53 protein-coding genes and 1 other annotated feature (2 of these 54 cut by a window edge) are annotated in these 57,671 nt (G+C 50.2%); of the genes, 42 read left to right on the top strand and 11 right to left on the bottom strand.

All coding sequences use genetic code 11. The features are described from left to right. From ABEA66_RS20620 to ileS, 25 genes are all read left to right on the top strand, one after another. Nucleotides 1–1,803, top strand: the 3' portion of a protein-coding gene (locus ABEA66_RS20620) for a penicillin-binding transpeptidase domain-containing protein (protein ID WP_345590361.1). 501 nt of this gene lie to the left of the window's left edge; only the last 1,803 of its 2,304 coding nucleotides appear in the window; its start codon lies beyond the left edge, outside the window; it ends in the stop codon at nucleotides 1,801–1,803. Between the two features lie 81 nt (nucleotides 1,804–1,884). Beyond that, entirely contained in the window at nucleotides 1,885–3,825 is a 1,941-nt protein-coding gene (locus tag ABEA66_RS20615; RefSeq protein ID WP_079910491.1) for a stage V sporulation protein D, read from the top strand. An 89-nt stretch (nucleotides 3,826–3,914) separates the two neighbouring features. After that, the gene (locus ABEA66_RS20610; protein WP_345590359.1) at nucleotides 3,915–5,405 is read left to right on the top strand and encodes a UDP-N-acetylmuramoyl-L-alanyl-D-glutamate--2,6-diaminopimelate ligase; all 1,491 of its coding nucleotides are present in this window, start codon (nucleotides 3,915–3,917) and stop codon (nucleotides 5,403–5,405) included. Further along, a complete protein-coding gene (locus tag ABEA66_RS20605) occupies nucleotides 5,398–6,801 on the top strand; it encodes a UDP-N-acetylmuramoyl-tripeptide--D-alanyl-D-alanine ligase (RefSeq protein ID WP_345590358.1) in 1,404 nt (467 codons plus the stop codon). The genes ABEA66_RS20610 and ABEA66_RS20605 overlap by 8 nt, the downstream gene beginning before the upstream one ends. 94 nt (nucleotides 6,802–6,895) lie before the next feature. Then, nucleotides 6,896–7,858, top strand: a complete 963-nt coding sequence (mraY, locus tag ABEA66_RS20600; protein ID WP_079910488.1) for a phospho-N-acetylmuramoyl-pentapeptide-transferase — start codon at nucleotides 6,896–6,898, stop codon at nucleotides 7,856–7,858. A 3-nt stretch (nucleotides 7,859–7,861) separates the two neighbouring features. Beyond that, complete coding sequence (gene murD / locus ABEA66_RS20595) at nucleotides 7,862–9,280, top strand: UDP-N-acetylmuramoyl-L-alanine--D-glutamate ligase (RefSeq protein ID WP_345590355.1); 1,419 nt, start codon at nucleotides 7,862–7,864, stop codon at nucleotides 9,278–9,280. Between the two features lie 54 nt (nucleotides 9,281–9,334). Further along, nucleotides 9,335–10,432, top strand: a complete 1,098-nt coding sequence (gene spoVE / locus ABEA66_RS20590) for a stage V sporulation protein E (RefSeq protein WP_079910486.1) — start codon at nucleotides 9,335–9,337, stop codon at nucleotides 10,430–10,432. 5 nt (nucleotides 10,433–10,437) lie between these two features. After that, nucleotides 10,438–11,505 (top strand): undecaprenyldiphospho-muramoylpentapeptide beta-N-acetylglucosaminyltransferase, encoded by a 1,068-nt coding sequence (locus ABEA66_RS20585; protein ID WP_345590352.1) that lies wholly within the window; start codon nucleotides 10,438–10,440, stop codon nucleotides 11,503–11,505. Between the two features lie 219 nt (nucleotides 11,506–11,724). Next, complete coding sequence (gene murB / locus ABEA66_RS20580) at nucleotides 11,725–12,630, top strand: UDP-N-acetylmuramate dehydrogenase (RefSeq protein WP_079910484.1); 906 nt, start codon at nucleotides 11,725–11,727, stop codon at nucleotides 12,628–12,630. A 15-nt stretch (nucleotides 12,631–12,645) separates the two neighbouring features. After that, nucleotides 12,646–13,914, top strand: coding sequence for a UDP-N-acetylglucosamine 1-carboxyvinyltransferase (gene murA / locus ABEA66_RS20575; protein ID WP_079910483.1), 1,269 nt, complete (start codon nucleotides 12,646–12,648; stop codon nucleotides 13,912–13,914). Between the two features lie 240 nt (nucleotides 13,915–14,154). After that, nucleotides 14,155–15,069 (top strand): cell division protein FtsQ/DivIB, encoded by a 915-nt coding sequence (locus ABEA66_RS20570; RefSeq protein WP_345590348.1) that lies wholly within the window; start codon nucleotides 14,155–14,157, stop codon nucleotides 15,067–15,069. Between the two features lie 181 nt (nucleotides 15,070–15,250). After that, nucleotides 15,251–16,501 carry a cell division protein FtsA gene (gene ftsA, locus ABEA66_RS20565; protein ID WP_079910481.1) on the top strand — a complete coding sequence of 417 codons (1,251 nt, stop codon included), beginning with the start codon at nucleotides 15,251–15,253 and terminating at the stop codon, nucleotides 16,499–16,501. 45 nt (nucleotides 16,502–16,546) lie between these two features. Further along, nucleotides 16,547–17,680, top strand: coding sequence for a cell division protein FtsZ (gene ftsZ, locus ABEA66_RS20560; protein ID WP_079910480.1), 1,134 nt, complete (start codon nucleotides 16,547–16,549; stop codon nucleotides 17,678–17,680). A 222-nt stretch (nucleotides 17,681–17,902) separates the two neighbouring features. Continuing rightward, entirely contained in the window at nucleotides 17,903–18,349 is a 447-nt protein-coding gene (locus tag ABEA66_RS20555; RefSeq protein WP_345590343.1) for a flavodoxin, read from the top strand. A gap of 136 nt (nucleotides 18,350–18,485) precedes the next feature. Next, complete coding sequence (gene spoIIGA / locus ABEA66_RS20550; protein WP_079910478.1) at nucleotides 18,486–19,406, top strand: sigma-E processing peptidase SpoIIGA; 921 nt, start codon at nucleotides 18,486–18,488, stop codon at nucleotides 19,404–19,406. Nucleotides 19,407–19,477: 71 nt separating this feature from the next. Then, nucleotides 19,478–20,200 (top strand): RNA polymerase sporulation sigma factor SigE, encoded by a 723-nt coding sequence (gene sigE, locus ABEA66_RS20545; RefSeq protein ID WP_028549292.1) that lies wholly within the window; start codon nucleotides 19,478–19,480, stop codon nucleotides 20,198–20,200. Between the two features lie 172 nt (nucleotides 20,201–20,372). Beyond that, complete coding sequence (sigG, locus tag ABEA66_RS20540) at nucleotides 20,373–21,155, top strand: RNA polymerase sporulation sigma factor SigG (protein WP_079910477.1); 783 nt, start codon at nucleotides 20,373–20,375, stop codon at nucleotides 21,153–21,155. 184 nt (nucleotides 21,156–21,339) lie between these two features. Then, a complete protein-coding gene (locus ABEA66_RS20535; protein ID WP_079910476.1) occupies nucleotides 21,340–21,642 on the top strand; it encodes a YlmC/YmxH family sporulation protein in 303 nt (100 codons plus the stop codon). Nucleotides 21,643–21,814: 172 nt separating this feature from the next. Next, nucleotides 21,815–22,672: a peptidoglycan editing factor PgeF gene (gene pgeF, locus ABEA66_RS20530; RefSeq protein ID WP_079910475.1), complete on the top strand. Its 858-nt coding sequence runs from the start codon at nucleotides 21,815–21,817 to the stop codon at nucleotides 22,670–22,672. A gap of 29 nt (nucleotides 22,673–22,701) precedes the next feature. Further along, nucleotides 22,702–23,385: a YggS family pyridoxal phosphate-dependent enzyme gene (locus ABEA66_RS20525; RefSeq protein WP_345590334.1), complete on the top strand. Its 684-nt coding sequence runs from the start codon at nucleotides 22,702–22,704 to the stop codon at nucleotides 23,383–23,385. Between the two features lie 180 nt (nucleotides 23,386–23,565). Further along, on the top strand, nucleotides 23,566–23,994 hold the full coding sequence (locus tag ABEA66_RS20520; protein ID WP_079910473.1) for a cell division protein SepF: 429 nt from the start codon (nucleotides 23,566–23,568) through the stop codon (nucleotides 23,992–23,994). A gap of 26 nt (nucleotides 23,995–24,020) precedes the next feature. Next, nucleotides 24,021–24,290, top strand: coding sequence for a YggT family protein (locus ABEA66_RS20515; RefSeq protein WP_079910472.1), 270 nt, complete (start codon nucleotides 24,021–24,023; stop codon nucleotides 24,288–24,290). Between the two features lie 9 nt (nucleotides 24,291–24,299). Then, complete coding sequence (locus tag ABEA66_RS20510; protein ID WP_345590331.1) at nucleotides 24,300–25,082, top strand: YlmH family RNA-binding protein; 783 nt, start codon at nucleotides 24,300–24,302, stop codon at nucleotides 25,080–25,082. Between the two features lie 115 nt (nucleotides 25,083–25,197). Then, on the top strand, nucleotides 25,198–25,677 hold the full coding sequence (locus ABEA66_RS20505) for a DivIVA domain-containing protein (protein ID WP_079910470.1): 480 nt from the start codon (nucleotides 25,198–25,200) through the stop codon (nucleotides 25,675–25,677). Nucleotides 25,678–25,758: 81 nt separating this feature from the next. Then, nucleotides 25,759–26,006 (top strand) — a binding site (T-box leader). 168 nt (nucleotides 26,007–26,174) lie between these two features. Further along, a complete protein-coding gene (gene ileS / locus ABEA66_RS20500) occupies nucleotides 26,175–28,943 on the top strand; it encodes an isoleucine--tRNA ligase (protein WP_345590328.1) in 2,769 nt (922 codons plus the stop codon). A gap of 60 nt (nucleotides 28,944–29,003) precedes the next feature. Here the strand turns inward: ileS and ABEA66_RS20495 are convergent, their stop codons facing one another. Continuing rightward, complete coding sequence (locus ABEA66_RS20495; protein ID WP_345590326.1) at nucleotides 29,004–29,759, bottom strand: TraR/DksA C4-type zinc finger protein; 756 nt, start codon at nucleotides 29,757–29,759, stop codon at nucleotides 29,004–29,006. 109 nt (nucleotides 29,760–29,868) lie between these two features. Between ABEA66_RS20495 and lspA the strand changes: the two genes are divergently transcribed. The 5 genes from lspA to ABEA66_RS20470 all read left to right on the top strand — a co-directional run bounded on the left by lspA (nucleotide 29,869) and on the right by ABEA66_RS20470 (nucleotide 33,472). Next, entirely contained in the window at nucleotides 29,869–30,360 is a 492-nt protein-coding gene (lspA, locus tag ABEA66_RS20490; RefSeq protein ID WP_192702683.1) for a signal peptidase II, read from the top strand. A 5-nt stretch (nucleotides 30,361–30,365) separates the two neighbouring features. Next, nucleotides 30,366–31,313, top strand: coding sequence for an RluA family pseudouridine synthase (locus ABEA66_RS20485; RefSeq protein ID WP_192702682.1), 948 nt, complete (start codon nucleotides 30,366–30,368; stop codon nucleotides 31,311–31,313). 15 nt (nucleotides 31,314–31,328) lie between these two features. Further along, nucleotides 31,329–32,483, top strand: coding sequence for an aminotransferase A (locus ABEA66_RS20480; protein ID WP_179135986.1), 1,155 nt, complete (start codon nucleotides 31,329–31,331; stop codon nucleotides 32,481–32,483). A 174-nt stretch (nucleotides 32,484–32,657) separates the two neighbouring features. Then, on the top strand, nucleotides 32,658–33,080 hold the full coding sequence (locus ABEA66_RS20475; RefSeq protein ID WP_345590322.1) for an SRPBCC family protein: 423 nt from the start codon (nucleotides 32,658–32,660) through the stop codon (nucleotides 33,078–33,080). Next, a complete protein-coding gene (locus ABEA66_RS20470; RefSeq protein WP_079910464.1) occupies nucleotides 33,077–33,472 on the top strand; it encodes an ArsR/SmtB family transcription factor in 396 nt (131 codons plus the stop codon). Before ABEA66_RS20475 ends, ABEA66_RS20470 begins: the two co-directional genes overlap by 4 nt. A gap of 62 nt (nucleotides 33,473–33,534) precedes the next feature. Here ABEA66_RS20470 and ABEA66_RS20465 read toward each other — a convergent pair whose 3' ends face one another. Next, nucleotides 33,535–34,695 carry an N-acetyldiaminopimelate deacetylase gene (locus ABEA66_RS20465; protein WP_345590321.1) on the bottom strand — a complete coding sequence of 387 codons (1,161 nt, stop codon included), beginning with the start codon at nucleotides 34,693–34,695 and terminating at the stop codon, nucleotides 33,535–33,537. 78 nt (nucleotides 34,696–34,773) lie between these two features. Next, nucleotides 34,774–35,484 (bottom strand): 2,3,4,5-tetrahydropyridine-2,6-dicarboxylate N-acetyltransferase, encoded by a 711-nt coding sequence (dapD, locus tag ABEA66_RS20460; RefSeq protein WP_079910462.1) that lies wholly within the window; start codon nucleotides 35,482–35,484, stop codon nucleotides 34,774–34,776. A gap of 398 nt (nucleotides 35,485–35,882) precedes the next feature. On the opposite strand from dapD, the gene pyrR reads away from it, so the two are divergent. The 7 genes from pyrR (at nucleotide 35,883) to pyrE (ending at nucleotide 44,756) form a co-directional block, all read left to right on the top strand. Continuing rightward, entirely contained in the window at nucleotides 35,883–36,419 is a 537-nt protein-coding gene (gene pyrR, locus ABEA66_RS20455; protein WP_377739583.1) for a bifunctional pyr operon transcriptional regulator/uracil phosphoribosyltransferase PyrR, read from the top strand. Further along, entirely contained in the window at nucleotides 36,416–37,324 is a 909-nt protein-coding gene (locus tag ABEA66_RS20450) for an aspartate carbamoyltransferase catalytic subunit (protein WP_079910461.1), read from the top strand. The genes pyrR and ABEA66_RS20450 overlap by 4 nt, the downstream gene beginning before the upstream one ends. A 98-nt stretch (nucleotides 37,325–37,422) precedes the next feature. Continuing rightward, complete coding sequence (locus ABEA66_RS20445) at nucleotides 37,423–38,709, top strand: dihydroorotase (RefSeq protein WP_345590315.1); 1,287 nt, start codon at nucleotides 37,423–37,425, stop codon at nucleotides 38,707–38,709. A gap of 117 nt (nucleotides 38,710–38,826) precedes the next feature. Beyond that, a complete protein-coding gene (locus ABEA66_RS20440) occupies nucleotides 38,827–40,014 on the top strand; it encodes a carbamoyl phosphate synthase small subunit (protein ID WP_345590313.1) in 1,188 nt (395 codons plus the stop codon). Then, a complete protein-coding gene (gene carB / locus ABEA66_RS20435; protein ID WP_079910458.1) occupies nucleotides 40,001–43,216 on the top strand; it encodes a carbamoyl-phosphate synthase large subunit in 3,216 nt (1,071 codons plus the stop codon). The genes ABEA66_RS20440 and carB overlap by 14 nt, the downstream gene beginning before the upstream one ends. A gap of 139 nt (nucleotides 43,217–43,355) precedes the next feature. Next, nucleotides 43,356–44,051 carry an orotidine-5'-phosphate decarboxylase gene (gene pyrF, locus ABEA66_RS20430; protein WP_345590558.1) on the top strand — a complete coding sequence of 232 codons (696 nt, stop codon included), beginning with the start codon at nucleotides 43,356–43,358 and terminating at the stop codon, nucleotides 44,049–44,051. A 42-nt stretch (nucleotides 44,052–44,093) separates the two neighbouring features. Beyond that, a complete protein-coding gene (gene pyrE, locus ABEA66_RS20425) occupies nucleotides 44,094–44,756 on the top strand; it encodes an orotate phosphoribosyltransferase (protein ID WP_345590309.1) in 663 nt (220 codons plus the stop codon). Nucleotides 44,757–44,908: 152 nt separating this feature from the next. Here the strand turns inward: pyrE and mtnB are convergent, their stop codons facing one another. The 7 genes from mtnB to ABEA66_RS20390 form a co-directional block, all read right to left on the bottom strand. Continuing rightward, entirely contained in the window at nucleotides 44,909–45,550 is a 642-nt protein-coding gene (gene mtnB, locus ABEA66_RS20420; RefSeq protein ID WP_345590307.1) for a methylthioribulose 1-phosphate dehydratase, read from the bottom strand. Then, entirely contained in the window at nucleotides 45,547–46,209 is a 663-nt protein-coding gene (locus ABEA66_RS20415) for a 2-hydroxy-3-keto-5-methylthiopentenyl-1-phosphate phosphatase (protein ID WP_345590305.1), read from the bottom strand. The genes mtnB and ABEA66_RS20415 overlap by 4 nt, the downstream gene beginning before the upstream one ends. Next, nucleotides 46,206–47,483, bottom strand: coding sequence for a 2,3-diketo-5-methylthiopentyl-1-phosphate enolase (locus ABEA66_RS20410; protein WP_345590303.1), 1,278 nt, complete (start codon nucleotides 47,481–47,483; stop codon nucleotides 46,206–46,208). Before ABEA66_RS20410 ends, ABEA66_RS20415 begins: the two co-directional genes overlap by 4 nt. A 15-nt stretch (nucleotides 47,484–47,498) precedes the next feature. Beyond that, nucleotides 47,499–48,365 carry a pyrroline-5-carboxylate reductase gene (gene proC / locus ABEA66_RS20405; RefSeq protein ID WP_345590301.1) on the bottom strand — a complete coding sequence of 289 codons (867 nt, stop codon included), beginning with the start codon at nucleotides 48,363–48,365 and terminating at the stop codon, nucleotides 47,499–47,501. A 37-nt stretch (nucleotides 48,366–48,402) separates the two neighbouring features. Continuing rightward, a complete protein-coding gene (locus tag ABEA66_RS20400; protein ID WP_345590299.1) occupies nucleotides 48,403–49,671 on the bottom strand; it encodes a glutamate-5-semialdehyde dehydrogenase in 1,269 nt (422 codons plus the stop codon). A 41-nt stretch (nucleotides 49,672–49,712) separates the two neighbouring features. Beyond that, the gene (proB, locus tag ABEA66_RS20395) at nucleotides 49,713–50,828 is read right to left on the bottom strand and encodes a glutamate 5-kinase (RefSeq protein ID WP_345590556.1); all 1,116 of its coding nucleotides are present in this window, start codon (nucleotides 50,826–50,828) and stop codon (nucleotides 49,713–49,715) included. 363 nt (nucleotides 50,829–51,191) lie between these two features. Beyond that, nucleotides 51,192–52,394 carry a pyridoxal phosphate-dependent aminotransferase gene (locus ABEA66_RS20390; RefSeq protein WP_345590297.1) on the bottom strand — a complete coding sequence of 401 codons (1,203 nt, stop codon included), beginning with the start codon at nucleotides 52,392–52,394 and terminating at the stop codon, nucleotides 51,192–51,194. 202 nt (nucleotides 52,395–52,596) lie between these two features. Between ABEA66_RS20390 and ABEA66_RS20385 the strand changes: the two genes are divergently transcribed. The 4 genes from ABEA66_RS20385 to ABEA66_RS20370 all read left to right on the top strand — a co-directional run bounded on the left by ABEA66_RS20385 (nucleotide 52,597) and on the right by ABEA66_RS20370 (nucleotide 55,401). Beyond that, complete coding sequence (locus ABEA66_RS20385; protein WP_345590295.1) at nucleotides 52,597–53,385, top strand: class I SAM-dependent methyltransferase; 789 nt, start codon at nucleotides 52,597–52,599, stop codon at nucleotides 53,383–53,385. 61 nt (nucleotides 53,386–53,446) lie between these two features. Next, nucleotides 53,447–54,244 carry a carbon-nitrogen family hydrolase gene (locus ABEA66_RS20380; RefSeq protein ID WP_345590293.1) on the top strand — a complete coding sequence of 266 codons (798 nt, stop codon included), beginning with the start codon at nucleotides 53,447–53,449 and terminating at the stop codon, nucleotides 54,242–54,244. 120 nt (nucleotides 54,245–54,364) lie between these two features. Continuing rightward, entirely contained in the window at nucleotides 54,365–54,874 is a 510-nt protein-coding gene (locus ABEA66_RS20375) for a GNAT family N-acetyltransferase (RefSeq protein ID WP_345590291.1), read from the top strand. Beyond that, nucleotides 54,871–55,401: a GrpB family protein gene (locus tag ABEA66_RS20370; protein WP_345590289.1), complete on the top strand. Its 531-nt coding sequence runs from the start codon at nucleotides 54,871–54,873 to the stop codon at nucleotides 55,399–55,401. Before ABEA66_RS20375 ends, ABEA66_RS20370 begins: the two co-directional genes overlap by 4 nt. Nucleotides 55,402–55,433: 32 nt before the next feature. On the opposite strand, the gene ABEA66_RS20365 is transcribed toward ABEA66_RS20370, so the two are convergent. Beyond that, nucleotides 55,434–56,336, bottom strand: coding sequence for a LysR family transcriptional regulator (locus ABEA66_RS20365; protein ID WP_345590287.1), 903 nt, complete (start codon nucleotides 56,334–56,336; stop codon nucleotides 55,434–55,436). 473 nt (nucleotides 56,337–56,809) lie between these two features. Here ABEA66_RS20365 and leuC point away from each other — a divergent pair, with 473 nt between their 5' ends. Further along, a protein-coding gene (leuC, locus tag ABEA66_RS20360) for a 3-isopropylmalate dehydratase large subunit (RefSeq protein WP_079910638.1) crosses the window boundary here: on the top strand, nucleotides 56,810–57,671 show its 5' portion. 557 nt of this gene lie beyond the right edge of the window; 862 of the gene's 1,419 nt are visible here — the first part of the coding sequence; its start codon is at nucleotides 56,810–56,812; its stop codon lies off the right edge, out of view.

Raw genomic sequence — 57,671 nt, 5'->3', positions numbered from 1 at the left:
GGTATTACGCTCATAGAAGAACAGAAACGCTTCTATCCTGGAGGGAAGCTGGCCGCTCACCTGCTGGGCTACGACAATAAAGAAGGAAAGCCTGTTATGGGTCTGGAGCTCTCGTTAGATAAGGAATTGAAGGGGATTCCGGGACACCGTTCCTATGAAAAGGACCTGCACGGGGTCGAGCTGCCGGACGCGAAAGTCAATTATGTGCCTGCGGTCGACGGCAATAACGTAAAGCTGACTATAGACAAAAATATTCAGTATTATGTAGAAAGTGCATTGGAGAAGGTGTATAACCAATACCATCCAAATAGCATAACGGCCATCGCGGCCGATCCGAAAACGATGGAAATACTTGGAATGGCAAGTTTTCCGAACTTTAACCCGAACAAATATTGGGAATCCAAGCAGCAGGATTTCTTCAACAATGCGGTAGCTTCACAATATGAGCCGGGTTCTACCTTTAAGATCGTTACATTAGCTGCATCGGTGGAGGAAGGGAAGTTCAACCCGAACGATACGTTTCAGTCCGGCTCCATTGCGGTTCCGGGGAATAGGCTTCATGACCATAATATCGTCGGTTGGGGTCCGATTACCTATTTAGAGGGCTTGAAACGATCCAGTAACGTTGCTTTTGTTAAACTGGGGTATGAGAAGCTTGGAACAGATCTTCTGAGACAGTACATATTAAAATTCGGTTTTGGGGCTAAAACGGGTATCGACATAGCCGGTGAGGTCAAAGGTGTCGTGAATATGAAAAACCCGGTAGAGTTCGCTACGGCTACTTACGGTCAGGGTCCCATCACCACCACGTCTATCCAGCAAACCGCTGCCTACGGGGCAATCGCCAATGGTGGCAAGCTGATGTGGCCTCATGTTGTTAAAGAGATCTATAATCCTCGTACCAAAGAGGTCGTTCAATCGTTTGAGCCGAAATTCGTGAGGCAGGTAGTTTCCGAATCGACGGCCAAGCAGGTAAGTGAGCTGCTGGAGCAGGTCGTAAGCGACCAAAAAATCGGAACGGGGAAAAAAGCGGCAATCGAAGGATATCGTGTCGCAGGCAAGACGGGAACGGCCAACGTGGTTGAGCCGGGCGGCAAAGGGTATTCTCCTAATAAATGGGTTATTTCTTTTATCGGCTTTGCTCCGGTGGAGGACCCGAAAATTTTGGTCAGCATTATTGCAGACCAGCCTGATTTGGGCGGTAACTACCATCTGGGTAGTGATGTAGCTCCTCCGGCTTTTAAGGAGATTGTAGCGCAAACGCTGCGTTACATGGGTGTTCCTTCTTCTTCGCAGCAGCAAAAAGCCGCAGAAAAAGAAGTGAAGACAACGACGCTGCCGGACTTGGTCGGCATGACGCTGGAGCAGGCCAGAACCGCACTCAATAAATATGACGTTGTTGTGGAGGCTATTGGCAAAGGAGCTAAAATTACGTCCCAATCTCCAGCGCCTGGTACAGAAATCGGCTCCACCCAACGAATTTATGTAACGATGCAGGAGAATGGCGATTCTGCCGTACCTGATTTAACGGGCAAATCGTTGAGGGATGCGCTCGAAGTGTGTACTTTTATCAAGGCCAAATGTCAATCCTCTGGCGAAGGGTATGTCGCTTCGCAAACCGTGTCGACGGAAGGGGATACCAAAGTCGTTACTTTGCAGCTCAAGCCATATAACGAATTGCTGCAAACGCCGATTAACGACTCCGGCGGGACCAAGTCCGATAAGAAGGATACAGGCAAAACAGCCGATCCTTCGAAAGGAAACGAAGCCTCAGGCAAAAAAGTTGCCCAGTCGGGCCGGTAAGCTTGTTCTATCCTCAGGTTGTCCCGAATAGTCTGGATATGAAACAATCTAGACAACCTTTCGGGAGGGGATAGATCGGTCATGAGGGCATCGAACGTAACGGTACGTCGTCGGCTGTTTGCCGCTTTAATTGTAGGAACTATACTGTTTGCCGCATTGATTGTAAGGCTGGGATACGTCCAGTTATGGATGGGGCCGGAATTATCCGAGATGGCTGAGAAGCTGTGGCGCCGGGAAATCCCGTTCGAAGCCAAACGGGGGGAGATATGGGATCGCAATGGAGTACAGCTGGCTTATAATATCAGCTCTCCTACGATTTATGCCATCCCTGCCCAAATCAAAGACGCGAAGGCTGCGGCTGCGCAGCTGGCGTCCCAGCTGCAGGTAACCGAGGATTCCATCTATAAACTGATTACGAAGAAGCAATCCAGTGTCCGGATACAGCCTGCAGGCCGTAAAATTACGCTGGAAAAGGCCAACGAGATTAGCCAACTGCAAATCCCGGGCATTGTGGTCGCCGAGGACAATAAACGGTATTATCCGTTCGGCGGCCTTGCGGCCCATATTCTTGGGTTCACGGATATTTATAATAAAGGATTGACGGGCATAGAATTAAAGTATGACAAATTGCTCACAGGTCTTAAAGGGAGCATTGCTTATTTATCGGACGCAGCAGGACGTCTCATGCCCAATTCCTCCGAGGAATATGTAAAGCCGCGGGACGGCTTGAATTTGCAGCTCACTATCGACAATCATTTGCAGTCCGTTCTAGAACGCGAGCTGGATCAGGCGATGGTGAGGTATCAGGCTAACGACGCAATCGCTATCATGATGGATCCGAATAACGGCGAAATTTTGGCTATGGGAGCGAGGCCGGGCTTTAATCCGGGGAGCTTCAGAGATTTCCCGAAGGAAAGCTATGATCGCAATCTTCCGATCTGGATGACGTATGAGCCCGGCTCCACCTTCAAAATCATTACTTTGGCTGCCGCCCTGGAAGAGAAGAAGGTCAATTTGAACGAACCTTTCTTCGATCCAGGCTCCATTAAAGTGGCGGGTGCAAATCTGCGCTGCTGGAAGCGCGGAGGGCACGGAAGCGAGACGTTCCTGCAGGTGGTCGAGAACTCCTGCAACCCCGGCTTTGTCACCATGGGGCAGCGTTTGGGCAAGGAGACGCTGTTTAACTATATTACGAATTTCGGCTTCGGGAAAAAAACAGGAATCGATCTGAATGGGGAAGAGAACGGAATCTTGTTCAAACCCTCGAAGGTAGGACCGGTTGAGCTTGCAACGACCTCGTTCGGTCAAGGGGTGTCGGTTACGCCGATTCAGCAGATTACGGCCGTGTCGGCAGCCATTAACGGAGGGAAGCTTTTTAAGCCCCACGTAGCGAAGGCTTGGTACAGCCCGGAGACCGGAGAATTGGTAGCGAAGGAGCAGCCGGAGCTTGTTCGTCAGGTGATCTCGGAAGCAACCTCCAAGCAGGTTAGGGAAACGTTAGAGAGCGTCGTAGCGAATGGTACAGGTCGTAACGCCTTCATAGAAGGGTATCGTGTCGGCGGCAAGACAGGTACGGCCCAGAAGGTAGTGAACGGCAGGTATTCCGCTACAGAGCATATTGTCTCCTTTATCGGCTTTGCTCCTGCGGATGATCCGAAGGTTGTCGTCTATGCAGCCGTCGATAACCCGCAGGGTGTGCAATTCGGCGGACTTATCGCCGCGCCGCTTGTCAAAAACATCATGGAGGACGCGCTCCATTATATGAATGTGTCTCCGCGCAAGGATCAGCTTAACCGCAAATATGTTTATGGGGATACGAAGACAGTGGAGGTTCCCAGTTTGATAGGGATGAGTATTACGGATATTTACGAGGATATGAACTCGGATTTCCTGCTGGCCAAATCCGGCACAGGAAGCTATGTTGTCAATCAGGTTCCCAAAGCGGGGGCCAAGGTGGAGCAAGGCTCAACCATTCGCATCTATTTGTCGGACACCGCGCCCAGCCCGGATTCTCCAAAATAACATTTTCTATGAAAATGAAAATTTGGGCTTTTCATCGGAGCGTTTTTTGTCCATAATAGATACCATGTGTAAAAAACGGAGGGGGACTCATGCAGCTAAAGGAACTGGCTTCTCAGTTAGCAGTAAGCCATATTTTGGGTGACAGCGAGACGGTGTTTACCGGGATTCAGACCGATTCTCGCAAGGTGCAGCCCGGTGATTTGTTCCTGTGCATTTCCGGCTTGGTAACAGACGGTCATGAATATGCAGCAAAAGCCGTAGAAATGGGAGCTGCGGCTCTGGTTGTAGAGCATGATGTCGATGTGGATGTACCGAAGCTTGTTGTTAAGGACAGCCGGTTTGCTATGGCAGTCATAGCCAATCATTTCTATCAATATCCCAGCCGTCAGATGAAAGTGATCGGAGTCACCGGCACTAACGGTAAGACGACCAGCACGTATTTGATCGAAGCGATACTTAGCGATCAGGGGTTCCGCACTGGACTGATGGGAACGATCAAGATGAAAATCGGTTCTACGGTGACCGGGATGGAGCGTACGACGCTGGAAGCCGTTGATCTGCAAAAAAACCTGCGGCTTATGGCCGACGCCGGCACCGATTACTGCATTATGGAAGTATCCAGCCATGCGCTTGACTTGGGCCGGGTCAAAGGCTGCAGCTTTCGCACCGGCATTTTTACGAACCTGACGCAGGATCATTTGGACTACCACGAAACGATGGAGCAGTATAAAGCGGCCAAAGGACTTTTGTTCTCCCGGCTCGGCAACGACTTTTCGGATGATCCCGACGAGCACCGCTTCGCCGTCCTGAACGTGGACGACGCTGCTTCGGAGTATTATTCCAAGCTGACCTCCGCACAGGTCATAACGTATGGGATCGATCATAACGCCGACGTGCGGGCCGAGCAAATCGAGATCACGTCCAAAGGCACACGCTTCCGCTGCGTAACCTTCCGCGGCACGGCGGATATCCAAATGAAGCTGGTCGGTAAATTCAACGTGTATAATGCGCTGGCTGCCATAACAGCCGCTTTATTGGAAGGAATTCCTCTTGAGGGCGTGAAAAAAAGCCTGGAGGCGATCGAATCCGTGGATGGGCGTATGGAAATCGTCAACGCAGGGCAGCCGTTTCTTGTGCTGGTCGATTATGCACATACACCGGATGGTCTGGAGAATGCACTCTCCACGATCAAGCAGTTTGCCAAAGGCCAGGTTTACTGCGTGTTTGGCTGCGGCGGGGACCGGGACCGGACGAAACGCCCGTTAATGGGCAAAGTAACGGCGGCGTACAGCGATTATGTGTATGTAACCTCCGATAACCCGCGTACCGAGGATCCGGAACGAATACTGCAGGATATCGTACCGGGTATTGTAGAGGCGGGTCTGCATGAGGACCGATACGAATTGGTCACCGAACGGCGGGAAGCTATTCAAAAAGCCGTTGCTCGGGCAACCCCTGACGATGTAGTATTGATTGCGGGGAAAGGGCATGAAACCTATCAGGAAATCATGGGAGTCAAGCATGATTTTGATGACCGTGAGGTCGCCAAAGAAGCAATAAGGGGACGATACCATGATTAAACGTACATTAAAGCAGATAGCCGACATGGCGGGAGGCACTCTCGCATATGGTGACGATAATCTTGTGATAAAGGGCGTGTCCAAGGATACGCGCACGCTGCAGGAAGGCAACTTGTATGTGCCTTTAATCGGAGAATCGTTCGACGGGCATCAATTCGCTCTTGATGCTATGTCCAAAGGAGCGGCGGCAACGCTGTGGCAGAACGATCACGATAATCGTCCGGAAGGTGTTCCGTTAATCCTGGTGGATGATACGCTAAAGGCACTTCAGCAGCTCGCCAAAGCGTACCGCTTGCAGCTGCCTGTCCGCATAGTAGGGATCACCGGCAGCAACGGGAAAACAACGACGAAGGACATGACCGCTTCCGTATTGTCCGCTTCTTATAAGGTGCATAAGACATTGGGCAACTACAATAACCATATCGGTCTTCCTTTGACGCTGCTGCAGCTCGAAGAGGACACGGAGGTCGCCGTTCTCGAAATGGGAATGAGCGGCCGGGGGGAAATCCGTTTCTTGTCGGAAATGGCCGAACCGGAGATTGTAGTGATTACGAATATCGGCGAGGCGCATCTGCTCCAGCTCGGAAGCCGGGAAGAGATCGCAAGGGCGAAGACGGAAATTTTGGCCGGTTTGCAGCAGGACGGGACGCTCGTCTACAATGGCGACGAGCCATTGATAGAGAAGGTGCTTCCTGAGCTGAAAGCAGAAGGCGGAATGAAAGCGACAAGGGTTCATCACGTTCGTTTTGGCGCCAACAAGGACAATGACTTGTATCCTTCCGATACCCGGATGGATGCAGCCGGAACGCATTTTCGCATTGAACGTTTCGATGGCGTGTCCTTCTATATACCACTCCTGGGATTCCATAACGTAGTAAACGCTCTGGCAGCTATTGCCGTGGGGATTCATTTTGCCATACCTGCCGCCAAGATCGCGGAAGGCTTGAGAGCCTCCGTTATGACTGGCATGCGAATTGAAATGCTTAAGGCACCTTCGGGGCTTACCATCTTAAACGATGCTTATAATGCAAGTCCTACTTCTATGAAAGCGGCGCTCTCCCTTCTGGAGGAGCTTCAAGGCTATCGGCGGAAGATCGTGGTTCTTGGCGATATGCTGGAGCTCGGGGAACGGGAAGAGGACTTTCACAGAGAGATCGGCCGTCAGTTGAATCCGGCAACCATCGATAGAGTATACGTATTCGGCAAGCTGGCGCAGTTGATATCGGAAGAGGCTGCCACACGATATCCGGCAGGACGCGTTCATACATTCGAGGATAAGAGTCAGATGGCGCAAGCCGTCGCTGCATACGCGGCACCGGAAGACGTCGTATTGGTCAAGGGCTCACGCGGCATGAAGCTGGAGCAGGTCGTAACGCTGCTCCAACAAGTCAAGTAGAATCATAGGCAACAACAGGGTATTTTTCCGTCATATAGGTTTGATGATGCTTACGATGTAACTTTCCTACGGAAAGTTTTAGGGGGACTTAATTGTGGATTTTAACGTGGTCATGATCACTTTGGGGGCAGCGTTCCTGCTTGCCGTCATTATGGGACCATTGGGCATACCTCTGCTCAGGAGGTTGAAATTTGGACAGCAAATCCGTACGGACGGACCGCAGGGTCATTTGAAAAAAGCGGGAACGCCCACCATGGGAGGCACGATCATCCTGTTCGCTCTGGCGCTGGCGGTGCTGCGTTTTGCCGATAAGAGCATGGAAATGGTCATTCTGCTGGTCGCTTCCCTCGGTTACGGATTAGTTGGATTTATGGATGATTATATTAAAATCTTGCTGAAGCGTTCACTAGGCTTAACAGCCAAACAAAAGCTGCTCGGTCAGCTGATCGTATCGGTGATCGTCTGTATCCTGCTTGCCAAAATCGGCCACAGCACAGATGTTCGTATTCCCTTTATCGATTATACGATCCCGATGGGCTGGCTGTATTACCCATTTGTCGTCGTTATGATGCTGGGGACGTCCAATGCGGTGAATTTTACCGACGGCTTGGACGGCTTGCTGGCGGGGACAAGTGCAGTAGCATTTGGGGCATATGCTATTATTGCATTAAATAATACGATGCCTGATGTAGCGGTATTCTCTGCTGCCATGGTAGGAGCTGTGCTGGGCTTTCTCGTTTTCAATGCCCATCCGGCCAAGGTGTTCATGGGGGATACGGGGTCGCTTGGTATCGGCGGAGGTCTTGCCGTAGTAGCCATATTGACCAAAGCGGAAATTCTTCTTGTACTGATTGGCGGGGTTTTCGTAGTCGAAGTGCTTTCGGTCATCATTCAGGTCGTCTCCTTCAAAACAAGGGGCAAACGCGTATTTAAAATGAGCCCGATTCATCATCATTTTGAGCTGGTTGGCTGGTCCGAATGGCGTGTTGTCATCACCTTCTGGGCAACAGGCATCGTTTTGGCGGGAATCGGACTATTCGTAAACGAGGTGTTGTAGCATATGAAGCATCCACAAGCATATCAGAACGAACAAGTGGTCATTATAGGTTTGGCTCGCAGCGGCGTCGCTGTAGCCAAGCTGTTCCATGAGCTGGGAGCCGTCGTCACGGTTAACGATAAAAAGGAACGCGACTTATGCCCTGAGGCCGATGAACTTACGGCTCTGGGTATTTCTGTTATTTGCGGGGGCCATCCGTCCGGGCTGATTCACGAAGGCGTGAAGCTTGTCGTGAAAAACCCGGGGATCCCCTATACGATCGAGCCGATTCAAAAAGCGCTGGAGCTGGGCATAGAAATCGTTACCGAGGTCGAGGTTGCCTACCATGTATGCAAAGCGCCGATGGTTTGTATAACCGGCTCCAACGGAAAGACGACAACCACCACATGGATTGGGCTCATGCTGGATAAAGCAGGGTTAAAGCCTATTGTGGCAGGCAATATAGGTCGTGCCTTAACCGAAGCGGCTTTGGAGGCCGGCCCCGACAACCATATGGTAGTCGAGCTGAGCAGCTTTCAGCTGAAGGGCACTACGGACTTCAGGCCTCAAGTGGCTTGCCTGTTAAATGTGTATGAAACCCATCTGGACTACCATGGAACAATGGAGGACTACATAGCTTCAAAAGTCAAGCTGTTCGCTAACCAGACCGCTGAAGATACAGCCGTGCTGAACTGGGACAATCCTGTATGCCGTCGAGTGGCCCAGGAAGTCAAAGCTTCCGTCTTTCCTTTTTCGACCAAGGAGGAGCTGTCCTATGGCGTTTTCGTTCAGCCGTCCTTCTCCGATGACGTGCCTGATGCTGAGCGCAGTATTGTCTACCGTGACGCTCAAGGAAAGACCCATCGTATCGTAGGGGTGAAAGAGCTGGGGATTTTCGGGAGCTTTAACGTAGAGAACGCGGCTGCAGCGGCTTGTGCCGCATTAACGTTCGGCGTGTCTATCGAAATCATCGCTGAGGTTTTGAAGGAGTTCAAGGGAGTGGAGCATCGGTTAGAGCACGTAGCAACGCTCAACGGGGTTCTGTATTTTAACAATTCCAAAGCTACGAATCCTACGGCAACGATAAAAACGATAGAATCCTTCGAGCAGGACGTTATCCTTATCGCCGGAGGTCTGGAGCGGGGCATGGATTATATGGACCTGCTGCCCGTATTCCAAACCAGGGTCAAGGGATTGGTCGCCATTGGTCAAACCAAAGAGAAAATAAGTCATGTCGCCAAGCTTGCAGGCATGAGTCAAATCAAATTGGTCGATACTGCTAACAGTGTGCAGGACACGGTGACCGAAGCGGTTCGACAGGCTGCGGCGATGGCTAAGGCGGGAGATGTGGTTCTATTATCTCCGGCGTGCGCCAGCTGGGACATGTTTCCTTCCTACGAGGAAAGGGGAAGAATGTTTAGGCAGTCCGTGCATACCCTTTAAAGAGGGGGGTATACAAGCCTACCCTACCATTTTATAAGGTAAGAGGTGGCATGCATGGCAAAAGCGCGGTCTGCACCGGATGTAACAATGTTGGTATGTACGATGATGCTCTTGGCTATCGGCGTGGTAATGGTGTACAGCGCCAGCGCCGTACTGGCGTTTCATGAGTTTGGAGACTGGTACTATTATTTGAAAAGACAGCTTCTATTTGCCGTTCTCGGGATAGCAGCCATGATATTTACAATGAATGTAGATTATCTGGTCTGGAAGAAGTACGCCAAAATCGGCCTTATCATCTGCTTTGCCCTTCTGGTGATTGTGCTGATTCCAGGCATAGGCGTTATTCGCGGGGGAGCCCGCAGCTGGCTCGGGATCGGATCATTCGGTATTCAGCCGTCCGAATTTATGAAAATGGGCATGATCTTATTTCTATCCAAAATGCTGTCCGAGCAGCAGAGTAAAATTACGCTGTTTACGAAGGGACTTATGCCTCCTCTGGGGTTAGTGGGCTTGGCCTTCGGCCTCATCATGCTTCAGCCCGATCTGGGGACGGGTGCGGTGCTCGTAGGGGCCTCTCTTCTCATTATTTATGCGGCAGGCGCTAGATTGCTCCATTTATCGTATTTAGGCATGGTAGGTGTCGCCGGGTTTGTCGGGCTTGTCATCGCCGCTCCGTACCGCTTAAAGCGGATAACGGCATTCCTCGATCCCTGGCAGGACCCGCTGGGCGCCGGATACCAAGCCATACAATCGCTGTATGCCATCGGCCCGGGAGGACTAGTCGGATTAGGGCTTGGGATGAGCCGGCAAAAATACAGCTATCTTCCCGAGCCGCAGACGGATTTTATTTTCTCTATTATTGCGGAGGAGCTTGGCTTCATTGGGGGCTCTTTTGTTCTTATTTTGTTTATGCTGTTGGTTTGGCGCGGTATGCGGACTGCGATTACTGCTCCCGATACGTTCGGCAGCCTGCTGGCAACGGGCATTGTCGGCATGATTGCCGTTCAGGTTGTGATTAACATCGGGGTCGTCATCGGCATGTTCCCGGTTACGGGCATTACGCTGCCGCTAATTAGTGCAGGCGGTTCATCACTGACTCTGATGCTAACCTCTATCGGCATCCTATTAAATATTTCCCGCTATGCGAGGTGAACGGCTTGAAAACTATCGTCTTTACAGGAGGCGGTTCGGCAGGACATGTCACTCCTAACCTCGCGCTCATTTCAAGATTGAAAAAGCAGGGTTGGGACATTCAATATATCGGTTCCAAGCAGGGAATCGAAAAAGACATCATTCAGCATGCCGGAATTCCCTATCATTCTATCTCATCAGGCAAGCTGCGGCGATACTTTGATTTGAAAAATATAAAGGACCCTTTCAGGGTGATTAAGGGTGTTGGAGACGCCTATAGGCTGCTTCGCAAGCTTAAGCCGTCCATTGTGTTCTCCAAGGGCGGATTCGTCTCCGTTCCAGTCATTGTGGCAAGCTGGTTGAACCGGATCCCGGTTATCTGCCACGAGTCGGATATTACTCCAGGGCTGGCCAACAAAATATCGGTTCCTTTCGCCAATCAAATCTGCGTTAACTTTCCCGAAGCGCTTAAATACATCAAAAGCGGTAAAGGCATATGCACAGGCTTGCCGATACGCGAGCAGATCCTGCAAGGAAAAGCCCATCGGGGCCTGGATCTGTGTGATTTTCACAAGCAAAAGCCCGTCCTTCTTGTCATGGGTGGAAGCCTTGGCGCACAAAAAATCAACAGCGCGGTTCGTGATTCGCTTGATACATTACTGGAGCATTATCAGATCGTCCACATTTGCGGCAAAGGCCAAACGGATGAAGCCTACGCCAAACGCAGGGGTTACAAGCAGTTTGAATATATCAATGAGGAATTGGCCGATATATTGGCTATGACGGATCTTGTGGTATCCCGTGCGGGCGCTACGTCGATCTTCGAGTTTCTGTCATTAGGCAAGCCGATGCTGTTGATTCCGCTGACCAAGCAGGCAAGCCGGGGTGACCAGCTGTTGAATGCGGCTTCGTTTCAAAAGAAAGGCTATGCGGAAGTGCTGTACGAAGAGAATTTGACTCCGGAATCCTTAATAGAAGGGATTCATGGCGTGTACGCTAACCGGGAAAGGATGGCGGCCCACATTAGATCCACCGAACAAAACAGCGCCACGGATACCATTATCCGGCTGATAGAAGAAACATGTCTAAAATAATGCGGCTCCTGCAGTTTGAAGAAACTGTCTGGGCGATTGTCACACTATTACCGATTTTACATAAACTACACTATAACCGTGACAGACACCCGAGCTTTTACGATGATAGGGCCGGCGTTCAAGCGAGATGATCCAATAGTGTTTAATCTGTTGTTCATCGTTACGATAGCGCTGTGCCCCAAAACGGATGCCCTGGAGTTCTGTGAAGGAGGTTTTCCCATGCAACAGGTCATATCACAATTGCTGAGCGGAGCATACGGAGAATGCTTGCTGAATGAACCGCTCGCGCCTCATACCACTTGGAAGATCGGCGGGCCGGCCGATGTGCTGCTTATCCCTGAGACGAAGGAGCAGCTGGTCGAAGCCGTCAAGCTGCTGCATCGGCACCAGACGTCCTGGACCGTTCTCGGACGCGGCTCCAACATGCTGGTTGCGGATAAAGGAATACGCGGCATCGTCCTCAAGCTTGGCCCGTCTATGGAGACACTGCGGTTTGAAGGCGATATTGCCTATGCCGGAGGAGCTTATTCCCTGATTAAGCTGTCCGTCATGGCCAGCAAGGAAGGTTTGACCGGATTCGAGTTTGCCGGAGGCATTCCGGGAACGGTGGGAGGCGCCGTCTATATGAACGCCGGGGCTCACGGGTCCGATGTGTCACGCATATTGTTAAGAGCTGAAGTGCTGCTCCCGACAGGAGAATTGGTAACGATGCAGCAGGCCGATTTCGAGTATGATTATCGTCATTCTTTATTGCAGAAGGAACCGGGGATCGTCACCGAGGCTGTATTCCAGCTGCAGTACGGCAACAAAAAAGAAATTACAGAGACTACGGCAGCCTACAAAGAAAGACGTTTACGGACTCAACCACTGCAATTGGCTACTTGTGGAAGTGTGTTCCGGAATCCGGAAGGACATTATGCCGCAAAGCTGATTGAGGAAGCGGGATTGAAGGGGTACAAAGTCGGAGGGGCCGAAGTTTCACCGCTGCATGCCAATTTCATCGTCAACACCGGGAAAGCGACAGCTCAGGACGTGCTCACTCTCATCGAACAGGTACAGCGTATCGTTTTTGAAAAGAACGGCATTAAGCTTGTGCCCGAGGTATTGGTGGTGGGTGAGCGGTAAATCGGAGGTGGGACTTTGGAAAAGTTGGTTATCGAAGGCGGGAGACCTCTATCGGGAGCCATCAAGATTCATGGTGCAAAAAATGCGGCGCTGCCCATATTGGCGGCGGGCATGATGGCGGAGGGGACGATTGAAATCAGCAACGTGCCTGACCTGTCGGATATTCAAGTGATGCTGGGCATTTTACAAGCATTAGGCTGCCGAACCGATCATCATGAAGATACGGTAACCGTCGATACATCCACTGCGAACTCGCATCACATTCCCGAAAGCCTGATGAGTCAAATGAGATCCTCCATTTTCTTGATGGGGCCGTTGTTGGCGCGCTTTGGCCGGGTTCAAGTCTATCAGCCGGGCGGATGTGCCATAGGAGAAAGGAAAATAGATTTACATTTGAGCGGTCTTACGGCGCTCGGAGCTGAAATTGAAGAAACCGCTAATACGATTGTCTGTACGGCCAAAGAGCTGCGAGGAGCCGAGATCGTGCTGGACTTCCCCAGCGTCGGAGCAACAGAGAATATTATGATGGCCGCAGCAATGGCCAGAGGCATGACTACGATTTCGAATGCCGCCAGGGAGCCGGAAATACAAGATTTGCAAAATTTCTTGAATGCCATGGGCGCCAAAATTATAGGAGCGGGTACGGATACCATCACGATAGAAGGGGTATCGAATTTAACTCCATGCGCATATCGCATTATTCCGGACCGTATTGTTGCAGGCACGATGATGATCGCCGCAGCGGTAACGAGAGGGAATGTAACATTGGAAAATGTATGTCCCGCTCACTTGACGTCTGCGATTCACGTGCTCAAGCGCGCAGGTGTTCAAATAGGCATTCACGGTGATATAATAAACGTAAGCTGCTTAGCGAGACCTAAATCGGTGGAACGTATTGTCACATCGCCTCATCCGTCATTCCCTACGGATTTGCAATCCCAGATTATGGTATTGTTATCTTTGGCGGATGGACTCAGCATTGTGAAAGAAACGGTTTTTGAAGGAAGATTCAAGCATGTTGATGAGCTTTCCCGCATGGGTGCGGATATACGATTGGACTTGAACTCGGCATTCATCAAAGGTGTGCCCCGGTTGTACGGTGCCACGGTGGAAGCAACGGATTTGCGGGCGGGCGCAGCCCTTGTCATTGCCGGCCTTGCCGCTCAAGGAACTACGGTGATTGAGCAGATTCATCATATTGACCGGGGTTACGATAGGATTGAGCTCATGCTGTCGCGTCTTGGAGCCAATATTCATCGCGTATCGCCGGTACCTTCCGAATAAGCTCTTATCTTACTTATCTATATATGATTCCTATGACCATTACCGCTGATTTATCCCCTCTTTTTCTAGACGGGGATATCGGCGGTTTACATAGTTCGTTCGATAGTTTGCTTACGAAGTAAGTTTTGCATCCTGCAAAACTCAAAGCATATGCTTACGAAGTAAGGCTTTCCTTCGGAAAGCCGAGTAACGCTTACGAAGTAAGTTTTGCATCCTGCAAAACTCTCAGGAGGGACAACCTTGCAACAAGAACAAAGATTGCCCGTCATCCAAAAGCCCAAAACCAAAAAACGTTCCAGAAGCAGCAAAAGGCTGCTCCTGTTCTTATTCCTCTTCTTCATCACACTGCTGTGCATCCTATTCTTTCAATCGTCCTTAAGCAAAATCTCGGCCATCGAGGTAGAAGGGCAGGAGCTCCTTACAGCGGATGCCATTGAGCAAGCCTCCGGGGTGAAGGCGGGAGATCATTTTTTTGCCGTCTCCTCCTCTAACGTAGAGCAGCAGGTCAAGGCTTTGAAAATGGTAGAATCCGCCACAGTAACCAAGCATTTTCCCGGTGTGATACATATTGAAGTCAAGGAATATCCCCGCGTCGCCTATCAGTTCGGCAATGCGAATCAGCCTGAGGCCATATTGGCCGACGGAAGCGTGATTCCTATGTCCGGAGATTTCAAATTCATTATGGACAAGCCTATACTGACCGGCTGGGGGAACAGCCTGGAACTGAAGCTTCAGCTGTGCAAAGCGTTGGCTTCGGCACCCGAATCTACTTTGACGGATATTTCCGAGATTAAGCCGGATCCATCCAGTTCCTATCCGGATCGAATCAAGATGTATACCCGTTCACAGTTTGAAGTGGTGACTACCATCGGTTATTTGCCGGAGAAGCTGCAATATCTGGATTCTTATATTTCCAATTTGAAGGAAAATAAGGTCAATACGGGTGTCTTAACCTTGCTCGAGGTGGATACCCACGCCCCGTTTGAAGTGGATGGAAATAAAGGCCAAAACCAGAACCAGAACCAGAACCAGAACCAGAACCCGAAAGACAACAAATCTGACAAGAAAACAACATCCAACGCCCAGAGCGGTTCGACCGATTCCAAGAAGGATCCTGTCAAGCCTGCTTCCGGCAAAGAAACGACCCGGAATTGATAGAAAGCTCTACTCAATCTAGGGATTTAATGGTAGAATTAACGTTATGGTATATTTAGCTACAAGTTTGTGTGAAAAAAGTTTGTGAAAAAAGAGGGAAAACCCTAACCGTGTGGAATAAGTACAGAAGCTTTCTTTTCATCAAAGCTTATATCTATTAAGACATAGGAGGTGCCACGGGTTGAGCAGCAATGACATCATTGTTAGTTTGGACATCGGTACATCCAAAGTTCGTGCTATTATTGGGGAAGTCGTTAACGGCGCCATTAATATAATAGGGGTTGGATCTGCCGACTCGGAAGGTATTCGCAAGGGAGCCATTGTCGATATCGATCAGACGGTACAATCGATTCGCAACGCGATCGATCATGCTGAACGTATGGTTGGTATTCAAATAACAGAGGTATACGTTGGGATTTCCGGGAATCATGTAGCTTTGCAATCTAGCCATGGCGTAGTAGCGGTTTCGAATGAGGACCGCGAAATCGGTGACGAGGACATCGAGCGTGTCATTCAGGCAGCTAAGGTCATTCCTCTTGCACCGGAGCGCGAAATTATCGGTGTAGTGCCAAACCAATACTTGGTTGACGGATTGGATGAAATTCACGATCCGCGCAGTATGATAGGCGTTCGTCTTGAAGTGGAAGCCACCATCATCACAGGGGCGAAGACAGCCATACATAATCTGCTCCGCGTAGTGGAAAAAGCAGGAGTTAAGGTTAGCGGGTTAATCCTGATGTCGCTGGCGGCGGGGCATCTGTGCCTGTCCAAGGACGAGAAGGCAATAGGAACCGTCCTGGTGGATATCGGTGCCGGACAGACAACTATCGCGGTATTCGAACAAAACAATCTAGTAGCAACATCTACGTTGCCAATAGGCGGAGAATATATCACGAATGATATTTCGATCGGCTTGCGAACCCAGGTCGATATCGCTGAGAAAATCAAGCTGAAATTCGGCTGTGCGGTTATCGAGCATGCGGCGCCTGATCAAGTATTTAAAGTAAATCGAATTGGCAGTAACGTTGACAAGGAATTCTCGCAGGTAGATTTGGCGAATATCGTCGAACCGCGCGTGCAGGAAATTTTTCATTTGGTTCATTTGGAAGTGCAGCGATTGGGCTTCTCCGAACTGCCGGGAGGCTACGTGCTGACAGGCGGTACGGTTTCTATGCCAGGAATGCTGGCGGTCGCACAGGCAGAATTAGCGACTTCAGTACGAATCGCCGTGCCGGATTTCATCGGCGTACGCGACCCGTCCTATACCAGTGGTGTTGGAATTATTCAATACGCTTTCAAGTATTTACGAATTGCCAAACAAACGAGTGCAGTAAAAAAATCCGTCTCGAATCCAAAAAAATCTACCGCTACCAGCGAACAAAGGCCTTCGGTCATGGAACGTTTTAAAAATTGGTTGAGTGAGTTTATTTAAGGTACACATGACTTTTTAGGCTTAATGAGGGGGAAAATGAAGGCTATGTTTGAATTTGATATGGACATGGAAGGTCTTGCCAAGATAAAGGTTATCGGTGCTGGCGGCGGCGGAAGCAACGCGGTCAACCGAATGATTGACAACGGAGTGAAAGGTGTAGAGTTTATCACCGTTAATACGGATGCCCAGGCGCTTCAGCTATCCAAATCGGATCAGAAGATGCAGATCGGCGACAAGCTGACTCGCGGTCTTGGTGCCGGTGCAAATCCGGAAGTAGGTAAGAAAGCGGCTGAAGAATCGAGAGAGCTGATCTTCAACACGCTGAAAGGCGCTGACATGGTATTCGTCACAGCGGGTATGGGAGGCGGTACAGGAACTGGTGCGGCTCCAGTAATCGCAGAGATTGCTAAAGAATGCGGAGCTTTAACGGTTGGCGTTGTAACCAGACCGTTCACTTTTGAAGGACGTAAGCGTGCTATGCAGGCGGAGCAAGGAATTGCAGCTCTGAAGGAAAAGGTAGATACGCTGATCGTCATTCCGAATGACCGGTTGCTGGAAATTGTCGACAAGAAAACTCCGATGCTCGAAGCTTTCCGTGTTGCGGATAACGTGCTTCGTCAGGGGGTTCAAGGGATTTCCGACTTGATCGCCGTTCCGGGACTAATCAACCTGGACTTTGCGGACGTGAAAACAATCATGACGGAGCGCGGCTCCGCTCTGATGGGAATCGGTGTTGCTACAGGTGAGAATAGAGCAGCCGAAGCCGCCAAAAAGGCTATTCAATCCCCGCTTCTTGAAACCTCGATCGATGGAGCGAGAGGCGTTCTGATGAACATTACGGGTGGAATCAACCTTTCCTTGTATGAAGTGAACGAAGCAGCCGATATCGTAGCTTCAGCTTCCGATTTGGAAGTAAACATGATCTTCGGTGCTGTTATCGACGAGAAATTTAAGGATGAAATTCAAGTTACGGTCATTGCAACAGGATTCGAGCATAAGACTGAGACTCAGCAAGTGCGCAAGCCTGCAAGCAGCAGTTCGCCTTCGAGTGATGCAGCGGCCAATGATAACCGCGGAGGGTTAAACAATCTCCGTCCGTTCGGTGGACAAACCTCCAACGATCAGCTGGATATTCCGACTTTCCTTCGCAATCGCGGCAGAAGTAACTTTGATAAGTAATCTGTTCCGAGGCAATAACTAAATTTCGAATGTAAGAGCCCCTTAACCATTTTGGATGGTTTGAGGGGCTTTTGTTGTTTCTTTAATGCATAGATGGATAGAAAGGAAAGTGTTGACAAGATCATTGATAATCATTATCATTTACAACGGCACTAATTTATTGATAATAATAATCATTATCAATTAAGTGTCTTGTAAAAATATTATCGTGGAGGGATTACCATGTCAAAGATCGTCATGATTTTCGCAAGCATGACAGGCAACACCGAGGCTATAGCGGATGAAATAGCAGAAGGGATACGTGAAGCCGGCGGCGATGTAACGCAAAAATACGTGATGGATTCCAGCGGTAGCGAGCTGCTGCAATACGACTGCATTTTGCTGGGCGCCTATACCTGGGGAGACGGCGAACTGCCAGATGAGTTTCTCGATTTCTATGAGGAGCTTGATGAGCTGGATCTGAGCGGCAAGAAGGCGGCTGTGTTCGGCTCCTGCGATTCCTCCTACGCCGAGTACGGCGCTGCCGTAGACACTCTTACAGCCAAGCTGCAGGAGCTTGGAGCCGAGATTGCGCTGGATGGACTCAAGATTGAGCTATCCCCTTCACAGGCCGAGAAAGAGCTGTGCAGGCAGTATGGAGTGAGGTTTATAGAGAAGCTGAAGGAATAGAACCCGATTCCACCAATTGACAAAAAAAGTACTCCCGGCTCGGCAAGTTTAGACAGACTTTGGAATAAGCTTACTATATACTTGTCTCATCGCATGAATGCTCAACCGATGCAGAGGGTACCGGGAGGTAGGGAAAATGGTAGTATATGTAGATCTCATTTTCCTGGTCAACATGCTGATTGATGCGGTTCTGCTAATGGCTACGACCAAAGTGAGAAGGCTGCAGTTCCGCTGGTGGAGACTGCTCTGTTCCGCTGCTATTGGGGGAGCTTACGTAGTGCTTTTGTTTTTTCCTCCGTTGTCGTTTATGTTCACGTTTGCCGTCAAATTTATATTGTCCCTCATTATGATATTGACCGCATACGGCTATGGCGGGCTTCAGCATTTTTGGCGAAACGTAGGTGCTTTTTACGTTATTAACTTTGTTGCCGCCGGAGCTATCATAGGAGTGCATTATTTCTGGATGTCGTCCGGCGAGGTCATAAACGGTATTTTGTTTACGCAATCCGGAGGTGTGGAGCACAGGCTGCAAATAGGGCTGCTGTTCATCATTGTAGTGCTGTTTCTCTCGATTTGGCTGTTTCGCCATGTCCAGCAAGCCTCCAAACGAAAGGAAGAAATGGCCTCCTATATGGCCAAAGTGGACGTGCATATCGACCAGTTTGAATCCAGCTGCACCGGATTGATCGATACGGGGAATCAGCTGTACGATCCGCTGACGAAAACGCCAGTCATGGTCATGGAGCTGTCCCAATGGGGGGAGAAAATCCCTGAATCTTGGAAAAAACGGATCGAGCGGTCCGAGGTCGATCAGATTGTGAGCGCTATTGGAACTGACGAATTTGAATGGCAGGATCGCTTGCGGCTGGTTCCTTACCGTGGCGTCAACCGCAGTACACAGTTCATGCTTGCAATTAAACCGGATCGCGTAGTCATTACTCATAATGACAAGCAATTTGAAGCTCTTAAGGTTCTGATCGGACTAGATGGAGGCAAATTAAGCGCAGACAATGCGTACCAGGCCATTATTCATCCGAATTTGCTGCACAACGAATAGCTCATGCTTGCCCCGTTCTAGGCTTACAGCTTAGAGAAACCAAACCGCAAACGCTAAGGAGGAACACGATTATGCTCTTGAAGTTGAAGCTCATTCTGCAAATCTATTATTTCCGTCTTTTGCTGTTTCTTGGATTAAAAGGGGAGGAAATCTATTACATAGGCGGAAGTGAAGCGCTGCCGCCTCCACTGACACGCGAAGAGGAAGAATATTTGCTGGAAAAGCTTCCTTCCGGAGATGCGGCCATCCGTGCGATGCTCATAGAAAGAAATTTGCGGCTGGTTGTCTACATAGCCAGGAAGTTTGAGAACACGGGGATCAACATAGAAGATCTTGTGTCCATTGGCGCGATCGGTTTAATCAAAGCGGTCAATACGTTTGATCCGGAGAAAAAAATCAAGCTGGCCACCTACGCATCGCGATGCATTGAAAATGAAATTTTGATGTACTTGCGCCGTAACAGCAAAATTCGTACCGAGGTATCCTTCGATGAGCCGCTAAATATCGATTGGGACGGCAACGAGCTGCTGTTATCCGATGTACTGGGCACCGAGAATGATACGATTTATCGGAACATTGAGGAGCAGGTGGACCGCAAGCTGCTGCATAAGGCGCTGGATAAGCTGACGGAACGCGAGCGCACCATTATGGAGCTTCGATTCGGTCTGCAGGACGGGGAAGAGAAGACGCAGAAGGATGTGGCCGATATGCTGGGCATATCTCAATCCTATATATCGCGCCTGGAGAAACGCATCATTAAAAGGCTGCGCAAAGAGTTTAATAAAATGGTGTAAACTGGAAAAAAGTTTTTTTGAACCGTTTGTAAGCGAATCCGTGCTTGATTTGATTGGTTTTTGAAATGCATCGGACCTTCCCGCAAGGGTACAGGGCAGGGGAAGACAGCGCATAAAAAAGCATCTCGAGGAGATAATTAACAGTAATGTTTCTCCTTGGGAGGTAATCACGGTGACCCGAAACAAAGTCGAGATTTGCGGTGTCGATACTGCAAAGCTACCTGTTCTGACCAACGCGGAAATGCGTGAATTATTCGTTCAGCTTCAAACTAATAATGAACGAACGGCAAGAGAGAAATTGGTAAACGGCAATCTGCGGTTGGTGCTCAGCGTTATCCAGCGGTTTAACAATCGTGGTGAATATGTGGATGATCTGTTTCAAGTAGGCTGTATCGGACTGATGAAAGCAATTGATAACTTTGATTTGAGTCAAAATGTTAAATTTTCTACGTATGCCGTACCGATGATTATCGGTGAAATCCGCCGCTATTTACGCGATAACAATCCGATCCGGGTATCGCGCTCCCTGCGTGATATTGCGTACAAGGCGCTGCAGGTCCGCGATAGCCTGACGAATCAGAACTCACGTGAGCCAACGATTTATGAAATTTCCGAAGCGCTTAACGTGCCTAAGGAAGACGTGGTATTTGCGCTGGATGCCATCCAGGACCCTGTATCGTTATTTGAACCGATCTACCACGACGGAGGAGATCCGATCTACGTGATGGATCAGATCAGCGACGACCGCAACAAGGATGTATCGTGGATTGAAGGCATTGCCCTGCGGGAAGCGATGCGGAAGCTCAATGACCGGGAAAAAATGATCTTGTCCATGCGCTTTTTTGACGGTAAGACCCAAATGGAGGTCGCAGATGAGATTGGTATCTCACAAGCACAAGTATCCCGGTTGGAAAAATCAGCTATTTCACAAATGCAAAAGCATGTGAAAAATTAATTCGCGCTTAGAGCGCCTGACCTTAAAACCAAACTGGACCGACTCATAAAGCAACAAGGAGTGGGTCTTTTTTTCATGAAGAAGGACATTTTGCCCAACTCTCACATATAGTATCTATAAGAGGCAGGAAAAGCGAGGTTATGCGGCAGGTCAAGAATCCATGAGAATACGTGGTGGTTGCAGCGTGAAAATATCGGACTTTCAAACCAAGGACGTTATCAATATTGTGGACGGTAAAAAGCTCGGGCAAATTAGCGACTTGGAGCTGGATCTCCGGCAGGGAAGAATCGAGTCCATCGTTGTGCCGAGCAGCGGCCGATTGTTCGGCTGGTTCGGCGGCTCTACAGATGTCGTGATCCCGTGGAAAAACATTGTAAAAATCGGAATGGATGTCGTGCTGGTGAAGCTGGATGATGTTCGCAGTTACCGGCAGCAGGAGGAAACGGATACGACTGTGTATGAATATAACCGGCAGTATCGGGGATAAATGAACTTCATGGAAAGGCACACGAACGAGAGCATGCCGTTAATCAAGCGGAGCTTATCGGGTAGTGTGCTGTTTTTTCGTTATAGTTTTTTTGAGGTTTTGCCTTATTTTCGTGTATACTGATAGGGAGTGTTTGGTAAACGGATACCGAGAGACGAAGGGAGTCGCAAGGATGGAACCATTTGTGCTGCAAAAAGTGGAGAACGGATGCGAGCTGTTTTTTATCAAGCAATGGATGGATCAGGCAATAGGTTTAACGGCCGGCTTTACTTCCCGTCACGGTGGCGTAAGCAAGAAGGAGTTCAGCAGCCTGAACTGCGGACTTCATGTCATGGATCAGCCAGAGGATGTCATCGTCAATAGGGAACGGCTGGCCGAAGCCTTGAACATAGAGCTGCAAGACAGCACATACGCTGAGCAGGTTCACGGAAACGAGGTTCAGGTTGTGACGCGCGAGCATGCGGGTGCGGGAACATTGTCTAGGGAAGAGGCGATTCAATCCAAGGACGCCTTTATTACGAATGAGCCGGGAATTTTTTTACATGCCTTGTTTGCGGATTGTGTTCCGTTGTTTTTTTTCGACCCGGTCCATCGGGCTGTCGGTTTGGCTCACGCAGGCTGGAAAGGTACCGTTCTGCAGATCGCCCGCAAGACGGTGGAAGCTATGGAACGTCAATATGGGACCAAGGCGGAGAGGCTGCTTGCGGCAATAGGTCCTTCCATCCAAGCCTGCTGCTATGAGGTTGACGATAAGGTGATTTCCCAGATTCAACATACGATGGATGAATTGAATATGGTCAATCAGCAAGGGGAGCAAGCGGCACCTATCTATGAAATCAAGGAAAACGGGAAATATAACTTAAGCTTGCAACAAATGAACCGACAAATTATGATAAAAGCAGGAATTTTGCCGTCACATATCGAAATAAGTAGTTTATGCACGAGCTGCCGCACCGATTTGTTTTTTTCGCACCGCAAGGAAGGCGGGAAGACGGGCAGAATGGCTGCGTGGATCGGCCTGCATGAATAGGTGGATAGGAATTGAGGTGACTTCACGTTTTGCAATTGACGCAAACTATACCATATGTAGAAGACAGAATAGCCCAAGCATGCGCCCGTGCCGGACGTGATCGTAACGAGGTTCAGATTATTGCGGTAACCAAATATGTTTCGCTGGAAACCACGGGAAGGGTGCTTGAGCAGGGGCTCCATCATATCGGGGAAAATCGGTGGCAGGACGCACAGGCCAAATGGGAAGCGTTCGGCCATCAAGGGACCTGGCACTTTATCGGTCATCTGCAGACGAATAAGGTCAAGGATGTCGTGGGGAAATTCGCTTATATCCATTCTCTGGACAGGCTTTCTCTTGCCAAGGAAGTGGATAAAAAGGCAGCCGCTATGGGGATAACGGCCCAATGCTTCATCCAGCTGAATGTTTCCGGGGAGGAGACGAAGTACGGATTGCCTCCGGAAGAGCTGAATGCATTTATCGAGGCGATCCGGGAACTGAAGAACATCCGCATCGTCGGTTTCATGACAATGGCTCCTTATGAGGCTGAGCCGGAAGCGACCCGTCCGGTATTCCGCCGGCTTAGGGAATTGAGGGATGAAATGAATCTCGAGAAAGCGCTCGGCTACGAGGTGCCTCATTTATCGATGGGAATGTCCAACGATTTCGAGATTGCGATTGAAGAAGGAGCGACCTGGGTCCGTTTGGGATCCGTTCTCGTGGGTAAGGAATAACAAGATAAGCTTGCGATGCAAGTTTCACCGTAGGTGAAACTCAGTAAATGCTTACGAAGTAAGTTTCACCTACGGTGAAACTCAGAGAATGCTTACGAAGTTAGTTTCACCTTCGGTGAAACTCAGCAAATGCTTACGAAGTAAGTTTCACCTACGGTGAAACTCTAAGGAGGAGAGGACATGAGCGTCATGAACAAATTCATGAACTTCTTGGGATTACAAGATGAAGAAGAAGTGGTAGAGCGCGAGCGGGTTGTCGAGCAGCAGCCGGAAGAACCTGAAACCAATCCGACCGAAATGCGTAGAAATAAGAATAACGTCGTGAGTATCCATTCGCAAAAAAATGTGAGGGTGATGCTGACCGAGCCCAAATCCTATGATGACACTCAGGAGATTGCCGATTATCTGCGCTCCCGCCGTCCAGTTGTCGTCAATCTGCATTTGGTCCGGCCGGATCAAGCAACACGGATCGTAGACTTTCTTAGCGGTACGGTGTATGCGCTCAACGGCTCGATTTCGAAGATTGGACCTAACATTTTTTTGTGTACGCCGGATACGGTTGAAATTCATGGCTCCATCTCGGAAATACTGGGTCATGACGGGTATTAACATTAACTGAAAACGGGGTGAACAGCTTGTATTCCACGATTGACGGATACATTTACACGCTCATAGAAATTTATACATATATGCTGATCGCCTATGTGCTGCTTTCCTGGCTTCCAAGCGCAAGGGATAGCTTTATTGGTGAGATTTTAGGCAAGCTGTGCGAGCCCTACTTGTCCATCTTCAGACGGTTTATTCCACCTATCGGCGGCATGATCGATATCTCCCCGATTATCGCATTAATCGCTCTTCGTTTCATTGGCGAAGGCATTCGTGCCATTGTGAACTTTTTCGTATAGGTGATGGCATTGAATGTAGATCAAATTTACTCGCATTTCCATCCAGACGAGCACCGGTTTGTAGACAAAGCGGCGGAATGGGTCGAACGCGCTCAGCAGCATTCGGTCAAGCTGACCGATTTCCTGGACCCTCGGCAAGCTTTTATTCTCTCCACCCTGGTGAATCGAACTATGGATGTACAGGTACGCTTCGATGGAGGGCATGAGCATGCGGAGCGGCGGCGGGCACTGGTGGCTCCAGACTATCGTGTCCTTGAGGATGAGGATATGGGGATCAGCCTCATCTCCGTCACATCGCTGGATGATAAGCTGAAGGAGCTCGATCACAGCGATTACATGGGCTCGATTCTGGCTCTTGGCATCAAACGGGACAAAATCGGCGATATCCATGTATCGGATCAGGGCTGCCACTTTTTGGTAGCTGATGAGGTTGCGGATTACATGCGGCTTAACCTGCAGCAGGTTCATCGGGTGCATGTCCAGACGGAGCTCCTGCCGATGGAGAAGCTATTGGTAGCCGATACCAAGCTTGAGGAGATAGGATTGTCGGTTGCATCCTTGCGATTGGATGGCATTGTAAGCGATGTATACCATTTGAGCCGCGCCAAAATCCTAATTCCGATCAAGGCCGGGAGATGTAAGGTGAATTGGAAGCAGGAAGAGGATCCGAGCAAGCCTTTAAGGGCCGGAGACGTCGTTTCCTTGCAAGGCTTCGGACGCTTTAAAGTGCTCGAAATTGAAGGATTAACCAAAAAAGGCAGATTCCGCGTTAAAATCGGCAAATATGTATAGATTGCCGATTTTTTTTATGGAGATTGAAGGAAAATGCAGCCTGCTGTCGAATATAGCAATACGTGTCTGACATAGAACAATTTCGGAATGTTGCAAATATTCAGGAGGTGCAGCAATGGCGTTAACACCGTTGGATATACATAATAAAGAATTTGGCCGTTCTTTCCGCGGTTACGATGAAGATCAGGTCAATGAATTTTTGGATCAAGTGATTAAGGATTACGAGGCGCTGATCCGTGAGAATAAGGATTTGCAGAATCAGTTGGCCGCCATACAAGAAAGGCTCGATCATTTCTCCAATATTGAGGAGACGTTGAGCAAAACGATCATCATAGCACAGGAAGCGGCGGACGAAGTCAAAGCCAATTCTAAGAAGGAAGCGCAGTTGATTATAAAAGAAGCGGAAAAGAACGCGGATCGTATTATCAATGAGTCGTTGGCAAAATCGCGGAAAATTGCGGTTGAAATCGAGGAGTTGAAAAAGCAGGCTTCCATCTACCGCACCCGCTTCCGTACTTTGCTTGAAGCGCAGCTGGAGCTGCTCGGTAAAGAAGACTGGAGCTCACTGGAACGAATGGAGATTGAGCACACCTAGGCCGGTGCCGTCTCCTAAGAAGCTCGGTTGACTCTGTCTTGTATTTTCGTTATACTCCGTAATGAGTAAAACTAAATGACAACCAAAACGATGATTGGGACGAGTACTTTACGTAAGCGTGATCAGCGAGTCGGGATAATGGTGGGAGCCCGGCCTCCGCAGTAATAGGAAAATCACCCATGAGCATCTCTTGAACCCTTAGTAAAGCAGATCGGGTGATTCCGTTACAGATCATAAGAGTGGAGACTAATAGCAGCATATGGTTGTTCTAATGCCAGACTGCATAATGTCTTAATCAGGGTGGTACCGCGAGACTTCTCGTCCCTAGGGGATGAGGGTCTTTTTTTGTTCCCTCGTATCGATCGATTGCGATCCTGCTGAGCCAAGGGCATCTGCAGAGGGCGGCAAACGCCTTTAATCAGCTCTTCTTCATGGATAGACAGAGAGGGTCCTGTTACGAGGCCTATATGATTTTATTGAAGGGATGGAAGCAACAAATGGATTATGGAAAAACATTAAACCTGCTGCAGACGGATTTTCCGATGCGCGGCAATCTGCCTCAGGCGGAGCCGAAAATGCTGGAACGCTGGAACGAAATGGACATTTACCGCAAGGTTCAGGAGAGCCGTAAAGGAAAGCCAAAATTTATTTTGCACGACGGTCCTCCTTATGCCAACGGGGAGATTCATATCGGACATGCCATGAACAAAATTTTGAAGGACATCATTGTCCGCTTCAAAACGATGCAGGGCTATGATGCGCCGTATGTTCCTGGATGGGATACCCATGGGCTGCCTATCGAGCAGGCTATTGCAAACGGCGGCAAAGTAGACCGCAAAAAAATGAGCGTTCATGAATTCCGTGAATATTGTAAGGAATACGCACTGCAATGGGTGGAGAAGCAAAAAAGCCAATTCCAGCGCCTTATGGTTCGTGGTGACTGGGATAATCCGTATATTACCTTGCAGCCGAAATACGAAGCTCAACAAATTCGTGTGTTCGGAGAAATGGTGAATAAAGGGTATATTTATAAAGGCCTGAAGCCGGTTTACTGGTCTCCATCCTCCGAAAGCGCACTGGCAGAGGCAGAGATCGAATATCAGGACAAGACATCCACTTCCATTTATGTAGCCTTCCAGGTGCAGGATGGTAAAGGCAAGCTTCCTGAGGATGCTTCCATTGTCATCTGGACAACGACGCCATGGACGCTTCCCGCTAACTTGGGTATCAGCGTTCATCCTGACTTCGATTATGCGGTTGTGTTGGCTGACGGGAAGAAATATGTCCTTGCAGCGGGTCTTCTGGAGGCTGCCTCCAAAGAAATCGGCTGGACGGATGTACAGGTGCTTTCCCAACTGAAAGGCAGTGAGCTGGAGTTTGTGCTTTGCAAGCATCCATTCTACGACCGTACATCGCTTGTGATGGTGGGCGAGCATGTAACGCTGGATGCCGGTACGGGCTGCGTACATACAGCTCCAGGACACGGGGAAGACGACTTTATCATCGGCCAGCGATACAACCTGGGTGTGCTTTGTCCCGTAGACGATCAAGGTCATTTTACCGCCGAGGCTCCAGGCTTTGAAGGCATGTTCTATGAAAAAGGCGGCAAGCTGGTCACCGAGATGATCCAGGAGTCCGGACATCTGTTGCACATGACGACGATTCAGCATCAGTATCCGCATGACTGGCGGACGAAGAAGCCGGTTATTTTCCGCGCCACGGAGCAATGGTTTGCTTCCGTTGACAAGTTCCGTCAAGAGATGCTCGACGAAATTAAACGGATTCAATGGACACCGAATTGGGGAGAGGTTCGTCTTCATAATATGATCGCGGACCGCGGAGACTGGTGTATTTCCCGCCAGCGTGTATGGGGCGTTCCGATTCCGATTTTCTACTGCCGCAGCTGTAATGAACCTGTTGTTAACAACGATACCATCGAGCACGTTGCTCAAATTTTTGAAAAGGACGGATCCAATGCATGGTTCCAGCTGGATGAGCAAGAGCTGCTGCCGACTGGTACGGTATGTCCGAAATGCGGCCACGACCATTTCCGCAAAGAAACCGATATTATGGACGTGTGGTTCGATTCCGGTTCCAGCCATGTAGCGGTTCTTGAGACGCGTGAAGAGCTGCAATGGCCTGCAGATCTCTATCTGGAGGGCTCTGACCAATACCGCGGATGGTACAATTCTTCCCTTATTACCGGGGTAGCTGTGAAAGGGCAAGCGCCTTACAAAGGCATCCTGAGCCATGGATTTACACTGGACGGCGAAGGCCGCAAAATGTCCAAATCCCTCGGAAATACGGTGGATCCTAACAAAGTATGCGAGAAGCTGGGCGCCGATATTTTGCGACTGTGGGTTTCTTCCGTGGATTATCAATCGGATGTTCGTATCTCCGATAATATTCTGAACCAAATTACGGAGGTTTACCGCAAAATCCGTAACACGCTGCGCTTCCTGCTGGGCAACCTGTACGACTTTAATCCGGGCACGGACCGGGTTGCTGCAGAAAACATGAACGAGCTCGACCGGTTTGCCTCTGCACAGCTTAACCGGATGATCGATCGGGTTATCAAAGCTTATGACTCCTATGAGTTCCATATTGTTTATCAAACCGTTCATCATTTCTGTGCGGTAGAGCTGAGCGCATTCTATCTGGACATCATCAAGGATCGCCTGTATGCCAGCGCACCGGCCGATGCGGGACGCAAAGCGGCACAAACCGTATTATATGACGCTTTAACGGCAATAACTAAATTGATTGCGCCTATTCTGCCTCATACGTCCGAGGAAGTATGGATGCACATTCCTGGGGCAGAGCTGGATAGCGTTCAGTTAAGCGAATTCCCGGAAGTGAACAAGGCATTGTTCGACGCGGCTCTGGAGAGCAAATGGGAGCAATTTATCGGAATTCGCGACGATGTATTGAAGGCTCTCGAGGAAGCGCGCAAGGAGAAAATCATCGGCAACTCGCTTAGTGCCGCCTTACATTTGTACCCGGATGCAGATACCTTCAAGCTGCTTCAAAGCTTCGAGCAGCTGGATCAGCTGTTCATTGTCTCTGCAGTAGCTCTTCATGAGCCTGGTGCGCAAGTGCCGGAAGGAGCTCATTCCTTTAAAGGGCTGTCGGTTCAAGTAGTTGTAGCCGAAGGCGAGAAATGTGAGCGCTGCTGGATTGTTACGCCGGAGGTAGGTCTTGACGAGGAGCATTCCACTCTATGTAAAAGATGTGCCAGTGTGATGAAGCAAACGGCTGGAGTTTAATCTTGGGGAAGGCTTCCGGCAGAAGAGATCTTTTGCCGGAAGCACCTGTTTTCTTAAGGCTTAATAGTAACCTTCGTCCGATACTTCCAGATCGGGCTCCAGGAGTCCTTCGCCTTCACCGTTGTGAAGGTATTCTTGATAAGCGCGGTTTCGTACTACGGTGACATGCTGGCCGTACATATCCGTTGCCAAGAAGCTTTCGAATGATTCTACGTAACCGTCATGCTCGTCTGCCTCGATTTCCATGTCATTGTAATCGTCGGAGACATTGGGATTTTCGGCCATGGCCGGAGTGTTGGATGTTCCCCAGCTTTCAACGATTTGCCATGCGTCTTCGCCGTCAAACTGATTTTGATCGGCCTGAGCGTCCAAGCTGGTCCTGCCGAACGGCGGAGCCAGAAATTCTTCTTCAACAGGACGTCCTTCCGATGCATGAGGATCAGGGACATGCTCAACGCAATAAAGTGTAGTTGGTATAGCCTGCAGCCGCTCGAAAGAAATAGGGGCTCCGCAGGTGTTACAATAGCCATATCGGCCATTATCGATTCGTTCTAATGCTTCCTTCACATCTATAAGATGGCGCTCCCGGTTTTCATGCAAAGCAATATCCTTGCTTCGTTCGAATAACTCTGAACCCAGGTCAGCGGGATGGTTATCGTTGGTGGACAGCTCACCGGTTTGATTTCGAAGCGATTCGCTCAGACCGAAATGCTCGTTAGTCTCCCAATGATCCTCGAGCCATTGCTTTTCTTCCTGCAGTGTTCGCTTTAGTTCTTGCAGCTGTCGGGAATTGATTGCGTTCGGTTGATCCGGCATGGGGCCGCCTCCTTTTTTAGAATCACGTTGCCTCTATTTTTTACGAATAGTGACCTTTTTACATAGGAAAATCATTGTAGTAAAGGAAGCGAACTAAGGAGATGAAACATTGATCTATTACATCTACGCATTGATTGTGCTTCTTTTGGACCAGGCGACGAAATGGCTTATCGTTAACAAATTGCTGATAGGCGAGTCCAGATCGGTCATCGGCGAATTTTTTCAAATTACGTCTCACCGTAACCGCGGCGCTGCGTTCGGCATCTTGCAGAACCAGAGATGGTTTTTTATCGTAATTACGTTAGTGGTCGCTGCCGCTGTCATCTGGTATCTGCAAAAAACGCGCAAGGAAGGCCGCAGGCTGCTGCCGTTTGCGTTAAGCCTCTTGCTGGGCGGAGCTCTAGGCAATTTTATCGACCGCGCTTTGTTCGGTGAAGTGGTTGATTTTCTGCAGTTCCGTTTTCAGTTTAACTGGTTCGGAACGCCTGTAGACTATACGTACCCGATCTTTAATATTGCAGACTCCGCCATTGTTGTAGGGGTTGCACTTATTTTCATTGATTCGCTCATTAGCTGGAGCAAGGAAAGGAGAGGCGCATAATCGACATGTCAGTTTCGGATCAAGAGCAGCTGGAGTCAACGTTGGAATGGATCGCCGGAGCTGAAGACCGGGGAGAGCGGATCGATAAATTCATAACCGAGTCGTTGGAAGAGGATGTGTCTCGCACGCAAGTGCAGCAGTGGATTAAAGACGGGCATCTTACCGTCAATGGAGCCACCGTCAAAGCGAATTATAAAATAGCGGAAGGTGACCGGCTGCTCCTTACTATTCCCGAGCCGGAGGAGCTTAATCTGGAGCCGGAGCCGATTCCGTTGGAGGTCGTCTACGAAGATTCCGATGTCATTGTTGTCAATAAGCCGCGGGGGCTTGTCGTTCATCCTGCACCGGGACATTATTCCGGCACCTTGGTTAATGCGCTGCTGTATCATTGCAAGGATTTATCCGGCATTAACGGAGTCATGAGACCCGGTATCGTACACCGCATCGATAAGGATACTTCCGGACTTTTGATGGCGGCCAAAAATGATTTGGCGCATGTTTCTCTAGCCGCTCAGCTGAAGGAGCATTCCGTCAACCGCAAATATTTGGCCGTTGTCCACGGCAACGTGGCGCACGATAACGGCACCATCGATGCACCTATCGGAAGAGACCCTCATGACCGTAAGCTCTACACGGTGACAGATAAAAACAGCAAGCATGCGGTAACCCATTTTGTCGTGCTGGAAAGATTCGGCGACTTCACCTTGCTGGAGTTAAAGCTGGAGACGGGACGCACCCATCAAATCCGGGTTCACATGAAGTTTATCGGGCATCCGCTGGCAGGAGATCCGGCATATGGGCCGGTCAAAAGCAAGCATGTAGGCATGGACGGACAAGCGCTGCATGCGGCTGTTCTTGGGTTTGTGCATCCGCGGACGGGAGAGCATCTGCAATTTGAGGCAGAGCTCCCTGAAGATATGCAGCATCTGCTGCATGTGCTAAAAAATCGATAAGGACGGATGGAAGATATGGAACATTTGATTAATGCCAAAGTGAAGGACATCCAAATCTCAGGTATCCGTAAAATATCCAATCTGGTGAGTACGTATAAGGATGCGGTCACCTTGACGATCGGCCAGCCAGATTTTCCAACACCCGACCATATTATGCGGGCGGCTAAGGCGGCTATCGATGCGCATAAAACGACGTATACTCCGAATCCCGGAATGATTGAGCTGCGTCAAGCGGCCGCGCAATTCTTAGACCGGAAGTATGGGCTTAAGTACCGTCCGGAAACCGAGGTCATCGTAACGACGGGAGCGAGTCAAGCGCTCGATATTACGCTGCGCACGATTCTTGATGCGGGCAGCGAAGTGATCTTGCCAGGACCTATTTATCCGGGCTATGAGCCCCTCGTTCGCTTATGCGGAGGAGAGCCGGTCTATGTGGATACCCGGGCCAATGGCTTCAAATTAACCGCTGAGCTGCTTGAGCCTCATATTACGGATAAAACAAGATGCATCATATTATGTTATCCTTCCAATCCTACGGGACGGGTGTTGAGTCAGCAGGAGCTGGCGGATATTGCGCGGCTGCTTGAGGATAAATCCATCTTTGTTATCTCGGATGAAATCTACAGCGAGCTCATTTATGATCAGCCTCACTTTTCTCTGGCTGCCTTCCCGGCAATGCGGGAGAAGACGATCGTGATTAACGGCTTGTCGAAATCCCATTCCATGACCGGATGGCGGATCGGCTTCACGTTTGCGCCTGAGTATTTATCGCAGCATATGGTAAAGGTCCACCAGTACAACGTTACCTGCGCAAGCTCCATCAGCCAGTATGCCGCGCTGGAAGCTTTGACCAACGGGATAGATGATGCGCTGCCGATGAAGGAAGAATATATGGTGCGGCGGGATTTCGTATATAACCGGCTCCTCCAAATGGGCTTTGAGCTGGATAAACCGGAAGGAGCATTCTATTTGTTCCCTTCCATTGAACGGTTCAAGCTTACCTCGATGGATTTCACGATGAGGCTCCTTGAGGAACAGCGCGTTGCCGTCGTTCCTGGCGATGCTTTTTCTATCTACGGGGAAGGGTACATCCGAATTTCCTATGCTTATAGCAGGGAAGTGCTCGAGAAAGCGATGGATCGCTTGGAGACTTTTGTCAAGAAGCTATAATATTTAATTATCACCGCGGAAAATCGATCTCCGCGGTTTTTTGCTGTAGGGATAAGCGAATAAGACCAGGAGGCTTATAGGTAAAATAAAGGGGTTGACGCGAAACTAAATGGTTTCGTATAATCATAAGTGAAACCTTTTGGTTTCATAAAATGACCCTGGAGGAATTATAAGATGAGCCAAAATACATTGCCCGATATTCGTCAAACCTTAACCTTGAAAGCCCCTATACAGAAGGTATGGAATGCTGTAGCTACTTCCGATGGTATCGCGGCCTGGTTTATGCCGAATAATTTTCAGCCAATCGAAGGATATGAATTTCATTTAAACGCAGGTCCCTTTGGAGATTCACCCTGCAAGGTAACTGTGATTGATCCCCCGAACCGTCTTTCCTTCCGATGGGGAAAAGACTGGACACTTTCCTTCGAATTGGTTGAGAAGGGTGATCAAACGGAGTTTACCCTCATTCATTCCGGGTGGGATGCGGATAAGGTGACGGAGTTCGGTCAACCGCATACGGCAGTGAGAGAAAATATGGCAGGCGGCTGGAACGGAATCCAGAAGAAGCTGGCAGCCTATGTTGAAGGGTCGCAATGAGCTCTTCATCGCCAAAACACGATGTGTTTCAAGCGATAGCAGATCCTACCCGACGCAAGCTGCTGCAGCTGCTGGTTCAAGAGGAGGAAATGCCGGTTACGGTTATAAGCGGGCATTTTCCTATGAGTAGAACGGCTGTTTCCAAGCATCTGCGGATATTATCGGATGCCGGGCTGGTGAAGGAAAGAAAGGTTGGCCGCGAGACCCGGTACCGTCTGGATACAGAACCGCTTCAGGAGCTCAAGCGATGGCTCAGCTTCTATGAACGCTATTGGGAGAATAAAATGGCGGCATTAAAGCGTTATGTCGAAGCGGATGAATCCGGGGAAAGCGGGGGCTCCCTCGAGTTGGTGGAGGCCAAGAAAGCATTGGAAGACGAATCATCCCTATAAATAAAGGAAGCTCCTTCGCCCGGTTGGGCTGAAGGAGCTTCTTTCATTTAAGAGAGATATTTTTAGTTGGACTGGCTGGATTTCCATGTCACATAGCTCGTAATTGTCTGAATGGCAAGATCTATCGCCTGCTCGTTCGGCTCGATTTTGGCATGATGAAGCCCGTACGGCGTATCTACGCCGAGCCAGAACATGAAGCCGGGGATGGCCTCCAGTAAATAACCGAAATCTTCGCCTGTCATCGCCTCTGTACATTCAATCAGCTGCATCTTGCTCTGTTCTTGTACCCAAGTCATGAACTCGGTCGTAAGCTCCGCATGATTGAAGACTTGACGGTAATTGGCGCCATAATCGATATCCACCTTACAGTTATAAGCCGTTTCCATGCCTGCGGTAAGCGATTCGATCCGTGACTTAATCAAGGTCATGGTCTCGGCAGACAAAGTACGGATGGTCCCTTCCAGACGAGCCTTCTCGGCGATGATGTTCTGCTTCGTTCCGCCGTCGATCTTGCCGATGGTAATGACCGCCGAATCCAGCGGATTTACGTTGCGGGAGATGATTGTCTGCAGCTGGGATACCAGCTGGCAGGCTGCGATAACCATGTCGTTAGCCTGATGCGGATAAGCAGCATGTCCGCCTTTGCCGGTCAAATCAATGAACAGCTCGGACGTATTGGCGAATAAAATTCCGGGTCTGGTCGCAATCGTGCCGACAGGATATTCCGGAGCAACATGCATGGCTATGATTTGATCCGGCATCCATTCCTTGAGCTCCTCGCTCTCGAGCATCGGCTTGGCCCCGCCGGGCCCTTCCTCAGCAGGCTGAAAAATAAACGTGATGTCGTCACGAATCGGATGGTGAACGAAGTGTGTCAATACGCCCAACCCGATGGACATATGGACATCATGACCGCAGGCATGCATAAAGCCTTCATGAATGGACCGGAATTCATACGTTGTGTCTTCTAGTATAGGCAGCCCGTCCATATCGGCGCGATAGCCGAAGCGGCGGACAGGCGCTGTCCCTTTTACATTCACCAGAATGCCGGTACGCCATGTGCGGAGCTCATAGCGGTCCTCAGGAAGGGACTTGATATAGTTGAGCAAGTATTGCTGGGTTTTGAACTCCGCGAAGCCCGGCTCGGGAATTTGATGCAGCTCCCTGCGAATAGCTACAAATGGGCTTGGATTGTCGACAATGCTTCTGCCGGATGCAGACATGGGGCAGCCTCCTTGATCAAGTGTTCGTTATACAAAAAGCCCGGCGAGAATCGCCGAGCCCTTGTCAGGCACATTGGTTTACAGCGTGCGCAGGTCTTGCAAAATTTCGGTTTTGGATTTGGTTTTAGCATCAACGGTTTTGATGACGCGGGCAGGGGCACCGGCAACAACTGTATTTTCCGGAACGTCTACCGTCACGACAGCACCGGCAGCAACGACAGAGCCCTTGCCGATACGAACGCCTTCAAGCACAACAGCGTTGGCGCCGATAAGCACGTCATCCTCGATAACAACCGGTTGAGCTGAAGGAGGCTCGATAACGCCCGCAATGACGGAGCCTGCACCAATGTGGCACATAGCGCCGATTTTGGCACGTCCGCCAACGACAACGTTCATATCGATCATGGTGCCTGCACCGATGGAAGCACCGATATTGATGGAAGCGCCCATCATGATGATTGCATTGTCGCCGATTGCCACTTTATCGCGGATAATCGCGCCCGGCTCGATACGAGCGTTGATGTTCTTCAGATCCAGCATAGGAATCGCGGAGTTGCGGCGGTCATTTTCCACCACGTAATCTTCGATTTTGCCTTGGTTTTCGTCAAGGACGCGTTTTACTTCCGTCCATTCACCGAATAGAACGCCGCTCTTACCGGAGATGAAGGATTTGATTTCTGCTCCGAAATTGATGGATTCCAGATCACCCTTTACATATACTTTCACTGGGGTTTTTTTCGTGCTGGTTTTAATAAAATTAATTACTTCTTCTGTGTTCATTTCTACCATGAAAATTCCAACTCCTTATGTAAAATACCGTGTGCCGGACCAGTGTCGGGCGCAACGAAATCATTCCTTTCCTTTATAGCATACATGAGGGGGTTCTAGCAATGTATCTGTCGACATACATCGACACTCGCTATTGACAACGGCTAATGATCATGAGATAATGCTCGTAACTGAATAGCACCTTTAAGTATCAGTCCCGTGAGGCTGGCAAGGTGAACGAATGGAATGAACGGTAATGGAGACATCTCCGTAGTCTGCGCGTACAGACTTCGTGTGTCCACGGCCGCTTCTATCTCTGTGCACGCAAACCTTGCCTAATAAGCAAGGTTTTTTGTTTTGCCAATCACATCCTGAGCAGGAGGTCGAAGACCTTGGCGGAAGAAAAAGAGCATGTGTTAATGGACGAAACGGGCATGCGCCGCGCGTTAACCCGGATCGCCCACGAAATATTGGAGAGAAATAAAGGCTTCGAAAACTGTATGTTGATCGGAGTCCGCACACGAGGCATTTACCTGGCGAGAAGAATTGCCGAGCGCATCATGGAAATTGAGAACGTACCGGTTCCCATCGGTGAAATCGACGTAACCCGGTACCGGGATGACCGTTCGGGCCGAATGGAACGCGCGGTTCACAAGAGTGACGGCGCTGCATCGGGAATGGATATTCAGAATAAAAAAATTATTTTGTTCGATGATGTTCTCTTCACAGGACGAACGGTCAGAGCGGCCATGGACGCCTTGATGGATCTGGGCAGACCGCAAATGATTCAGCTCGCCGTGCTTGTCGACAGAGGTCATCGCGAGCTGCCGATCCGGCCCGATTATGTCGGAAAGAACATCCCTACCTCGAGGCTTGAATCCATCGAGGTGCTGCTGAAAGAAGTGGATGGCTCGGATCAGGTAGTCATAACGCAATATAGGAGGCAAAACGGATGACACAGTTGAAGGTTGCAGCAGAGAGACATTTGTTAGGCACCAAGGGCATGAGCGCTGAAGATATCACATCCATACTGGATCGAGCCGCATATTGGGAGCAATATCCGGTGAAGCTGGCGAATCACCTGCAAGGCCGTTTTGTAGCCAACATGTTTTTTGAGAACAGTACAAGAACCCGATTCTCATTTGAAGTAGCGGAGAAGAGATTGGGCGCTGAAGTTCTGAACTTCGCGGCGGCCGTTTCAAGCGTACAAAAGGGAGAATCGATTTACGATACCGTTAAAACGCTGGAATCCATGGGCATTGACGCAGGAGTCATCAGGATGAAGCCGAACGGCCTGCTCGCCGAGCTGGCGGAGAAGATTAAAGTGCCGCTGATTAACGCGGGCGACGGCAGCAACGAGCATCCGACCCAGGCTCTGCTGGATCTCTACACGATGCGCAAGCACTTCGGACATCTCAAAGGATTGAATGTATCGATCATCGGAGACATTCAGCACAGCCGCGTAGCGCGCTCGAATCTGTGGGCGCTGCAAACGATGGGTGCCAAAGTGAGCTTGTGCGCACCAGTAAGTATGCAGGCACCTGAACTGGCTGCCTATGCACCTTACGTATCGATGGAACAAGCCATCCAGGCCGATGTAGTGATGATGCTGCGGGTTCAGCTGGAGCGTCACGAAGAGAACACCTTCAAGTCTACAGAGGACTATCGTGAAGCGTACGGATTGACAGTGAAGAGAGAGGCCATGATGCAAAAGCATGCGATCATCATGCATCCGGCCCCGGTAAACCGGAATGTGGAAATCGACGATGAGCTTGTGGAATGTGAGCGTTCCAAAATTTTCGCGCAGATGGGTCACGGTGTACCGATCCGGATGGCGGTCATCGAGAGAGCGTTAAGCTAACATACGATTCATGGAATGCTGCTTGACAGCGAACGGAATCAGCTTGAATCCAATTACTGGACACACTATAGGTACTTACGAAATACAGGGAGGGCATTATGGGAATCTGGATCTTGAACGCTCAAGTCGTTGCTTCCGGTAACGAGCTGGTAAAACAACATATTTTAGTGGAAGGCAATATCATAGAGAAGATCGTTGACGCCGCCGGCGGTCAACCCGATACAGCAGGACACACAGTGATCGATGCGGCTGGTAAGCTGGTTACTCCAGGCTTGATCGATATGCACGTTCACCTTCGTGAGCCTGGCTTCGAACATAAGGAAACCATAGCCTCAGGTACCCGTTCTGCGGCTCGCGGCGGCTATACGACGATTGCCTGCATGCCGAATACTCGTCCGGTAATCGATACGGTGGAGACTGTCAACTATGTGCTGGACAAGGCTGCAACAGAAGGCGTCGTCCGCGTCCTGCCCTACGGCTGCATTACCAAAAACGAGCTCGGCCGCGAGCTGACGGATTTCGAGGCGCTTAAAAAGGCGGGAGTTATCGGTTATACAGACGACGGTGTGGGCGTACAAAGCGCTCAAATGATGAAGGATGCAATGGCGAAGGCCGCTTCTATCGGAATGCCGGTTATCGCTCATTGCGAGGATAATACCCTGGTAGAAGGCGCTTGGGTAAGCGAAGGAGCGTTCTCCAAAAAGCACGGCCTCAAAGGCATCCCTAATGAGTCGGAAGCCATCCACGTCGGCCGCGATGTGCTCTTGGCGGAAGCGACAGGCGTACACTACCATGTGTGCCACGTAAGTACGGAGCAATCGGTTCGCTTGATCCGCCATGCAAAGCAGTTCGGCATCAAGGTGACTGCTGAAGTATGCCCTCACCATCTGCTGCTGTCGGATGAAGATATCCCAGGCATGGACGCCAACTGGAAGATGAATCCTCCGCTGCGTACACCGAGAGATGTTCAAGCGTGTATCGAAGGCTTGCTGGACGGCACGATTGACATTATCGTAACCGACCATGCACCTCACAGCGAAGAGGAAAAAGCCCGCGGCGTCGATCTGGCACCGTTCGGCATTGTAGGCTTCGAGACAGCCTTCCCGCTTCTGTACACCAAATTCGTAGCGACAGGCGAATGGACCTTGCAGTTCCTGGTAGAGAAAATGACGTCCCTTCCGGCACAAGTATTCGGATTGCCTTACGGAACGCTTGAGGTCGGCAAAGAAGCGGATATCGCGATCATTGATCTGGAGACGGAAAAAGAGGTTAGCCCCGAGGAGTTCGCTTCCAAAGGCCGCAACACACCGTTTACCGGCTGGAAGCTGAAAGGCTGGCCGACCTTGACCATGTTCGGAGGCAAGGTAGTTTATACTGAAGCGTAAGCTGAACGGCTGTTGAAAAGATGTTGGAATGGAGGCTTGCCGCCTCCGGTACTTAAAGATTCATATCGTTCACTTTTAACATATAAGGTTCTTTACACTGAGAAGGAGTTGAAGACGATGCAGGCAAGATTGATATTGGAAGACGGTACGATTTTTACCGGGAAAGCATTTGGCAGTGAAGGCGAATCGACAGGTGAGGTCGTTTTTAATACAGGGATTACAGGCTACCAAGAGGTTCTTTCGGACCCTTCGTATTGCGGACAAATCGTTACGATGACCTACCCGCTGATCGGCAACTACGGAATTACACGCGATGATTTCGAATCTATCCGCCCATTCGTTCACGGCTTCGTCGTACGCGAGCATGAAACGGTTCCTAGTAACTGGAGAGCGGAATATTCCGTCGATAGTCTGTTGAAGGAATATGGCATTATCGGAATCAGCGGCGTGGACACACGGATGCTGACCCGCCTTATCCGCCACCATGGGGTTATGAAGGGCTTGCTTACTACTTCCAATAAATCGGCTGCCGAGCTGCTTGAGCAGCTGAAAGCAACTCCGCTGATGACGGACCAAGTGGCTCGCGTATCTACGAAGAGCGTATTCAGCTGCCCGGGTTCTAAAGAACGCGTAGTGGTAGTCGACTTCGGCGCAAAGAGCGGAATCATTCGTGATCTGACTAGCCGAGGCTGCGACGTCGTTGTTGTGCCGCAAGATACTACAGCGGATCAAATCCGCCGGCTGGCACCGGACGGCATTATGCTGTCCAATGGCCCTGGGGACCCGAAAGACGTTCCTCATGCGGCGAAAATGATTTCCGAAATTCTCGGCGAGTTCCCTATCTTCGGCATCTGCCTTGGACACCAATTGCTTGCATTGGCTTGCGGCGCGGATACGGAAAAGCTGAAATTCGGTCATCGCGGCGGCAACCATCCGGTTAAGGATCTCAGTACAAATCGCTGCTACATTACATCTCAGAACCATGGCTATACGGTTAAGGAAGAATCCATCGCCAATACGGAGCTGGAAGTAACACATATCAACAACAACGATCATACTATCGAGGGCTTGAAGCATAAGAAGCATCCTGCCTTCTCGGTACAGTACCATCCGGAAGCGGCACCTGGTCCATATGACTCCAGCTACTTGTTCGATGATTTCGTAGCTATGATTCGTGACTTTAAGGAAGCGAAACCTAAAGTGCCGAGACAAGCGCAAATTTCGGCTGCTTCCAAGCTAGGCGCTCAACCTGCGGGCTCTGCTGCCCCTGCATCGAAAGGAGAACTGCACTATGCCAAAAAATAATAGCTTGAAAAAAATACTCGTTATCGGTTCCGGTCCTATCGTTATCGGTCAAGCGGCAGAGTTCGACTATGCCGGCACACAAGCCTGCCAAGCCTTGAAGGAAGAGGGAATGGAAGTCGTTCTGATCAACAGCAACCCGGCTACGATCATGACCGATACCAACATGGCGGACAAAGTCTACATCGAGCCTATTACACTGGACTTCGTAACTCAAATCATTCGTCAAGAGCGTCCTGACGGTTTGCTGCCTACGCTTGGCGGCCAAACCGGCTTGAATATGGCGGTAGAATTGGCGCGTGCAGGTGTGCTTGAGCGTGAGAACGTGAAGCTGCTCGGTACTCAGCTGACAGCTATCGAAAAAGCGGAGGACCGCGACTTGTTCCGCGATTTAATGAGAGAGCTGGAACAACCGGTTCCAGATAGCACGATCGTAACGACCGTACAAGAGGCAGTTGATTTCGCCAACGAAATCGGGTACCCGATTATCGTCCGTCCGGCTTATACATTGGGCGGTACAGGCGGCGGTATTTGCGCCAACGAAGAGGAGCTGCTGGAGACGGTAGCATCCGGTATTCGCTATAGCCCGATCGGACAATGCTTGATCGAGAAGAGCATCGCCGGCATGAAGGAAGTCGAGTACGAGGTTATGCGCGACGCCAACGATAACTGTATCGTGGTATGTAACATGGAAAACTTCGATCCGGTGGGCGTGCATACGGGCGATAGTATCGTTGTGGCACCAAGCCAAACGCTGTCCGACCGTGAGTATCAAATGCTCCGCTCCGCTTCACTCAAAATTATTCGCGCCTTGAACATCGAAGGCGGATGTAACGTGCAATTCGCGCTGGATCCATTCAGCTATCAATATTATGTTATCGAGGTGAATCCTCGTGTAAGCCGCTCCTCGGCGCTTGCATCCAAAGCAACCGGCTATCCGATTGCCAAGATGGCTGCCAAAATCGCTATCGGCTACACCTTGGATGAAATCATGAACCCAGTAACGGGTCAGACTTACGCTTGCTTCGAGCCGACTCTTGATTACATCGTATCGAAAATTCCTCGCTGGCCGTTCGATAAATTTACAGCGGCAAACCGCAAGCTGGGTACGCAAATGAAAGCGACCGGGGAGGTTATGGCTATCGGCCGTACCTTCGAGGAATCGATACACAAAGCGATCCGATCCCTTGAAATCGGCGTTCACCGTCTGTATTTGAAAGAAACGGACCTGCTGGACAAGGAAACACTGGAAGCGCGTCTTGTTAAGCCGGACGACGAGCGTATGTTCCTGATTGCGGAAGCATTCCGCCGCGGTTACACGCTTCAGCAAGTTCAAGACTTGACCAAGATCGACTGGTGGTTCTTGAGCAAGCTGGAAGGACTCATTCAATTCGAAGAGCAGCTGGCTCAGCCTGAATTGACGCAGGAGCTGCTGTATGAAGCCAAGCGCAAAGGCTTTACTGACCGTGCAATTGCCGAAATTCGCAGCAATGCGGATAAAGGGCTGAACTTCACTCAAGAAGCCGACATTCGTGCTTATCGTCTGAGCTTCAATCTGAAGCCGGTTTACAAAATGGTAGATACTTGCGCGGCTGAATTCGAGGCTACAACACCTTACTACTACTCGACTTACGAGACAGAGGATGAAGTGAAGGAAACCTCGAAGCCTAAGGTTGTCGTTCTGGGCTCCGGTCCTATCCGTATCGGACAGGGGATTGAGTTTGACTACTCCACCGTACATGCCGTATGGGCAATTCAAGCGGCAGGGTATGAAGCGGTCATTATTAACAACAACCCGGAGACCGTATCGACAGACTTTAACACTTCCGACCGTCTCTACTTCGAACCGCTGTTCTTCGAAGATGTAATGAACGTTATCGAACGCGAGAATCCAATCGGGGTTATCGTACAATTCGGTGGTCAGACAGCAATCAACCTCGCGGCTCCACTTGCCAAAGCAGGCGTGAAGATCCTGGGTACCGATCTGGAAAACATCGATGCGGCAGAAGACCGCAAGAAGTTCGAAGCGCTGCTGCGCGGCTTGAACATCGCACAGCCTCCAGGCGGCACCGTAACATCGGTTGACCAGGCTGTAGGTATGGCTTCCAAATTCGGATATCCGGTGCTCGTTCGTCCATCCTACGTATTGGGCGGCCGCGCGATGGAAATCGTATATTCCGACCAGGATCTCCTGAACTACATGGAATATGCTGTGAAAATCAATCCGGAGCATCCGGTGTTGATCGACCGTTATATGCTGGGTAAAGAGGTTGAGGTTGACGCGATCTGCGATAAAGAAACCGTCTTGATCCCTGGTATTATGGAACATGTTGAGAGAGCAGGCGTTCACTCCGGTGACTCCATCGCAGTGTATCCGCCGCAATCGATCTCGGAAGAAATCAAGCAGCAAATTATCGATATTACAACGAAAATTGCAAGAGGCTTGCAAGTCGTCGGTCTGGTTAACATTCAGTTCGTCATCTATCAAGACCAAGCCTACGTTATCGAAGTGAATCCGCGTTCTTCCAGAACGGTTCCATTCTTGAGCAAGGTAACGAAGATTCCGATGGCCAACCTGGCAACTCGCGTCATTATGGGCGAAAAGCTTGCCGATCTAGGCTACCAAACCGGCTTATGGCCTGAAGATGAGTATGTATCTGTGAAAGTTCCTGTATTCTCCTTCGCTAAGCTGCGCCGGGTAGATACAACCCTCGGACCTGAGATGAAGTCTACAGGGGAAGTTATGGGACGCGATCATACTTTCGCGAAAGCTCTTTATAAAGGCTTGATTGGCTCCGGAATGAAAATCCCGCCAACCGGCGCTATCATTGCAACCGTAGCGGACAAAGATAAAGAAGAAGCCATTGAGATTTTGACCGGCTTCTACAAGCTGGGTTACAAAATCGTGGCTACAGGCGGCACCGCCAAAGCGCTTGAAGAAGCGGGTCTGCATGTAACGCGTGTGAACAAGCTGAGCGAAGGCTCTCCGAACATTCTGGATTTGATCCGCAATGGCGAAGCACACTTTGTCGTCAACACGTTGACGAAAGGCAAAACGCCTGAACGCGACGGGTTCCGTATCCGCCGTGAAGCGGTTGAGAACGGGATAGTCTGCATGACCTCTCTCGATACGGTAAGAGCGCTGTGGCATATGCTCGAAGCGATCAACTTCCAATCCAGACCGATGCCTGCGCATCACGCATAAATATAATGAAATGATTAGCACAGTGCTCCAGTCACCATGAGGGATGCTGTGCTAATCCCTTGATTAGGCGTCTATAGGCGTCAAAACCAATCGGGAGGCAATTGACGTGCAAGTACAAACGAATGTAGCGGAGAGAATAATGGTTGCGCTGGATTATCCAGGCGCGGCGGAGGCCCGGCAATTGATCGAGGCTTTGAAAGGAATCCCGTGCTATATGAAAGTAGGAATGCAGCTGTTTTATAGCGCTGGACCTGAATTCGTAACCAGCTTGAAGGAGCAGGGCTATAAGGTGTTTCTCGATGTGAAAATGCACGACATTCCCAATACGGTCAAAGGCGGCTCTGAGAGTGTGACAAGGCTGGGAGTCGACATGTTCAACGTCCATGCAGCCGGAGGCAAGCAAATGATGGAGGCGGCTCTTGAAGGCGTAGACAAGGCATTAGGTTCAGGCCATACAACCAAGCCTATCGTGATTGGAGTCACCCAGCTGACCAGCACCAGCCTCACGGTCATGAATGAAGAAATCGGCATTTCAGGCAGTGTGGAGGAGGCTGTGCTTCGATATGCACGGCTGGCTCAAAGCGCAGGGCTTCATGGAGTCGTTGCTTCTCCTTTAGAGGTGATTAGGATTAAAGAAGCATGCGGCAGCGGCTTTATAACCGTAACACCGGGAATACGTCCTGCCGGCGCAGATATGGGCGACCAGACGCGTGTAATGACCCCGCCAGAGGCTTTTGAGCAAGGAACGGACTACATTGTTATCGGTAGACCCATAACGGCTGCAAAAGACCCTAGAGCTGCATTGGAAGCGATCATTCAATCTGTCAGCCAATAAGAATGAATCCATGAATAACCGTCAAAAAGGAGACCTATCTCAATGAGCGCAAATACTATCAAAACGAATACATTACTGGCAGAGCAAATCGCCGATGCTCTTCTCCGCATTCAAGCGGTAACGCTTCGTCCGAATCAGCCGTTCACCTGGGCATCGGGTATGAAATCCCCGATTTATTGCGACAACCGTTTAACGATTTCCTATCCGGAGATTCGCGAGCTGATCGCCGAAGGCTTCATTGCCTTAATCCGTGACAACTTCCCGGATGTCGAAGTGATTGCCGGAGCAGCTACTGGAGGGATTCCGCATGCGGCATGGGTTGCACAAAAGCTGAACCTGCCTATGGTCTACGTAAGGGATAAAGCCAAAGGCCATGGCAAAGAAAACTTGATCGAAGGCGTGATTCGTCCAGGTCAAAAGACGGTCGTTATCGAGGATCTGATTTCTACCGGCGGCAGCTCGCTGAAGGTTGCCCTTGCTGTTAACGAAGCGGGAGCACACACGCAAGGCGTACTGGGGATCTTCTCCTATCAGTTCGAGAAAGCGAAAGAAGCGTTTGAAGGCGCCGGAGTTCCTTTCGAAACGTTGAGCAACTATACGACTTTGGTGGATGTGGCTTTAAGACAAGGCAGCATTCAACAGCAGGATCTTGAGCTCTTGAAGGCATGGCGCTTAAATCCGAGCGAGTATGGGAAACAGGCGTAAAATCCATACATTAAGAAAAACCAAACCTGCAATCTGCTGCCCTAAATGGCAGCGGGTTGAAGGTTTTTTTGTCGTTTCTGGAAAATGATGAGGAGATGCAAAAAAAGCGGCTCATCTCCCAAAAGGGCGAAGCCGCTTATTTTGATAGCATATTATTTTTTCAAAAGCTCCCAACGGTACACGTATTCGAATAAAAATTCGAAGGCTTCCAGGTTCCGCTTCGCCTCGAATGCATTGGCTCCCCATGCATAAATCCCATGCTTCCGCAGCATGATGCCCGGAACACGGGGGACGATAGCATCTTGAACCAGCTCGGCGATTTTAGGAATATCGGCATAGTTAGGAAGGATCGGCACTTCGATCTTCGCGTCTTCCTCCCAGATGTTGAACGCTTTGATAAGCTCTACACCTTCCACGGGAATGGATTTACGCTCCCAGAACAGCTCGGACACCAGGTTATTAAATACGGTATGAACGTGAAAAATAGCTCCGCAGCCGGTCGCTTTATAAATCTCGCAGTGGATCAGCGTCTCTGCGGACGGCTTAAGTCCCGTTGCATCGGTTGGCTGTCCTTTTTCATTTACAAGCAAAAAGTCCGACGGGGTATTAACAGATTTATCTTTACCGCTCGCGGTAATGGCGAAAGTAAAGTTATCCGGAGCAAAATCGCCTACACGGATAGACAGGTTACCGCTTGTAGCCGGAAACCACCCTTTTGCCGCCAAAATTGTTTTGACTTCCTTCAGCTCGGCAAACGCCTGCTGCTTTTCTTCCAATTTCAAGATACCGCTCACTTTCCTTTCAACTCCTCCAGCTGCTTGATAATATCATGAAAATCTTGAAATGCATAATAATTCAGTCCTAAATCCCGGCATAAGTCAATGAGGATCGAGCGGGCAAATACCGTATCGACCAGCTTGGCTCCCTCAAAGTCAGTGACACTGTCCCCGATCAGAATACGGTGGTATTCGTCTGGTGAATATTTGCGGATAATCGCTGTTTTGCACATTCCGCAATCATTATGGCACTGGTCATCGCAGGCATGAGGCCATAAAATTTCAATATGGCTTCCGCTAAAGTCGCTGCCGTTGCAGTAGATATGATCCGTAGGGATCGAGAAGGAGGACAGAACCGGATAGACGAAAAAATCAATGCCCCCGCTGGTAACATAAAACTCGATGCCCTGCTGCTTGCAGTAGTCAAGCAGCTCTTTAAATCCGGGACGAATAACGACGTTGTTGATGGCATAATCGACAACCTCCTGTTTGCGGGAGGTCGGCAGCAAGGCGAACATTTTACCGACACCTTCGCGAATCGAGATCGATTTGGAGAGAACCTGCTCTACCAGCTGATCCCAGCCTGGCGGCTGAAAATGCTTCATGATGGCGACGATATTGTCGTTAACGGTGATGGTGCCGTCAAAATCGCAAAAGATGATCGTTTTATTGCTCATTCTTTAATCCCCCAGGCGTCGATGGCGGCTTGAAGCTCGGGATGGTTCTCCGCATATTGTCTAAGCGGAATTCCGGCTTGGCAGGCGGCTATTGCTTGACGGAAGGCTCGTCCTCCGGCGATAGTTCCCATAGGATGGCCATGAATGCCTCCTCCGGCGTTCACGATCACTTGCTCGCCGAAATCTCTCAGAATGAGAGGCACCAGACCGGGATGGATTCCGGCAGAGGGGACAGGGAAGCTGGTCTTTAAGCTTAATGCACCATTCGAAGAAGAAGCTTCAGAGCTGTATACATAGTCGGATGCTTGCTGAGTGAGCAGCACTTCCTTGATAGCCATATTCTCCTCACGCGGCATGACAACCGATCCGTATGGAGAAGGGAACAGCACAAGGTCGGCTCCTGCCAGACGCATTAGCTTGCCTAAGAGCACGTTTGCAGCAATACCATAATGCGGCGACGGATAAAAAGCCCCTGCCATAGCGGGATGAGCCATAATCGGTACTTTAATGTCCGGATGGCGGCTCAGCTCGCTTAACACATCGAAGCCGTAAGAGAGCACATTGAACAGCAGTGCATTAGCCCCTGCGTCAATAGCTTTCCGCGCTTGATCCAGCAGGCTGAACGTAGGTCCGGTCAGGTTCGTTGCGTAGAGCAGCTTTTGACCGGTTTCGCTTTCTGCTTGTTTGGCAGCTTGAATGCAGGCTTCCACACGCTTTTCAATCGGCGTTAGCGGGTTTTCGAACAAAATTTCGTCATCCTTCACAAGATCGACACCGCTTGCCGCCTGCAAATAAAATTGCTCGCGAAGGGTAGATAAATCGTGACCGATTACGGATTTGAAAATGCTCATTAATAAAGGCCGATCGTGGACACCAAGGAGATCACGAACACCCTGCAGGCCGAATTTAGGACCCGGAAAAGCGGACAGGAAAGCTTCGGAGAAGGACAGGTCGATCAGCTTGATACGGCCGTCCATCGAAAGCTTGCCGAACACGGTTACGAGCAAGGCAGGGATGTCCCGGCTGAAATTGGCATCCGGATAAGCAATGGAGATGTCCGCATAGCGCTCCGATAACGGAGCGTTCGCCCCGGGCTCATGGACCTGGACGTCGATGACTTTTCCAAGATGACGCTCCATTTCGGCTTTTTTGGCTTCGGGCAGGTCCGTCCAGCTGCCGACGGTAAGGCCGACAGCAATCCCTTGCGCTTTTTTTGCGAAATCCGCTTTTTCATCATAGCAGCGGTATGTTGCAACACAGTAAGAATTGGACATGAGGCACACCTACTTTTATTTAGATTGAACGGCTGCAGCCTGAGAGGTTATAGCTTCTCCCAGCTCACCTGCACGCTCAGCGGCGCGCAGCACGGCCTTGGCCACTCCTGAAGAAAAATCGTACTGATCGAGCATCTCAATCGCAGCTTGTGTCGTACCGTTAGGGGAAGTGACCTTGCGGCGCAAATCGGCAGGTTCTTCACCGGTGAGCTTAACCATATTGGCTGCGCCCAAGACTGTCTGAACCGTAAGCTCTCTTGCCGCTTCTGGGGATAGACCTCCCCGGATGCCTCCTTCGATCATGGCTTCCATCATATAGTAAATATAAGCGGGCCCGCTTCCGGATACTCCCGTTACGATATCGAGCTTAGACTCCTCGACGACGGAGACGATACCTGTCGATGCGAACATATCGATCGCCAGCTGCTGCTGCTCTTTCGTCACCTGGGAAGAGAAGCTGATTCCTGTAGCGCCCAGCCCGATCGAGCTGGAGGTATTGGGCATGGTGCGGGCAATAGGTTGACCGGCAGAGCCCAAAATGGCTTCTATCGTTGCAATGGAAAGACCAGCAATGACAGAGACAAGCAGCTGGGAGCGGTTGAGCAGAGGAGCCAGCGCCTTCAGGCCTTCAATGGCATCCTTAGGCTTGAAAGCGACCACGACAACGTCCGCTTCCGAAGTTACCCGGTCTTTGTCTGTAAGTTCAGTAACATAGCTGACTCCGTAGCTTTCGTGAAGCTTCTGAAGGCGCTCCGTATCCTGCCGGTTTATCATGGTGATGCGGGAAGCATCGGCGTCCTTCTGGGAGGTGAGACCGCGAACAATCGCTTCCGCCATAGAGCCTGCACCTACAAAGGTAATTTTAGCGTTGGATAATGACATAGGGAAAGTCTCCTTTTATTAAGGAAGTTAGTAATGATTAGCCGCGAATTTGTCCGCTGCCCTGGATACAGTATTTGCTGGAGGTCAGCTCAGGAAGCCCCATAGGACCGCGTGCATGAAGCTTTTGCGTGCTGATGCCGATCTCCGCTCCGAAGCCGAACTCGAATCCGTCGGTGAATCGGGTTGAAGCATTATGGTAGACAGCGGCGGCGTCTACCTCCTGGAGGAAGCGGGACGCGTGCTCTGCGTTCTCCGTCACGATACATTCGGAATGCTTCGTTCCGTGCAATTGAATATGCTCCAGCGCTTCATCTAGATTACGAACGACGCGAACATTGAGAATATAGTCGTTGTATTCGGTATCCCAATCCTCATCCGAAGCCGCCCTCATACCGGAAACGATCCGCCTTGCGGAATCGCTGCCCCGAAGCTCTACCTTGCTGTTGGCGAATTGCTCCGCAATGGAGGCCAGGTGCTTCTCCGCAAAGCTCTCATGGACAAGCAAGGTTTCCATGGAGTTGCACACGGAAGGGCGCTGTACTTTGGCATTTAGGGCAATATTTAACGCCATATCATATTGTGCGGTTTCGTCTATATAAGTATGACAAATGCCGGCTCCGGTTTCAATGACAGGCACTGTCGCGTTCTTGACGACGTTTTGAATGAGGGAAGCGCCGCCGCGAGGGATCAGCACATCAAGCAGGCCGTTCAGCTTAAGCATTTCGTCAACCGAGGAACGGTTCGGATCGAGAATGAGCTGAATGGCGTCCGCTGGGACATCCGAGCGTTGAAGCGCTTCGTGCATGATCTCAACAATCCGCTTATTGGAATGCAAGGCTGCAGAGCCGCCGCGCAGTACGACGGCATTGCCGGTCTTAAGGCAGAGGCCTGCGGCATCTACGGTAACGTTCGGGCGGGCTTCATAGATGATGCCGATGACGCCGAGAGGAACGCGGATTTTACGAATATGCAGACCATTAGGACGGGTGAATTCATCCAAGACGCTGCCGATAGGATCATCCAGCTCGACGACCTCGCGCAAGCCTTGTGCAATCCCTTCTATTCTCTGCACGTTGAGAGCAATGCGGTCAAGCAGTGACTCGCTGGTTCCGTTAGCTCTGCCTTCACGCAAATCCACCGCATTGGCTTCGATAATGGACGGGGCTTCGGCTACAAGCGCGTCCGCCATTAAAAGCAAGGCGCGGTTTTTCTGCTCTGTTGTTAATATGCTTAGCTTTGGTGCGGCTTGTTTGGCCAGAGTCGCTTTCTGAACGACTTCACTTGCAGTTGCGGATTGAGTTGACATAGTGTTTCCTCCTTATTTATAAAAGTTCATTTTAGGGAAAGTCAGATTTGTTTATGGACGGTCAGCGTGATCCATTCGTCGCGGTGGATTACTTCCATCCGGTGAACCTCGATCCGTTTTTGTACTTCATCGGTGCTAAGACCGGCTACAGCCTGCAGCTGCCAGCTGGCATAGTTGACGACTCCCCGGCCGATCGTTTGCTGCTCGAGATTCACCACCTCCACGACGTCACCCGGGTGGAAGTCCCCGGATACTTCCTTCACACCGGCGGGAAGCAAGCTTTTGCCTCCGATGACAAGCGCGGTCTCTGCTCCCTCATCCACAGTTATGCGTCCCTGCGGCATGGAATGAAACCCGAGCCACTGCTTCTTCATCGGCAGATTATGCTCGCTGGTGACGAAATACGTTCCCTTGCCTTCCTCTTGGATGGCAGCCGCCAGATCGCCTTCGTCCGTGACACGTCCGATAAATACCGGTACGCCACCTCGCATGGCGATTCGTGCCGCTTCGATTTTGGAGCGCATGCCGCCTGTACCGACGGAGGAGCCGGAGCCGCCGGCAATCCGATAGATGTCCTCGCCGATTTCGGTAACGCGATCGAATCTTCTGGCATTCGGGTTGCTGCGGGGATTATCGCTGTACAGACCGTCAATGTCTGTAATGATGACCAACTGGCGGGCACGGACCAGATTCGCTACCAGGGCGGAGAGCATATCGTTGTCCCCGAATTTCAGCTCGTCGACAACTACGGTATCGTTCTCGTTAATGATAGGAATGATGCGATGACGAAGCAGCTCTTCAATGGTCATTGAAGCATTATGGATCCGCTGGCGATTGGAGAAATCAGACCGCGTGAGCAAAATTTGCGCGACTCCGATGCCGTGCGCTGCGAACGCCTCATGATAGGCTTGCATCAGCAGCGCTTGGCCTACCGACGCAGACGCCTGCTTCTCGTGCAGCACCTTCGGCCGGCTTATGTATCCCATCTCGCGAAACCCTGCGGCGACAGCGCCTGAGGTAACGAGCAGTACCTGATAGCCTTGAGCATGAAGCCGCGCCAACTCGGCGGAGAAAAATACGATTTTACTGCGGTTGAGACCTCCTTCGTCGGACGTTAGAGAGCTGCTCCCGATTTTAATGACGATGGTTTGCTGCATGGAATGAATCACTTCTTTCTACCTGAATAAATAATCAAGTGATCAACAACGCTGGAAAAGATAAGAACACAAAAAGCTCCCGTCCTCTAAGGACGGAAGCTTGTCACTTCCGCGGTACCACCTTAATTGATGATAAACATCCAGCTCTGATAGCCTTCTTAACGGCAAGGACAACAGCCGTCCAACTCATCGTTGGCCGTTCCGGGGCGGGTTCGGATAGTGTTCGCGGTAAATTCTCTCAGCCGGTGGAATTTACTCTCTGAGCGCGAAGGGACTTCTTACTATTCCCATCATCACGTTTTTTACTATTCCTTATAGCATAGCATGCTGCAGACCGATTTGTAAAGGTTCGTCCGCTTCCGCTCAGCCGAACAGATTCAGCCTTGCAACACGTTCTACCGCTTCCTGCAGCCGAGCCTCCGGAGTCAGCAAGCCCAGCCGCACGTAGCCTTCGCCGCTTTCGCCGAATCCGATCCCGGGGGCGACGACTATTTTGGCTTCCTCCAGCAGCAGATCGGCAAGAGAAGCGGACGTATGACCCTTCGGTACAGGGAGCCAGGTGAAAAAAGAGCCTTGTGAGCGAGGGGCTTTCCAGCCAATGGCATCCAGTGCCGTATAAAGAGCGTCTCTGCGCCCTTGGTACATGGCAAGAAGATCGCTGACGCAGTCCTGCGGACCCGTCAAAGCGGCAGCAGCGGCTTCTTGAATGCCGCCGAACAGGCTGCAGTAATAATGATCCTGGATCAGGTTGATCAGGCGGACGATTTTCTTATTCCCCAGCGCGAAGCCGACCCGCCAGCCTGCCATATTATAGGTTTTGGAGAGCGTGTAGAACTCGACTCCGACTTCTTTGGCCCCTGGCAGCTGCAGGAAGCTTATCGGCTTCTGCCCGTCGAAGCCTAGTGCGCCGTAGGCGAAGTCGCTTGCAACGACGATTCCGTGTTTGGCCGCAAAGCGGATCGTTTCCTCGTAAAAGGAAGCCGGTGCGTTCACGGCGGTCGGATTATTAGGATAATTGATGAACATCAGCTTGGCCTTGTTCAAATCATCGGCTGGGATGGAGCTGTAATCTGGAAGGAAGGCATTGGATTCGCGAAGCGGCATGAAGGACATGCGCGCTCCGGAGAGAGCGACGCCCGACCAGTAATCAGGGTAGCCCGGGTCCGGCACCAGGCATACATCGCCTGGGTTCAGCAGGCATTGGCTGATTTCGACGAGTCCGGTTTTCCCGCCGAACAGGATCGCTACTTCCGTTTCCGGATCAAGGTCCACTCCGTAATCCTCTTTGTACCGCTGAGCGACGGCCTGCTTTAAAAACAAGAAGCCGTTAAAAGGAGGATAGCGGTGATAAAGCGGATTTTCCGCCGCTTCCTGCAGCTTTTTTACTATATGGGGCGGAGTAGGCTGATCGGGATTGCCTTGTCCGAGATTGATGACATCATGTCCTGCGGCTATTTGCAAATTAGCTTTTCCAACCAGCTTGGCGAAAAATTGTGTAGGCAGCTCCTGCATACGTAGAGCGGGCTGAATGGTAAAGCCGGAAATGTTGGATGAAGAAGCACTCATCTATGGTCACACTCCATGTATTTTTCTGTAGTATAGTCGTTCTACCGAACTAGCATTAATGTATCACGAATCCAAATGCATGTATACAACTCCGATCGGTTCCCTTTCATATTAAGGAGAACCGTGGTAGAATAAGGATATTGGTTTCATTATATAGTATAGAGTTTCATTTGACGGGACAATGGTGAAGGGGGAATAGTGTATGCCGATGAATTTTCACGATCCAGAGCAACGTTCCATGTATACAGGGCGAAAGGCTGACATCAGCTGGGAACAGCTAATGAATGAAGAAGTCAATGTAAAGGGATTTCAAGCTGCGGATATCGGATGCGGTGGAGGCATTTATTCCCAAGCCCTTGTGAGATTGGGTGCCGCATCGGTGATCGGCATCGATTTCTCTATGGCTATGCTGGAAGCAGCGGCTGTTCAATGTGCAGCACATCCCGAAATTCGATTCCAGCTGGGGAAGGCGTGGGAGACTGGGCTCGGGGATGAATCGGTAGAACTGATATTGGAGCGGGCGCTGATCCATCATTTATCGCCCGAGGAGCTGTCGGATGCCTTTCAAGAAGCGTACCGTATCCTGAAGGGAGATGGTACGCTGGTGGTTCAGGACCGAACGCCCGACGATTGCTTGCTTGAGGGCAGCAGAGATCATTTGCGCGGCTATTGGTTCGAGATGTTTCCCAGGTTATCAGATAGGGAGGTTAGCCGAAGATACCGTTCGGAACAAGTTGGGCGAGCCTTGGCATCGGCAGGCTTCACGGAGATCAGGGAGCTTAAGCTATGGGAGTTAAGACGCGCCTATCTACATTTCTCCGATTATTGTGACGATATAAGGAGGCGCACGGGGCGCTCCATCCTGCATGAATTGACGGACGAGGAACTGGTAACTCTCACGCGGTATATTCAGGACATGACCGGTTATCAAGACGGCGAGCCCGTTGAAGAACGGGACCTCTGGACGGTATGGATAGCCGGGAAGCATTGAAGTTCAACCCTTCTTCGACTATGATAGAGGGTAACAGATATGATAAAGGGTGAAGGATGCTATGACACAAAAACGCTGGAACGTTGCACTTCTACAAATGGATGTCGCTATTGGCGAACCGGAGAAAAATTTCGCCAAGCTGGAAACGATGCTTAGTGAAGCTGTAGAAGGCGAGCCTAAGCCGGATGTAATTATTTTTCCTGAAATGTGGAATACCGGCTACGCATTGGAGCAAATTCATGAGCTTGCGGACCCTAATGGAGAGCAGACGGCAGCATTGCTGTCGGAATTCAGCCGCAAGCACGGTGTAAATATTATCGGGGGATCTATTGCCGAGAAAAAGGGCGATGACATCTTTAATACCATCTATGCCTTTGACCGCGAAGGGAAACCGGTTGCGGACTATTCCAAAATTCACTTGTTCCGTTTGATGGACGAGGAAAAATATTTGAAGGAAGGCGGACGTATCGGGCAGCTTCAGTTGGATGGGGTACCTGCCGGCATGATGATCTGCTATGATATTCGTTTTCCGGAGCTGAGCCGCAAGCTGGCGCTTGGAGGAGCACAAATCTTGTTCGTGCCTGCAGAATGGCCTAACCCGCGCCTGCATCACTGGCGTACGTTGTTAACCGCGAGAGCGATCGAGAATCAAATGTTCGTCGTTTCGTGCAATCGTGTCGGAATTAGCGGGACAACCGAATTTTTTGGCCACTCGATGGTCATAGATCCATGGGGCGAGATTCTGGTCGAAGGCGGCGAATCGGAGGCGGTTCTGCGCGCAGAAATCGATCTGGAGCTTGTCAGCCAGGTCCGCAATAAAATTCCGGTGTTCGAGGACCGTCGTCCAGCCCTATATTAATACCTTGTCATTAAGCAGCCGCAAGGCTGCTTTTTCTATTATAGTTAAAGTATCCCGTGGATTTCATGCCATCTTGCTGTAATGTAGATATGAAATGATTCTACTCGGGGTGAGGATACAATGCTGAACTTGCAGCTGCAGCCTGTTTCTTATGAAGAGAAATCCGTTTTGCGGCATATTATGGAGCTCTATCAATATGATATGAGCGAATTTGAAGATAACGTGGATGTGAATTCGCATGGGCTGTACGATTACAAATACATCGATAACTACTGGACAGAGGAAGGACGCTTCGCCTTTTTCGTTAAGGTTGATGGCAAAATGGCTGGCTTTGCGCTGATTCGCGAGCACGAGCCGCTAGCGGACGGGACGCCGAGCTACTCTGTGGCTGAATTCTTCATTATGCGTGCTTATCGGAAAAAGGGGATCGGATTCCGGGCCGCGCAGCAGATCTTCGCCCATTTTCAAGGAAAATGGAGCCTGTCGTATTTGCCGAGAAATACCGTGTCGGAGAAATTTTGGAGAAAAGTGATTGGCAGCTGCTCCCGGGGGGAACGGACGGAGACGATCTTCAGAGGGCTTCCGACATTCGAGTTTTTCACCGGAGATTTCAGGAGGAGTCATCCATGAGGAAAACGGTAATTCAAGAGTGGACTCCGGAATGGGCCGTGCAATATTCCCAAATGGCGGAGATTCTACAGAGAATGTTTGCCGAAGAACTGGTTCGTATTCATCACATTGGCAGCACCTCCATTCCGCCTATCGGCTATGCGAAGCCGATCATTGATATTCTGATTGAAGTCAGGAATCTAGAGAACGTAAGTTTGTTGAATGAAGCTATGCTGGCTGCAGGATTTGAGCCGAAAGGGGAGAACGGGATACCCGGTCGGAGGTATTTTGCAAAAGGCAGGGAGCAAAGAACGCATCACGTTCATGTGTTTGAAGCAGGTCACGCTGCCATCGCGGCCCTTTTGGAGTTTAAGGCTTATATGATGAACCACCCCCAAGAGGCAGCGGAATATGGACAGCTGAAGCTGAAGCTCATGAAGCAATTTCCTGAGAGCGTTCATCTATATCAGGACGGCAAGCAAGCCATGCTGAACAGCCTTGTTCAGAAAGCCTCCATTTGGGCGGCAGAGCAGCGTAAAAACCGTTAATCTCTAATCAGATTCAATGGGCAGCCTGTACTTTATTGCTGGTTGACAACTTCCTTGAAGGTGTCCATGAAAGCTTCTACGGCTTTGGACATGTAACGGCCTTTACGGTAAGCAATAACCAGCGTTCGTGTCGGATGGTGGGACAAGGACAAATAAGCCGGTGCCATGTCGCTCCATGCGCTCCGCGTAATCATGTGAGGGACGAAAGCAATGCCCATGCCCGCGCCGACCAGCGACTGTACGGTTTCGATATTGCTGCTTTCAAACACAATGTTCGGGGTGAAGCCGGCATTAAGGCATAATTCTATGGCGATTTGCCGGAAGCCCTGCCCTTTTTTTAACGCGATAAAAGGCTCGTTCGCCAGCTCTTCAATCTGAACGGTTGGATGGGCGCCTTGGGTTGCCTGGGCAAGCCGATGATGCCGGGGCAGCGCAAGCATGATCTCCTCTTCAATCAGCGGCTCATAGGCCAGGGATTCGTCCATTAACGGGAGAGAGAGCAGGCTGATGTCGATTTGACCGCTGGCGGTGAGATGCTCCAGATTGGCAGTCGTTTCCTCGACCAGCATGATTTCTATTTCCGGGTATCGTGCCTGGAACACGGGAAGAACGAGGGGCAGGACATGAGCGCCCGTTATCGGAAGGCTGCCAACGACCAGCTTGCCCTTGCGCATCTGCGAGATATCCTCCATCTCCCGCTTCAGCTGCTCGACCATGTCGAGGATAGCTTGAGCCTTTTCAACGAATAAGGATCCGGCATAGGTTACCTCGACGGAGTTCGTGGTCCGCTGAAACAACAGGATACCGATTTCTTTTTCCAGTTTCGATAGCTGCTGGCTCAGGGATGGCTGGGCGATATGCAGTTTTTCTGCGGCGCGGGAGAAGTTTTTGTCTATAGCGATTTGCAGCGCATATTGAAGCTGTCTTAATTCCATAGGGAAATACTCCTTTGTGTAATTGATAGTTAATACCTATCAAACATAATTATATTATAGTTGAATACTCCCGCTGATTCAAAGTGATCTTGGGGGTTGCAAATAGATGGGAATCTAGAACTCTTTTAAACAAGCTGCATAAGATATTAGCATCCCATATGATTCACTCCTCAACCTCCCTTTTCGGAGGTCTTTTTTTTGGTCCAAAGAAGGGCTGCCTATTAAAAATGGGGTTTTCCGCGGATAGTAGAAAAAGAGTCCGGCACCTACATAAGCTTCATGCTTCCTTTCTCGATTAATCCATGAAAGGAGCAATCCTAGCTTGTCGAGGTTTCTAGTTGCATTGGGGGATTGAATTATAAGTTTATCCTATCAAGCTTATAGATATTATATCTTGGAACAATGAATAAAGAAATGCTAAACTAAGTGGCATAGATGAATTGATTCGCATTCATGACAATGAGGTGAAACTGATGGCAAAAACAATGTTCGAGAAAATTTGGGACAATCACGTAATTCATCAGGAAGCAGGCAAACCTAGCATTATCTATATCGACCTGCAGCTGGTGCACGAAGTAACGTCTCCGCAAGCTTTTGAAGGGCTTCGCTTGTCCGGCCGCAAAGTGCGCCGTCCGGATTTGACTTTCGCAACGATGGACCACAACGTTCCTACCAAAGACCGTTACAATATTACGGATCCTATCTCCAAGCAGCAAATCGACACATTGTCGCAGAACTGTAAGGATTTCGGCGTAACGCTGTTTGACCTGGACAGCATCGATCAAGGCGTTGTTCACGTTATGGGTCCTGAGCTTGGCTTGACTCATCCTGGTAAGACCATCGTGTGCGGCGACAGCCACACTTCCACTCACGGTGCTTTCGGTGCTTTGGCATTTGGTATCGGTACCAGTGAAGTGGAGCACGTTCTGGCTACTCAATGCTTGCAGCAATCGAAAGCCAAAACGCTGGAAGTTCGCATCAACGGCAAGCTGAACCCTGGTATTACCGCTAAAGACTTGATCTTGGGCGTTATTGCCAAATACGGTACGGACTTTGCTACCGGCTATGTTATCGAGTATACAGGCGAAGCGATCCGCAACCTGTCGATGGAAGAGCGCATGACAGTATGTAACATGTCCATCGAAGCTGGTGCAAGAGCAGGCTTGATCGCACCAGACGAAACCACTTTCAATTACCTGCGCGGACGTGAATACGTTCCTCAAGGCGCTGCTTTCGACGCAGCAGTAGAACAGTGGAAGCAGCTGACTACCGATGAAGGCGCCGTATACGATCGTGTGGTAGAATTCGACGCGGACAGCCTGATTCCGCAAGTAA

The sequence above is a fragment of the Paenibacillus vulneris genome (assembly GCF_039543185.1).
Taxonomy (GTDB): domain Bacteria; phylum Bacillota; class Bacilli; order Paenibacillales; family NBRC-103111; genus Paenibacillus_S; species Paenibacillus_S vulneris.
Note: the sequence above shows the minus strand (reverse complement) of the source record. Positions and strands in the feature narration are given on the sequence as shown.

Coding starts and splice junctions, on each gene's coding strand:
- ABEA66_RS20615 (WP_079910491.1), top strand. CDS start 1,885: ATGAGGGCATCGAACGTAACGGTACGTCGTCGGCTGTTTGCCGCTTTA.
- ABEA66_RS20610 (WP_345590359.1), top strand. CDS start 3,915: ATGCAGCTAAAGGAACTGGCTTCTCAGTTAGCAGTAAGCCATATTTTG.
- ABEA66_RS20605 (WP_345590358.1), top strand. CDS start 5,398: ATGATTAAACGTACATTAAAGCAGATAGCCGACATGGCGGGAGGCACT.
- murD (WP_345590355.1), top strand. CDS start 7,862: ATGAAGCATCCACAAGCATATCAGAACGAACAAGTGGTCATTATAGGT.
- spoVE (WP_079910486.1), top strand. CDS start 9,335: ATGGCAAAAGCGCGGTCTGCACCGGATGTAACAATGTTGGTATGTACG.
- murB (WP_079910484.1), top strand. CDS start 11,725: ATGCAACAGGTCATATCACAATTGCTGAGCGGAGCATACGGAGAATGC.
- ftsZ (WP_079910480.1), top strand. CDS start 16,547: ATGTTTGAATTTGATATGGACATGGAAGGTCTTGCCAAGATAAAGGTT.
- ABEA66_RS20555 (WP_345590343.1), top strand. CDS start 17,903: ATGTCAAAGATCGTCATGATTTTCGCAAGCATGACAGGCAACACCGAG.
- spoIIGA (WP_079910478.1), top strand. CDS start 18,486: ATGGTAGTATATGTAGATCTCATTTTCCTGGTCAACATGCTGATTGAT.
- sigE (WP_028549292.1), top strand. CDS start 19,478: ATGCTCTTGAAGTTGAAGCTCATTCTGCAAATCTATTATTTCCGTCTT.
- pgeF (WP_079910475.1), top strand. CDS start 21,815: ATGGAACCATTTGTGCTGCAAAAAGTGGAGAACGGATGCGAGCTGTTT.
- ABEA66_RS20520 (WP_079910473.1), top strand. CDS start 23,566: ATGAGCGTCATGAACAAATTCATGAACTTCTTGGGATTACAAGATGAA.
- ABEA66_RS20505 (WP_079910470.1), top strand. CDS start 25,198: ATGGCGTTAACACCGTTGGATATACATAATAAAGAATTTGGCCGTTCT.
- ileS (WP_345590328.1), top strand. CDS start 26,175: ATGGATTATGGAAAAACATTAAACCTGCTGCAGACGGATTTTCCGATG.
- ABEA66_RS20495 (WP_345590326.1), bottom strand. CDS start 29,759: ATGCCGGATCAACCGAACGCAATCAATTCCCGACAGCTGCAAGAACTA.
- ABEA66_RS20485 (WP_192702682.1), top strand. CDS start 30,366: ATGTCAGTTTCGGATCAAGAGCAGCTGGAGTCAACGTTGGAATGGATC.
- ABEA66_RS20480 (WP_179135986.1), top strand. CDS start 31,329: ATGGAACATTTGATTAATGCCAAAGTGAAGGACATCCAAATCTCAGGT.
- ABEA66_RS20475 (WP_345590322.1), top strand. CDS start 32,658: ATGAGCCAAAATACATTGCCCGATATTCGTCAAACCTTAACCTTGAAA.
- ABEA66_RS20470 (WP_079910464.1), top strand. CDS start 33,077: ATGAGCTCTTCATCGCCAAAACACGATGTGTTTCAAGCGATAGCAGAT.
- ABEA66_RS20465 (WP_345590321.1), bottom strand. CDS start 34,695: ATGTCTGCATCCGGCAGAAGCATTGTCGACAATCCAAGCCCATTTGTA.
- dapD (WP_079910462.1), bottom strand. CDS start 35,484: ATGGTAGAAATGAACACAGAAGAAGTAATTAATTTTATTAAAACCAGC.
- pyrR (WP_377739583.1), top strand. CDS start 35,883: ATGGACGAAACGGGCATGCGCCGCGCGTTAACCCGGATCGCCCACGAA.
- ABEA66_RS20450 (WP_079910461.1), top strand. CDS start 36,416: ATGACACAGTTGAAGGTTGCAGCAGAGAGACATTTGTTAGGCACCAAG.
- ABEA66_RS20445 (WP_345590315.1), top strand. CDS start 37,423: ATGGGAATCTGGATCTTGAACGCTCAAGTCGTTGCTTCCGGTAACGAG.
- ABEA66_RS20440 (WP_345590313.1), top strand. CDS start 38,827: ATGCAGGCAAGATTGATATTGGAAGACGGTACGATTTTTACCGGGAAA.
- carB (WP_079910458.1), top strand. CDS start 40,001: ATGCCAAAAAATAATAGCTTGAAAAAAATACTCGTTATCGGTTCCGGT.
- pyrF (WP_345590558.1), top strand. CDS start 43,356: ATGGTTGCGCTGGATTATCCAGGCGCGGCGGAGGCCCGGCAATTGATC.
- pyrE (WP_345590309.1), top strand. CDS start 44,094: ATGAGCGCAAATACTATCAAAACGAATACATTACTGGCAGAGCAAATC.
- ABEA66_RS20415 (WP_345590305.1), bottom strand. CDS start 46,209: ATGAGCAATAAAACGATCATCTTTTGCGATTTTGACGGCACCATCACC.
- ABEA66_RS20410 (WP_345590303.1), bottom strand. CDS start 47,483: ATGTCCAATTCTTACTGTGTTGCAACATACCGCTGCTATGATGAAAAA.
- proC (WP_345590301.1), bottom strand. CDS start 48,365: ATGTCATTATCCAACGCTAAAATTACCTTTGTAGGTGCAGGCTCTATG.
- ABEA66_RS20400 (WP_345590299.1), bottom strand. CDS start 49,671: ATGTCAACTCAATCCGCAACTGCAAGTGAAGTCGTTCAGAAAGCGACT.
- proB (WP_345590556.1), bottom strand. CDS start 50,828: ATGCAGCAAACCATCGTCATTAAAATCGGGAGCAGCTCTCTAACGTCC.
- ABEA66_RS20390 (WP_345590297.1), bottom strand. CDS start 52,394: ATGAGTGCTTCTTCATCCAACATTTCCGGCTTTACCATTCAGCCCGCT.
- ABEA66_RS20385 (WP_345590295.1), top strand. CDS start 52,597: ATGCCGATGAATTTTCACGATCCAGAGCAACGTTCCATGTATACAGGG.
- ABEA66_RS20380 (WP_345590293.1), top strand. CDS start 53,447: ATGACACAAAAACGCTGGAACGTTGCACTTCTACAAATGGATGTCGCT.
- ABEA66_RS20375 (WP_345590291.1), top strand. CDS start 54,365: ATGCTGAACTTGCAGCTGCAGCCTGTTTCTTATGAAGAGAAATCCGTT.
- ABEA66_RS20370 (WP_345590289.1), top strand. CDS start 54,871: ATGAGGAAAACGGTAATTCAAGAGTGGACTCCGGAATGGGCCGTGCAA.
- ABEA66_RS20365 (WP_345590287.1), bottom strand. CDS start 56,336: ATGGAATTAAGACAGCTTCAATATGCGCTGCAAATCGCTATAGACAAA.